Consider the following 41,071-nt stretch of genomic DNA (forward strand, 5'->3'; position numbering starts at 1 on the left):
CCGCGGTGGTCATCGACCCCAGGGCCAGCACCCGGATCCGACGGCGTCGACGCGGGCTGGGCAGGCACCCGGATCGCTCCGGGGCCAACCAGAGCTGCCGGTCCGCCTCCGCCCCGGCGATGGCCACCAGCCGGTCGGCCAGGTGGCCGGGCGCCGTGGGGGCACTCTGCCGGGTGCATCTGGTCAACAGGCTGCGCAGCTCGTTGATCCCGGCCAGTTCGGCCCGGCAGCCGTCGCAGCCCACCAGATGGGCGGCCACCCGCTCGCGCTCGTGGTCCGGCAGGGCCTGGTCGGCATAGGCGGTGAGCTCCTCGCGGCAGTCGGCGCAGGTCATCGCAGGACCACCTGCTCATCCCGGCGTCGGCTGAGGCCAAGGTAGCGTTCCCGGTCGGCCGTCGGGCGGCGGTGCTCCAGCGACTGGCGCAGCTGGGAGCGCCCCCGGTGGATCCGGCTGCGCACCGTGCCCACCTTGATGTCCAGCACCTGCGCGATCTCGTCGTAGCTGAGGCCCTCGATGTCACACAGCACCACGCACACCCGGTATTCGGGGCTGAGCGCGGCCAGGGCGGCGGCCACGTCGGCATCCATGCTGGCGTCGTCATAGAGCTCCCCGGGGGAGGCCTGCTCGTCGGCCACTCGCTCGCTGGCCTCGGCCATCGGATCCATCCGGATCCGCTGCTTGCGTCGGGCCTGGTCCAGGAAGAGGTTGGTGGTGATCCGGTGCAGCCAGCCCTCCAGCGTGCCCGGGGTGAAGTTGTTGATGGACTTGAAGACCCGGACGAAGACGTCCTGGGTGAGGTCCTCGGCGTCGGGCCGGTTGCCGGTCAGCCGATAGGCCAGCCGGAAGACCTGGTCGGAATGGTCGCGGACCAGGTCCTCCCAGGTGGGCGGGGTCCAGTCGACGACGTCCTGGGACGCCGCCGCTCGCGCCGCGGGCGCCTGCCGCGCACTGAACATCCGCGTCCACTCCTTCATCCGCCGGGAACCGGCACCGGGAAATCCTGTCACCACCATGGAAGCCGCCTCGGCTGTGAACAGCCTGTGCCGGCCCTGTGGCTACAGTCTGACAACGTCCGGGGCCAGCGGATCGTTCCCCAACCCAACCAGCAGGTCAGAGGTCGGCGGCGTCCAGCAGGGCCGCGAAGGCCGCGGCCTCCTCGGCGGTGGCCTCGGGCAGCGGGGCACGAACCCCGCCCACCCCGAAGCCCTGATGAGCCAGGCCGGCCTTGACCAGCATCACGCCCTGGGTGGCGAAGACCCCCGTGAAGACGGGCAGCAGCGCCTGGTGCAGAGCCAGCGCCTCGTCGAGGCGGCCGGCCAGGAAGGCGTCGATCAGCTGGCGGGTGCGTCTCCCGGTGAAGTGGGTGGAGGTGCCCACCACACCGGCGCCGCCGACGCTGAGCAGCGGCAGGGTCATCGCGTCGTCACCGGAGTAGTAGGTCAGTGTGCTCTCGGCGATCACCCGGGCGGAGCCGGCCAGGTCACCCTTGGCGTCCTTCACCGCGACGATGTTGGGGTGCTGGGAAAGCTCGATCAGGGTGTCGGCCGCAAGCGGGACGCCGGCACGGTGCGGGATGTCATAGGCCATCACCGGCAACTCGGTGGCATCGGCCACGGCCCAGAAGTGGTCCCGAATGCCACGCTGCGGCGGCTTGGAGTAGTAGGGAGTGACCACCAGCAGGCCGTCCGCCCCGGCCTCGGCGGCCTGCCGGGCCAGCTCCACGGTGTGCCGCGTGTCGAAGGTGCCCACCCCGGCCAGCACCTGCGCCCGGTCCCCCACTTCGGCCCCCACCGCGGCCAGCAGCTCGGCCTTCTCCGCGTCGGTGGTGGTGGGAGATTCCCCGGTGGTGCCGTTGATCACCAGGCTGTCGTTGGCCTGTTCGTCCACCAACCGGGCGGCCAGCTCCCGTGCCCGCGGCAGGTCCACGGATCCATCGGCGGCCAAGGGGGTGACCATGGCGGTCAGCAGCCGGCCGAAGACCGGCTCGGCCTGCTCCTGGGTGGTGGCGGGCATGGCTTCAGCACTCATGCGCGCCATCCTAGTGCCCGCGTTGGGTAGTCTGGGGGCGTGACCGAGCCCAGCATCCCCAGCACCAACCCCTCCCAGCCCCTGGACACCCGCTCCTGGGGCTATGCCGAGGACTTCGTGAAGCCCGACGAGCGGATCCGCGACGCCCGCAACCAAGCGGTCGAGTTGGGCATCGAGACCATCAGCAATGGCACCACCACGGCCTTGCGCTTCCTGGCCCGGTTGGTCCAGGCCAAGGCGATCGTGGAGATCGGCACCGGCAGCGGCGTTTCCGGCCTGGCCTTCTACGAGGGCATGGGCAGCGACGGCATCCTGACCAGCATCGATCCGCAGTCCGACCGGCAGGCCGCGGCCCGCAAGGAATTCATCAGTGCGGGGGTTCGCTCCAACCGGATCCGGCTGATCGCCGGCACCCCGCTGGACGTGCTGCCCAAGCTGCGGGACGGCGCCTATGACCTGGTCTTCATCAACGGGGACAAGCTGGAATACGTCGAGTACGTCGCGCAGTCCCTGCGCCTGCTGCGCCACGGCGGCGTGGTGGTGCTGCACGACGCCCTGTGGCGCAACCTGGTGGCCGATCCGGACAATGAGGACGACGAGACGGTGATCATCCGGGAGGCCCTGGCCGCCGTCGAGGAGACCGAGGAGTTCACCTCCGTGCTGCTGCCGGTCGGCGACGGGCTGTTGGCCGCCATCAAGGCCTGACCGCCAGCCCGGGCACATCCCGCAGACACAGGCGGCTCCGCCTCCCCCATCGGGGAGGCGGAGCCGTTGTCCGTTGACCAGGGGGTCACATGGCCGGCGGAATCACCAGTCCCTTGCCCACCACGGTGATACCGCCATCGCTGACGGTGAAGCCGCGGGCGCGATCCAGCTCATGGTCGACGCCGATCTCCACTCCGTCGGGGACGATCACGTTCTTGTCCAGGATGGCATTGTGCACCACGGCATTGCGGCCGATCCGCACGCCACTCATCAGGATCGAGCTGTCCACCCGGGCCCACTTCTCGATGTAGACATCGGGGCTCATCACGGTCCGGTCCACGTCACCGCCGGAGATGATGCAACCGGGCGAGACGATCGAGTCCTCGGCATTGCCGCGCATGGTGAACTTGGCGCCGGGGGCCTGCACCTGGGTGGTCCAGATCGGCCACTTGTCGTTGTACAGGTTGAACTGCGGCACGACGCTGACCAGGTCCATGTGGGCCTCGTGGTAGGCGTCGATGGTGCCCACGTCACGCCAGTAGTTGCGGTCCTCGTCGGTGGCGCCGGGGACGACATTCTGGGTGAAGTCATAGACCAGCGCCTCGCCCTTGGCGACGAAGGAGGGAATGATGTCGCCGCCCATGTCATGGCCCGCATTGGGGTCATTGGCATCGGCCTCCAGCGCGTCGATCAGCGCCTGGGTGGTGAAGATGTAGTTGCCCATGGAGGCGAAGGACTCCTCCGGGGAGTCGGGCAGCCCGGGCGGATCAGCCGGCTTCTCCAGGAACTGCTTGATCTTGCCGCCCTCGCCGGCATCGATGATGCCGAAGGCGTGGGCCTCGGAACGCGGCACCCGGATGCCGGCCACGGTGCACTGCAGGCCGGATTCGATGTGCGCGTCCAGCATCTGGCTCACGTCCATCCGGTAGATGTTGTCCGCGCCGAAGACCACGATGTAGTCCGGCCGCTCGTCGCGGATCAGGTTCATCGACTGGTAGATGGCGTCCGCGCTGCCCTGGTACCACTGGGGACCGAGCCGCTGCTGGGCCGGCACCGGGGTGACGTAGTTGCCCAGCATGGTGGACATCCGCCAGGTCAGCGAGATGTGACGGTCGAGGGAGTGGGACTTGTACTGCGTCAGCACGCAGATCTGGCGCAACTCGGAGTTGGCCAGATTGGAAAGCACGAAGTCAATCAGGCGGTAGGTTCCGCCGAAGGGAACGGCAGGCTTGGCCCGGTCAGCAGTGAGGGGCATGAGGCGTTTTCCCTCGCCGCCTGCCAGCACGATGGAGAGCACCTTTGGTCTTGTGGACATGCCCTGAACCTATTGCGCGAGGGCCGCCTTCCACAAGGCACATTGGGTGAAATGGTCGGACTTTCGCCAAGAGACAACCTGTTGGTCACCCAGCGGCCCGTCCATCAGGTGGGACGGCGGCCCGGGCGGCAAATCCCACTGCCCAAACCGTTGTGGGGCCCCGGGGCCTGTGCAAGCATCAGCACATGCGCGTATCCATTCTCACCCGTGAGTACCCCCCGACCATCTACGGTGGAGCCGGCGTCCACGTCGCCCAGCTCGTGCCCCAGCTGCGCAAGTTCATCGACGTGGACGTCCAGTGCATGGGTGAGCCGCGCGAGGGTGCGACGGCCCATCAGGAGAACTACCCGGCCGGCGCCAATGCCGCCCTGCGGGTCTTCGGCGCCGACCTGTCGATGGTCTCCGCCCTGCCCGAGAACGTCGAGCTGGTGCACTCCCACACCTGGTATGCCAATCTGGCCGGACACCTGGCCGGTCTCTTCCGGGACATCCCGCACGTGGTCAGCGCCCACTCGCTGGAGCCCGACCGGCCGTGGAAGGCCGAACAGCTGGGCGGCGGCTATGCCCTGTCCTCCTGGGCCGAACGCACCGCCTACAACGGCGCCGACGCCGTGATTGCGGTCAGCGAGGGGATGAAGAAGGGCATCCTGGCGGCCTATCCCGAGCTGGAGCCGGACAAGATCCACGTCGTGCTGAACGGCATCGACACCGACGAGTTCCAGCCGGACAACGACACCGACATCTGTGAGCAGATCGGGATGGATCCCAGCAAGCCGTCGGTGGTCTTCGTGGGCCGGATCACCCGCCAAAAGGGGCTGGTGCACCTGGTGCGCGCCGGCCAGCACCTGGACCCGGACACCCAGCTCATCCTGCTGGCCGGCGCCCCGGACACCCCGGAGATTGCCGAGGAGTTCAACCAGGCCTTCGGCGCCCTCAAGGAGGCCCGCGGCGGTGGCGTGGTCTGGGTGCAGGAGATGCTCCCCCGCGCCTCGGTGCGCCAGGTGATGAGCAATGCGACGGTCTTCGCCTGCCCCAGCATCTACGAGCCGCTGGGCATCGTGAACCTGGAGGCCATGGCCACCGAGACGGCCGTGGTGGCCAGCGCCGTCGGCGGCATCCCGGAAGTGGTGGTGGATGGCCAGACCGGCTACCTGGTGGACTACGACCCGGCCCGCGCCCAGGACGGCGACTACATCGCCACCTTCGAGAAGACCTTCGCGGACAAGATCAACGAACTCACCCGCAATCCCGAGCTGGCCCAGAAGTTCGGGCAGGCCGGGCGGCAGCGCTGCATCGACAAGTTCAGCTGGGAGACCATCGCGCAGCAGACCGTCGAGGTCTACCGGGCCGCCACCCAGCGGCACGCCGCCCGCGCGGCAGCCAAGAGCTGATCCCGCGTCCCGACACGGCAACGGCGTGCACCCCAGCCGGGGTGCACGCCGTTCTCGTCAGGAATCGCGGGGCCGCGTCAGCCGACGACCTCCTGCAGGCACTTCAGCAGGTCGGTGGCCTCGGTTGCGTTCAGCTCAACCACCAGACGGCCGCCGCCGTCCACGGGAACGCGCATCACGATGCCACGGCCTTCCTTGGTGACCTCCATCGGGCCATCACCCGTGCGGGGCTTCATTGCAGCCATCGTGCATCCTCATCTCTTCGACGGTTTTCACTCCATTATTCCGCATTCTGCGTGGCATCCCCCAGCGGTCCGTCCGACGGCGTGCCGTCGGCCTCCGCCAACTGACGGGCCAACCGCTCCAGCAGGTCGTCGACCTGCTGCATGGAATAGCCCCGGGTGACCACGCTGAACTGGGCCTCCCGCAGGGCCCGGGCATCGATCGGGCCGGGCGGAACCGGACGCCAGGCCCGATCATCCACCAGCTCGGGCATCGCGCCCCACCGTCCGGAGGCCACCACCGCAGCCCCGCCCAGGATCAGCAGCACCACGGCCGCCAACAGCCAGCTCACGGCTTGCCCCCGGCACCCCGGCCAGCGGTCACATGCGCCACCGCGGCCTGCTCGTCGTCGGTGACCAGGAACATCTCCAGGTCGGCCGGGGAGATGTAGCCCTCCGCCAGCGCGGCGTCCCGCAGCCAGTCCACCAGCCCCCGCCAGTAGTCGACACCGAAGAGCACCACCGGGAAGTGCTGCACCTTGCCGGTCTGGGCCAGAGTGAGCGCCTCGAAGAGCTCGTCGAAGGTGCCCAGGCCACCGGGCATCACGATGAAGCCCTGGGCGTACTTGAGGAACATCACCTTGCGGACAAAGAAGTAGCGGAAGTTGATCCCCAGGTTCACGTGGGAATTCATCGACGCCTCGAAGGGCAGCTCGATCCCCAGGCCCACCGAGGTGCCGCCGGCCTCGTCCGCGCCCTTGTTGGCCGCCTCCATCACGCCCGGCCCGCCGCCGGTGATCACGGCATAGCCGGCCGCCACCAGGGCGGCGGCCATCCGCTCCGCCGCCCCCCACATCGGATGCTCCGGCCTGGTCCGGGCCGAACCGAACAGACTGATGGCCGGGCCCAGCTCGGCCAGGGTGCCGAAGCCGTCCACGAACTCGGCCTGGATCCGCATGGTGCGCCACGGATCACTGTGGCTCCAGGCTGTGTCCCCGGCCCCGGCCAGCAACCGCTGGTCGGTGGTGGTGGCCTGCTTCTGGCCGCGCCGCCGGATGATGGACCCCTGCACCACGTGGTTGCCCTGACCGGGCACATTGTCCACCACGCCGTGGTTCTTCTTCTTCCGGTCTGGCATTTCAGGCCTCCTGGTCATGGTTGGGCGCGAGCCAACGGCGCAGCGCATCGGCGCAGGCGTCCAGGTCCGCCACCGGGCAGTACTCGTCGGACATGTGGGCCTTGCCGGGATTGGCCGGGCCGAAGTTCACCGCCGGAACACCCAGCTCGCTGAACCGCGCGACGTCGGTCCAACCGTACTTGGGCCCCGGCTCGCCCCCGACGGCGGCGACGAAGTCCTGGGCAGCCGGCAGGTCCAGCCCGGGGCGCGCCGCGGGCGAGAGGTCCACCACCTCCAGCTCGAAGCCGTCGAACACCTCCCGCATCAGGGCTTCGGCCTGGGCCGTGGTCTTGTCCGGGGCGTAGCGGTAGTTGACGTGCACGCTGCACTCGTCGGGGATGACATTGCCGGCCACTCCCCCGCGGATCTGCACCGCGTTGAGGCCCTCGCGGAAGACCAGACCCTCCACCTCGATCTCGCGGCACTCGAAGCCGGCGATCCGCTGGAAGACGGGCGCGATGTCGTGGATGGCATTGTGTCCCAGCCAGCTGCGGGCGCTGTGCGCGGCGGTGCCGCGGGTGGTGATCCAGAAGCGCATCGTGCCCTGGCAACCGCCCTCGATCCGCGCCGCGGTGGGCTCCATCAGAATGGCGAAGTCGCCGTGCAGCAGTTCGGGGTGTTCCCGGCCGATCCGCCCCAGGCCGTTCAGCTCGCTGGCCACTTCTTCGTTGTCGTAGAAGAACCAAGTGACGTCGTGCCGGGGCTCGGTCAGCTCGGCGGCCAGCTGCAGGGCAACGGCGACGCCACCCTTCATGTCGCAGGTGCCCCGGCCATGGATCCGGTCCTCACCGTCGACAACGCTGCGACTGCTGGGCAGGTTGTCCGCCACCGGCACCGTGTCCAGGTGCCCGGCCACCAGGATCCGCTGCTCCCGCCCCAGGGTGGTGCGGGCGGCCAGGCAGTTGCCGTGCCGGATCACCTCCAGGTGCGCACAGGCCCGCAGTGCCTGCTCCACCCGGTCCGCGAGCCGCTGCTCATTGCCGCTGACCGACTCGACGTCGGTGATGGCCTGCAGCAGGTCCGGCAGTGGCTGGGCGAGATCAAGAGGGTCCATGGAGCAGACCCTAGTCGAGGAGTGAGCGCGCCCCGGCAAGGGTCAGCGGAAGAGGACCACACAGATGGCGATGTAGTGACTGACGGCAGCCAGGATGGTGCACAGGTGGAAGATCTCATGGAAGCCGAAGGTGGCAGGCCAGGGATTGGGCCGCTTGAAGCCGTAGGCCACCGCACCGATCGAGTAGATGATGCCACCCAGGGCAATCAGGCCCACCACCAGCGGGCCACCGGAGTGCCAGAACTGCCCCAGCCAGCCGATCGCCGCCCAGCCCATCGCCAGATAGAGGGCCACGTAGAGCCCCCGCGGTGCGGACAGCCAGCAGACCCGGAAGAGCACGCCCACCAGGGCACAGCCCCAGATCAGGGTGAGCAGCATGCGAAGACTCCGGCCATGCAGCATCCCGACGGACAGCGGAGTGTAGCTGCCGGCAATGAAGATGAAGATGTTGGCATGGTCCACCCGGCGGAAGATGGCGTGCACCCTGGGGGACCAGCTGCCGCGGTGGTAGAAGGCGGAATTGCCGAACAGCAGTACCGCGCTCAAGGTGTAGACCGCGCAGGCGATCCGTTGGTCCCGCTCCCCGGCGAGGGCCACCAGCACGATGCCGGCCACCAGCACGATCGGCGCAAAGCCCTGGTGCAACCACCCACGCAGCCGCGGTTTGACGGCAGCGACTGCGTCGCCCAACGTCTCGGCCAGATTCGGCGAGTGCCCGGGCGTCTTGATGCTCATGAAACCTACGGTACCGTAGCTTTGCTGCTTTCAAACCCACGGGTTCAAATTCCGGGAGTTGGGCACCCGTTAGGCTGTGGCACATGAATCGGCTGGACCGCCTCACCGAGAGCCTGGACCGGATACACCCGGCCGGACTGCTCTACAGCACCTACGAGACGCGGCTGGTGGCCGAGCTGGACAAGAGCCGGCTCCCCCGGCACGTCGCGGTGCTGGCCGACGGCAACCGCCGCTGGGCCCGGATGAACGCCCCGGACCAGCCGCTGGTCGCGGGCTACCAGGCCGGCGCCGACAAGCTGCGGGACTTCGTCGGCTGGTGCCACGAGGCCGGAATCGAAGTGGTCACCCTCTGGGTGCTCAGCCCGGACAACCTCAAGCGCTCCGCCGACGAGGAGGTGGCGCCGCTGCTGGGGGTGATCGAACAGCTGGTCCGTGACCTGGCCGCCGACGGGCGCTGGCCGGTGCAGGCCGTCGGGGACATGTCCCTGCTGCCCGAACCGATGGCCCAGGCGCTGGACCAGGCCCGACGGGAGAGCCAGAACAACCGAGGCATGGTGGTCAACGTCGCCATCGCCTATGGCGGGCGCCACGAACTGCGGGATGCGGTCCGATCCCTGCTGCGCGAGGAAGCCGCCAAGGGCACCACCCTCACCGAACTGGCCGAGACCCTGGAGATCGACCAGATCGGCGAGCATCTCTACACCAAGGGCCAGCCCGATCCGGACCTGATCATCCGCACCTCCGGCGAGCAGCGCCTCTCCGGTTTCCTGATGTGGCAGAGCGCCCACAGCGAGTTCTACTTCTGCGAGGCGCTGTGGCCGGACTTCCGCAAGGTGGACTTCCTGCGGGCACTGCGCTCCTTCAGCCAGCGCGAACGGCGCTATGGCCGCTGAGCAAAATCCACGCGACCGGGGAATTAACTCAAGAATCAGTGCTCAAAATCGGAGCTGACTAGCCATTTTAGGCAAGGCTTACTTGTCTGGAATTCGCCGCGCAGGGTGATTATGGTGAACTCATCAGTTGCGCCAATTCACCCAAATGCGTCACTCACAAGGAGCACACCATGACCGCCCTCACCCTGATCAATTCCTGCCAGGCCACCACCTGTTCCTTCAACCACGACGGCTGCGCGGCCGGCGCCATCACCGTCGCGGGCACCGAGCAGGCCAGCTGCGCCACCTTCGTCCAGGTCGACGTCCGTGGCGGCCTGGAGAGCGCCAATGGCCAAGTCGGCGCCTGCCAGCACCTGGAGTGCGTGAACAATGCCAACCTGCTCTGCCAGGCCCAGTCCATCCAGATCAGCGACGCCGGTGCCTGCCTGAGCTACCAGCAGGCCTGATTCCCTCCGGCTTCCCACGCCGGGGTTGCCCCCCCCCGACGCACCAGAACGCGGGTCACGTTCGCCCAAACGTGACCCGCGTTCTGCCCTTGTCACGCGCCCGATTCAGTTGCGTCCCACAATTCAGGCAGCGCGGGGTTCTGGAAGGCGATCCGCAGCACTTCCTGCCGCAGCGCGCGCAGTGAGCCCACACGGTGGGCGAAGTCCACCTGGACGGTCTGCACCCGATCCGCGGTGGTGACCATCACCGTCAGCCCTTGCGGGGCCACGTCCACCACCATGGCCCGATGCGCCAAGGAAGTGCACAACTTCTGGTGCAGTACGACGCCGGAGCCGTCGCCCGGCCAATCCCCTTGGCTGACCATGCTGGCCCAGTGCGCCAGTTGCGCCTCGCCGTGCGACTCCACCAGCTCAACCGCCGCCAACTCGTCGGCATGCAGTGGCCACGGTGTCGACTGCAGCGCCAGCGCCCGGTCAATCTCGGCGACCTGACCATGGGCGTGCAGCAGCAGCCGCTGCGGCAGCACGAGCGCCAGCAGCACGTCGTCGCACCCGATCAGCCCCGCCAGCTCGGCCGGGGGATCGGCCAGCGCCTCGGCCTGGCCGCGCCCCAGTGGCCAGAGCTCCGCCAGCGAATGCAGCGAGGCGGTCAAGACCCCCACCGATGCCAGCGGCGCCAGCTTGTCGATCCCCAACCGCACCTGCACTGGAGCACCCAGTCGCCGCCCCCGCGGTGGGATGACGGCCACCAGCAGCCCACCCAGCTCATCGGACCAGCAGTGTGCCAGGGTCTCCAGATCGGCCAGCTCCGGGTCGGCATAGGCAACCAGACTGGCCCGCCCGGCACCCCGGAGCAGGCGTGCGGCCATGTCATGCGCCGCCCGCTGCGTCACACCATGGGCGGTGAGCTCGTGGGACTCCATCAGACCTCCTCGTCAATAGGTAAGGCTAACCTAATAGAGTCCGACTCCGGTGGCAATCAGGGTGTCCACGGATGCCAATATCTACACCGTAGAATTACGGTCGAGTCATGACCCTCACCACTGACCGCCTCGCCCGCCAGCCCCGCACCACGGCGCCGATCGATGCCGACGCCATCCGGCACTATCGCCAGCCCGGGCTCTTCTTCGCCCTCTCCACCGCGATCCCGTGGGCCATGTGGCTGGCCGCCGGCCGACTCTCTCATCTGGACGATCCCTCGCACGCCGCGCGGCTGCTGACCTCCCTGCTGGGCTTCGGTGGCTTGTTCGCACCCCTGGCGGTTGCCGCGGTGCTGACCGTCCGCAATCCGCAGCTGCTGCGCGACACCAGGCACCGCCTGACCAACTGGCGCCAGGTCAGCCCCGGCCTGGCGGCGCTGTCCGTGGTGCTGCTGCCCGCGGCCCTGCTGGCCGGAACCGCCATCTCACTGCTCTTCGGCTACCCCTCCGAGCAGTTCCAGCTGCGCAACGGCTTCTCCTTCACCTCCGGCGTCGCCCCCGCCTGGCTGGTGCTCGGTCTGGCACCGATCGTCGAGGAGTTGGCCTGGCACAGCTACGGCACCGACGCCCTGGCCTCCCGCTGGACCATCTGGCGCAGCTCGATGGTCTTCGCCGCCATCTGGGCACTGTGGCATCTGCCGCTGGCCGGGATCAAGGGCTATTACCAGGCCGAGGTGGTCGAGGTAGGGCTGCTCGCGTCGGTCAACTTCCTGGTCTCGATGTTCCCCTTCATGGTGCTGATGAACTGGCTCTACTATCGTTGCGGCCGCAACATCTGGATCCCCGTCCTGGTCCACCTGAGCGCCAACTACGGCAATGAGATCTTCCTGACCCATCCGGACACCAAGGCCCTGCAGACGTTGCTGTTGACCGCGCTGTGCGGCTGGGTGCTCTGGCATGACCGGGAACTCTTCTTCACCCGTCCAAAGGATCGACGATGACACCCCGCCCCGCCAGCACCAGCCAGCAGCAGGTCGTCGATGCCGCCCTGGCCCTGCTCGACGAACAAGGCCACGAGACCTTCAGCATGCGCAAGCTGGGCTCCCGGCTGGCAGTGGATCCGATGACCATCTACCACCACGTCCCCAGCAAGGCGGCCCTGTTCGACCTGGTGGTCGACGAGTTGTGGAGCGGCCTGCGGCCGACCACCGCGGGTGACTGGCGCGAGCAGGTGGCCAGTCTGGCGCACGAGCTGCGCCGGGTGCTGCTGGACCATCCGCGGCTGGTGCAGCTGGTGGCCACCCGCCCCATGGTGACGCCCCGCCTCATGGGGCTGGCCGATGACCTGGTCGGCCGGCTGGCCGCCGAGGGCCTGCCCCCGGCCGTTGCCATGCGGGTACTGGACTGCGTGGTGGCCTTCACCGTCGGGAAGGTGCAAGGCGAGGTCCGCCAACCCGTCGGGGGCGCCGACGCCGACCCGGAAGAGAGTCTGCGGGAGATGGCGGAGCACACCCCGCACCTGGCCCGGGCGCTGGCCACCGGCTACGGCTGGCAGCCCGACGAGGAGTTCGGGACGGGGCTCGCCGCCTTGCTGGCGGGCTGGCCGCTCAGCAGCGGCTCCACAGCGGGGTCTTGAGCTCGGCGTAGTCGCTGATCGGGTCGAAGCAGACCTCGCCCCGGCAGACATAGCCGGTGGCCTGCCCGTCGCGGGCGATGCGCTCGTCGAACAGGTGCCCGAAGCCGGTGGTCCCCGCCCGGCCCACCACGATCGCGGAACCTGCCGGCGCCATCCGCCAAGCGGCCACCGCCAGCTTGTCGATCCCCGCACTGTCGTCGGGCAGCACGACGACGACCTGGGCGGGCTTGAGGCCGCGACGGGCCTCGTCCAGCACCAGGGCATCCGCCAGGCTCCACCCGGCAAAGCGCGGCTGGCTGGCCACCAGCGGCCAGGTGGTCTGGGCCGCCCGATCGGCTCGCTCGGTCAGGTCCCCACGGCAGGCCAGCAGGCCGACCAGCCGGAGCGCCGCCACCAGCGAGCTGGTGCCCGACGGGGTGGCATTGTCGCTGACATCGCGCGGGCGGGTGAACAGCTGCTCGCTCACCTCGGCGTCGAAGAAGCCACCGTCGTCGGCCGTGAACAGCCGGTCGGCGCGCTCCAGCAGCCAGACCGCACGCTCCAGCCAGACCGCCTCGCCGGTGGCGCCGGCCAACCGCGCCAGGCCCAGCGCCAGGCAGCCGTGGTCCTCGGCCACCGCCGCGGTGGTGCCGGGCTGGCCGTCGCGCGAGGTCCGCACGAAGCGGTCCTCGGCCTGGTCCACGTGGACGCTCCACACGGCCTGGGCGGCGTCCTGCGCCAGCTCCAGCCAGGCCGGCTCGGCGAAGGTCATGGCGGCATTGACCAGGGAGTCGATGGCCAGGCCATTCCAGGCGGCCACCACCTTGTCGTCGCGGCTGGGTGGGAAGCGGTTGCCCCGCTCCTCCCGGAGCCGGTCGAGCACCGCGGTCAGACGCGCTTGGTCCGGGGAGCCGTGCAGCTGCAGGGTGGACAGCCCCAGCTCGAAGGTGCCGCCCTCGTGCACGTGGAAGACCTGGCGAGCCCAGCCACCGTCGGCCTCCCCCAGCGCGTCGACGAGCAGTTCGGGATTCCACAGGTAGTAGATGCCCTCGGCCACCATCCCGCGGATGTCGACGCTGTCCGCGTCCAGACTGGCGGCGAAGGCGCCCCCCGGCCGGCCGTCGACGGGCTCGGTGCGCATCTCCCGCTCCAGCCATTCGACGGTGGAATAGATGGCGTGCTCGTAGACCTCGCGCTTGTAGCCGTCGTGGTCCGCGGTGCGACGCCAGCAGCGCAGGTAGCTGCCCAGCAGCAGCGCGTTGTCGTAGAGCATCTTCTCGAAGTGGGGCACCACCCAGCCGACGTCGGTGGAATAGCGGTGGAAACCGCCGCCCACGCGGTCGAAGAGCCCGCCGCGGGCCATCATCTCGCAGGTCAGCTGGGCCATGTCCAGGCTGGTCGGGTCGCCCTTGACCAGCAGGGCGTCCAGCACCATCGCCGGCGGGAACTTGGGGGCGCCGCCGAAGCCGCCGTGGATCATGTCGTAGTCCTTGCCCAGCAGCTCCAGGGTCTCCCGGGCGCCGGGGACCGTCGAGGACGTGGTGACGGGGTTCAGGGCCCGCAGTTGTTCGGTGATGCTGGACGCGGAGCCCAGCACCTCGTCGCGACGCTCGGCCCAGGCCCCCGCGAGGGCCTCGCAGACCTGGCGGAAGCTGGGCTGCCCACCGGCGGGCTGGGGCGGGAAGTAGGTGCCGGCGAAGAAGGGCTCCCCCGACGGGGTGAGGAAGACCGTCATCGGCCAGCCACCCTGGCCGGTCAGCGCCTGGGTGGCGGCCATCAGCACGGCATCGACGTCGGGATTCTCCTCCCGGTCCACCTTGACGCTGACGAAGTGCTCATTCATCAGCCGGGCGATCTCGGGGTCGTCGAAGCTCTCGTGCGCCATCACGTGGCACCAGTGGCAGGCGGCGTAGCCGGTGCTCACCAGCAGTGGGAGGTCGCGCTCCCGGGCGGCCTCGAAGGCCTCGGCACCCCACGGGTACCAGTCGACCTCCTGGTGCGCGTGCTGCTGCAGGTACGGGCTGGTGGACTCGGCAAGACGGTTCGGCACGCGGACAGCCTAGCCGCCGGGAACCGGGGTCCGGCCGGACCGCGGAGGACTATCCTCGAGTCATGAACCAGCTGACCCCCATGATGAGCAGTGGGATGCTCACCCTGTTGACCTTCTGCGTGATTGCCGGCTTCATCATCCTGGGCTCCCTCAGCCTGCGTCGCCACACCAAGCGGATCGATCCCGAGATCCCGTGGGAGTCCGAGATGACCGAGGAAGGCCGCGCCGCGCAGGCCTTCGAGCGCAGCAACATCTGACCGGGCGCCCAACGGCCCCGGGCCGGGCTCAGATGCTCCAGCCCTCGGCCGGATCACTGGCGCGGGGTGCCCGCAGGCCGGCGAACAGGTCGTCCTCCGGCAGCGTGGTGGGCACGCTGCTGTAGACCAGCTCGAAGTCCTCGGTGGGCCACACCCGCTGCTGCACCTCGGTGGGCACCGCGAACCACGGCCCGTCGGGGTCGATCTGGGTGGCGTGGGCCAGCAGCGCGGCGTCGCGCACCCCGAAGTACTCGGCGCACGGGATCCGGGTGGTGATCCGCTTCTCGTACTCGAAGTCCTGCCACTTGGCCAGCCGGTCCACATAGGGCGATTCCAGGCCCTGTTCGTGCATCGCGGCGTCCAGGGCCGCCAGCCGCAGCCGGTGGAAGCCCATCTGGTAGTAGAGCTTGCTGACCCGCCAGGCCTGCCCCAGCCGGGGATGCTGGTTCGGGTCCCCGGCCTGCTGCACCGCCGCCATGGTGATGTTGTGGCACATGATGTGGTCCGGGTGCGGGTAGCCGCCCTTCTCGTCGTAGGTGGTGACCACCTGCGGCTTGAACTCGCGGATCAGGCGGACCAGTGGTTCGGCCGCCTTGTCCGGGTCCACCAGCCCGAAGCAGCCCTCCGGCAGCGGGGGCAGCGGGTCGCCCTCCGGGAAACCGGAGTCGATGTAGCCCAGCCAGCGCTGTTCGACGCCCAGGATCTCCCGGGCCCGGTCCATCTCCAGGTGCCGGATGGCGGCGATGTCCTTCCACACCTCGGGACGGTCCATCTTGGGGTTCAGGACGCTGCCCCGCTCACCGCCGGTGCAGGTGGCCACCATCACCTCGACGCCTTCCGCCACGTACTTGGCCGTGGTGGCGGCACCCTTGCTCGACTCGTCGTCGGGATGGGCGTGGACGTGCAGCAGACGCAGGGGCTCGGACGCACTGGTGATTTCGGGCATGGCGCCCATTGTGCACAATGGGAGCCGTGAGCACCCCCACCGCCGCTGACCGAGACCGGATCGCCGCCCGCTACCCCGTCTCCCCCGCCCGCCACAAGGTCTACCTGGGGCTGGTGACGGTCTTGGCCGTCCTGCTGGCCGGGTGGCTGGCCTGGGCCGGAGGGCAGGCCGCCACCCCGGACGTGGTGGCCGACGTGCACAGCTTCCACGACGGCGGCGAACACCAGATCGTCGCGGACCTGCGGGTGCAGCGCGAGGACCCGTCGCGCCCCGCGGTCTGTACCCTGGAGGCCACCGCGGAGAACTTCGTGCGGGTGGGCGAGCTGGAGGCCACCATCCCACCGGGCACCCAGAAGATCACCCGGATCCAGATCCCGGTGCGCACCGTCAACCACGCGGTCAGCGTGACCGTGCAGGGCTGTCGCGCCGCCTGAGAGCCCGGTCTGAAGAAGCCCCAAGCACCTTGGACCCAACCCGGTGCGCTGATAGGCTCTCGGGATGGCTGAAAACGTTATCGACACCATCTGGCTCACCCAGGAGGCTTTTGACAAGCTCTCCGAGGAATTGGCGTACCTCAAGGGTGAGGGCCGCACCGAGGTGACCCAGAAGATCGCCCAGGCCCGCGACGAGGGCGACCTGTCCGAGAACGGCGGCTATCACGCCGCACGTGAGGAGCAGGGCCAGATGGAGGCCCGGATCCTCCAGCTGGAGGACATGCTGCGGCGCGCCAAGGTGGGCGAGGCCCCCAAGACCGGAGAGGCCGCGCCCGGCACCCAGGTCACCGTCTGCTACTTCGGCGACGAGGACGACACCGACACCTTCCTGCTGGGCTCCCGAGAGGTGATGGGCCTGGACGACTCCGTCGACATCCAGGTCTTCAGCCCGCAGTCCCCGCTGGGCGAGGCCGTGATCGGCAAGAAGGTGGGCGAGTCCACCAGCTACGAGGCCCCCAACGGCAAGTCCATCGAGGTCACCGTGCTGAAGGTGGAGACCTTCCAGGGCTGAGCCCACACCCTTTCAAGCCTGGACGGGCGCCCCGCACCGGATGGTGCGGGGCGCCCGTTCGTCTGCCCACCGACGGCCTCGACGGGCCCGGGCGATCAGCCCCGGGCGATCAGCCGGGCGGCCTCGGCCGGGTCCAGCTGCCCCGCCGCCACCCGGGCCAACAGCTCGGCCCGGCTGGACGGAGACTCGGGCACAGCCTGTGGCTCGGCCACGTCGTCGCCGGGCTCCGAACCCAGCTCTGGGATCCCCAGCTGCTGCAGCAGAGCACTGAGCCGGGCCCGCGCGGTCGGGTAGCTGACCTGCTGCTGCTTGGCCACCTCGCGCAGGTTCCCCCGGCTGGACAGGAAGACCGTAAGCAGCTCCAGCTGCTCGACGGAGAGCCGGCAGAACCCGCAGCGTTCGAAGTGTCCGCCCAGTTCACTGCCGCACCGCGGACAGCCCAGCCGGGTGGTGACCAGGTCACCGTCGGAGACCGGACAGTCCGCGGGCGCGCGATAGGGGCCATCGGCCGGGGAGTTCATCACAGGTCACCATCCTTCTGCTCGTGCTGCTGCTGGTCGTCGGGGACGGGCACGGCCTCGTGCTGCACGCTCGCGGCGCCCATCACGACGGCCAGGTCCAGCCGGCCCGTGCCCTCACCGGCCAGGTACTCATCCAGGGGGCCGGCCCCGCCGGGCCAGGTGATCCGGCCCAGGTGTGCGTCGGCATGCACCGCGACGTGGGCGCCCTCGGTCAGCTGCACCGTCAGGTTCCCGGATTCGACGCGCACCCGGGAGCGCCCCTTGTCGAAGTGCCCGCGGGCGGTGACACTGCCGGCCTGCACCAGGGCGTCGGACACCTGGCGCACGTCGCCCAGCTGGGCGCCCCCAGCCGTGACCCGGACCCGGCCCAGCCAGGGCACGTTGAGGGTGGACAGGCTGCCGGCGGTCACCTCCACGTCCACCGGGATGTTGGGATTGATCCGCAGCAGCAGCTCCTTTCCCAGCCCGATCTCACGCAGGTCCTCCAGGTTGAGGTTCTTCAGGCCGCCCAGCCCCTGGTTCAGCAGACTGCTGGTCAATGGGCTGCGCAAGACGCTGAATCCCCCCTTGCCGGCGGCCAGATCACCGTCGGAGGTGACCTCCAGCACAGCGCCACTGCGGCGCAGCACGTGGGGCCCGTCGGCGGCCAGGGTGGCGATGGTGGCGTCGCCGATGATCCGCACGCGACGGCCGGTGGCACGCACCATGATCCGTTGCACGCCGTGACTCCCCTCGGGGTGCACGGGCGTGACCGGGTCGGGCGATGGCTGGTGCTTTGGCGCGGCAGGCTGGTGCAGCGTCTCCTCCACGGTGTGCGCGGCCCCCATCGCGGCGCTCTGTGCGATGCCCGTGGCGGCGCCGAACAAGTCACGGGCGATGGCACCCCACGTGACCTCGCCGGGGTCCTCGGCCGCCTGGGTCTCCTCGGCCCTGCCGGGGTCCTGGGCAGCGCCGGGCTGCTCGTCTTCCGCTCTCACCCCGCCATTGACACCAGCGGCGGCGGCCGTGATGGCGTCGATCCTGCGGCCGGCCTCGTCGGCGTCGATCCGCCCGGCCGCCAGCTCCTGCAGAATGCGGTTCAGCTCTTCTTCCATGTCACCAATGTAAAACCGCCCCTTCCATTGTGGAAGGAGCGGTTTACAGTTTGCGGGGCCACTCAGGGTTGGATGGTGTTCTGCCCACCCTCGTTGTCATCGCCGGGCGTCTCCAACTCGGCGGGCGGCGCCTCCACCTCGGGGTGGGCGTGCGAGGCCCAGGCCTTGGCGAAGGCATTCCCGAAGGCCAGGGTCGGGACGGCGAACAGGGCACCGACCACCCCGGACACGATGGTGCCGATGGCGAGGCCGTAGAGCACGGCCAGCGGATGGATGGAGACGGCCTTGCCCAGCAGGAAGGGCTGCAGCACATGGGCCTCCAGCTCCATCACGGCGACGAAGATCCCCAGCATGATCAGCGCCTTCACCCAGCCAAGGGTGAGCAGCACGACGCTGGTGGAGACCAGGCCGGCGACGAAGGCCCCCAGCAGGGGGACGAAGGCGGTCAGGAAGGTCAGGGCTCCGATCGCCAGGAAGAGGTCGGAACCCACCAGGGCAGCGCCCACGCCGGCACCCAGCCCGTCGACGAAGGCGACGATGACCGCGGCCCGAACGTAGGAGACCAAAGAGACCCAGCCGCGCTGGCAGGCGTCGGCGATCCGGGCGCGCGAACCGCGCGGTGCCAGGGCGAAGCCTGCCCGGGCGAAGCTGCGTCCCTCGAACAGGAAGTAGAACAGGGCGAACAGCGCCAAGGCCGTTCCGGCGAAGAAGTGGCCCACCTGGGCACCGGCCGCGGCGGCATAGCCCGTGAACAGCGACTGCTGGCTCTTGGCCCACTCGATCCCCTTCTCGGTCCACGCGTCGATCTGCCCCTCATGCAGCTGCAAGGGGCCACTGGCCAGCCAGTTCATGAACTGTTCATAGCTCTTCACCGCGGCATCGGCCAGACTGGAACTCTGCGACGCGATCTGCGCACCCACCAGGGAGAAGATCCCCAGGACCAGCGCCACCAGAGCCAACAGGCTCAACCCGGCGGCCAGGCCACGCCCCAGCCCCTTGTCGTGCAACCAGCACTTCAATGGCCACAGGGCTGCGGTGAAGAGCAGTGCGACGAAGATCGGGATCATCACCTCGGAGAGGGCCTGCAGCAGGAACCAGATGCCGTAGAGACCGGCCGCAATCACCAGCAAGCGCCAGAACCAACCGGCGGCCAGTTGAATGCCATGCGGCACATCCCCGGGCACCGCGGCCTCGGCCGCAAGCATCCCAGGGGTGATCGGGGTGCCCAGCTGGTCTTCGGGTGAAGCCGGACGACTAGCCGTGTGTGGCTTGCGATGGGGCAGGCTGAATGCCATGGGCACGGCCTTTCGGTTGTCAATGGGCAAGGCGGTCGCCTGCAAGGCTAACCTGTGCCCGTGCCCAGACCCTTCAACGCCACTGCCACCGGGATGCCGCGTGAGGTGGCAGTGTTGGCGGCCATCGCCTTCTGCGTCGCCGTTGGTTTTGGTGTGATGGTGCCGGTACTGCCGGTCTTCGCCCGCAGTTTCCAGGTGACCAACCTGATGGTGGGGATGGTGATCAGCTCCTTTGCCGCGATGCGGTTGCTGATGAGCCCCGCCTGCGCCCCGCTGATCACCCGCTTCGGGGAGCGCACCGTGCTGGGAGTGGGGATGTTCATCGTCGCCGCCTCTTCCGGTGCTGCCGGTCTGGCGACGACATTCTGGGCGCTGATGGCGATGCGGGCGCTGGGTGGTATCGGGTCGGCGATGTTCACCGTCGCCGCCATGACGTTGTTGCTGCGCACCGTCGAACCGCAGCTGCGGGGCCGGGCCAGCGCGCTCTATTCCGGCGGCTTCCTGATCGGTGGCATGGCGGGCCCGGCGGTGGGCGGCATCTTTGCCGCGATCTCGCTGACCGCCCCCTTCTTCTTCTACGCCGCCACGCTGGGGGTGGCGGGGGTGATCGGCCTGCTGCTGCTGGGCAAGCCGCAGCAAGACCTGGACCGCGCCGAGAAGCCGGCGATGCCCCTGGGCGAGGCGGTGCGCGACGTGCGCTACCGGGCGGCTTGTGTCACCAATTTCGCGCAGGGCTGGCAGTCCTTCGGGGTGCGCAGCTCGCTGGTTCCCGTGCTGGTGGTGGAGGGACTGCACCGGACCCCGTCGTGGACCGGGATCGCCTTCGCGATCGCGGCCGTGGCGCAGACCCTGGCGCTGGGGCCGGTGGGGCGCGCGGTGGACACCATCGGCCGACGTCCGTTGATGATCCTGGCGGGGCTGTTCACCGGCGTCGCGGCGCTGGCGATGCCGTGGTCCAGCTCCATCTGGGTGCTGACCGGCATCCTGTGTGTCTACGGGATCGGCTCGGCGGCGCACTCCACCGCCCCCACCGCCGTGGTGGGCGATGTCACCGCCGGCCGCGGCGGCACCCCAATTGCCGTGTTCAGCATGATGAGCGACCTGGGCGCCATCATCGGGCCACTGGCCGCCGGGGCGCTGGCCGACGCCTTCGGCCTGGGGCTGGCCTTCGGGATCGGCGGTGCGTTGTTGCTGGTTGGCGCCGGATTCTCCTGGCTGATGCCCCGCACCCCCGTCCATCACCTCCCCGAGGAGACCGCATGACCGCCAAGCCGCTGAGCCAGATCGTCGCGCCGGACTGGGCCGAGGCTCTGGCACCCGTCGAAGCCCAGGTTCACCAGCTGGGCGACTTCCTGCGATCCGAGATTGCGGCGGGCCGCAACTACCTGCCCGCCGGTGACCGGGTGCTGCGCGCCTTCAGCCGTCCGCTGGCCGACGTCCGGGTGCTGATCGTCGGGCAGGATCCGTACCCGACGCCGGGTCATCCCGTGGGGCTGAGTTTCAGCGTCGAGCCCGATGTGCGGCCGATTCCCCGCAGTTTGCAGAACATCTACTCCGAGCTGCGCGACGACCTGGGGATCGAGCCGGCCCCACACGGCGACCTCTCCGCCTGGTTCGAGCAGGGCGTCCTGCTGCTGAACCGGGTGCTGACGGTGCGTCCTGGAGCCGCCGGTTCCCACCGCGGCAAGGGCTGGGAACAGGTCACCCAGTGTGCCATCGAGGCCCTGGTGGCGCGCGGCGGCCCGCTGGTGGCCATCCTGTGGGGACGTGACGCGCAGTCGCTGACGCCGATGCTGGGCGACATCCCGATCATCGCCAGCCCGCATCCCTCCCCGCTCTCGGCCCGGTCCGGCTTCTTCGGCTCGCGGCCGTTCAGCCGGGCCAACCAGTTGCTGACCGAGCAGGGGGCGGCACCGATCGACTGGCGCCTGCCGAGCTGACCGTCACCCCTGTCTGGTCAGCCGCGAGGCCAGGTGAGGTTGCAGGTCCAGCCCCATCGCCGCCATCGCATAGCCCGTGACCAGCTGCGCACCCTGGATCCGCAGCTCTCGTCGGCTGGCGATGACCGGTTTGGCCGACGGGGTGCTGTCCACCCGGCAGTCGATCAGCAGGGTGAAGGGATCCGGCTCCAGGGTGCCCGCACCGATCTCGGTCTGACCGGTGGGCAGGGCCATGGTGATCTCCACCTGGCCGGGGCCGGGGGCGCGCAGGTAACCCATCTCCACGTGCATCGGCTTGCCCTGGGTGTTCCAGGTGCGCTGGTGGTAGACGAGGAAGGGCTTGCCGACGTCGGCAAAGGTGATCTCCTCGACGTAGTCGAAGGCGGTGATGGTGGGATACGCGCCGTGGCCCTCACCCTTCCAGGTGCCGATCAGCGGGGCGAGCGCGTCCAGGGGTGCGAAGGTCATGCCTCGAGCCTAGTTTCGGCCACGGTGCGACGCGGCACGCTAGCGTGTGGCACATGCCACTCTTCCACCGCATCTTTGGTGACCCCCTGGACCGCAGCTTCCCCGGCAGCCAGACGGCGTACTTCGCGATGGGTTGCTTCTGGGGTGCGGAGAAGCTCTTCTGGCAGCTCGACGGGGTGCTGTCCACTGCCGTCGGATACCAGGGCGGGCACCTGGCCAACCCCAGCTACGAGCAGACCTGCACCGGCACCACCGGGCACGCGGAGACGGTGCGGGTGGTCTTCGACCCGTCGGTGATCTCCTACCAGGACTTGGTGCGCGTCTTCTTCGAGAACCATGACCCGACGCAGGGTGACCGACAGGGCAATGACGTCGGCAGCCAGTACCGCTCCGCCCTGTTCACCGTCGACGAGGAGCAGCGCGCGGTCGCAGAACGGATCCGGGACGCCTTCCAGCAGAACCTGACCCGGGCCGGTTACGGCCGGATCACCACCAGCATCCAACCGGCCCCGGACTTCTGGCTGGCCGAGGACTACCACCAGCAGTACCTGGACCGAGTACCGAATGGTTACTGCCCGGTGCACGCGACGGGTTGCGTCTTGTGAGCTGCGACGGGAGCAGTCCGGCCCAGGCCCCGTCGAGGGGGCGCGCCGGTCTGCTGGCCGCGGCCGTCGTGCTGACCACCCAGGCGGCGGCCCGCGCCTGGCAGGGATTCGCGCCCTTCGGCCACCAGGCCCGAAATCCCAATGACCTGTGGAACCAGTTCCTGCCCTGGCATGCCGTCTTCGGCCGCATCCTGCGGGGCCAGGGGCCCAACAGCCTGACCTTCTCCTGGGACTCGGGGCTGGGCGTGCCGATGCTGGGTGACTACGCCACCTATCTGGGCAGCCCCTGGTCGCTGCTGGTGGCCCTGGCTCCCCCGCAGCGGCTGGAGGTGGTGATGTGGCTGAGCGTGGTCGGGCGGATGGCGGTGGCCGCCGCCCTGATGGCCACCTGCCTGCTCCTGCTGCGGCCGTCGCGGCAGTGGTGGCTGGCCGGGGCGCTGGGCGCCTGCTACGCGTCGTGCGTGTGGACGGTGGACGATGCCTCGTACGTCCCGATGTGGCTGGACGGTCTGGCGGCCTTCCCACTGCTGGTGATGGTGGGCTTGTGGTCCCTGGCGGGCAGGCGGCCCGTCGTCGGGATCCTGGCCGTGGCCCTGTGTTTCTGGTCCAACTACTACTCGGCCTACATGGCCGCGCTCGGGGCCGGCGTCGTGGTGCTGGCCGTCGCCCTGGCCGCGCGGTCCGGTTGGCGAGCCGTGGGGACGGGGATGGCTCGCTTCGTCGGGCGCGGCGTGGTCGGCTGCCTGCTGTGCCTGGTGGTGCTGTGGCCCACGCTGGTGGCCGTGCGCAGCGCAATCCCGGGAGCGACGGCCGAATTCGTCCCCCTCGCCTGGGCTGACCTGCTCCCCTCCCTGCTGCCCGCCACGGCGCGCGTCGGGATGGCGCCCGGTTTCGCGGTGGCCGCCCCCGTTCTGGTGCTCGCGCTCGGGCTCCCCCTGGCCCGGCTCCCCCGCCGGATGCGCTGGGTGGGCAGCATCACCGGCGTCGCGACGCTGTGCTCCATGAACTGGCCGCCCACGCAACGGGCCTGGCACCTGTTCGTGGTGCCCAATGGCAGTTCCTTCCGCGCGGCCTTCGTCGTGTCCGGCCTACTGGTGATCGCCGCCTGGCTGGTGCTCGGGGGCCTCACCCGGGCGGCACTGGGGCTGGGCGTGGCCCTGACACTCGCCCTGGCCGGGCTGCAGGCCACCTCCGGGATCCACACGGCCACCTGGTGGACCTGGGGCGGCCTGCTGTGCTGGGGGCTCGCGGGGGCCGGCTGGTGGGTGCTGCGCGGCCACCAGCGCCGCCTGGCGGCCGCCGCCGGCGCCCTGCTGCTGCTCCTGGACCTGACCTGCAGCACCGTCGCGGTGCAGCGACGGGAGGCCACCATCGTCCGGCTGCACCCGAACAGCACCCGGATGGCCGGGGCGGCCCAGGTGGCCGCGGCCTGGGACGCGCGCCCCAGCACGGCCGATCCCCTGCCCCGGGCGGTGCTGCCCACGGATCGGGGCTCGAACCTGTCGGCGCTGCTGGGAATCCCCGGCTCGATGTACTACTCCAGCCTGGCCCAGCCCCCGCAACGGGCCCTAGCGGAGGGCCTCGGCATCAAGTGGGGGCACTACGGCCGGGCCCTGGGGCAACCCGACCCGACCCTGGCCGCGATGCTCGGCTTCGGCACGACGATTGCCGTCGACGGCGACCCGGTGCGGGGAGCCGCGGACCACGCCCCCGCCTATCCCCTGGTGCGGTTGGCTCCCGATCCCGACGGCACCGGCGGAGACGGGGCCTTCTCCGCCCGCAATGCGTTGGCCGGATCACCCGTCTACCAGGTGCCCAGCGTGCAGCTCACCGACGACGCCGGCACCCGTCGCCTGGCGCGCCAGGCCACCGTACAGGGCCGGCGGGCCGAGGTGACGGTGGCCTGCCAGCCCGGTTCCCGGGTGCAGTTCCACGTCGTGGGCGGGGTCCTGGACCTCCGGGTGCAGTCCGGCGGTGCGGTCCGGCTGCGGGACCGGTCCCGCAAGCTCAACACGGGGATCGTCGACTGGGGCCAGGTACCGGCGTCGGGGAGCGTCACCCTGCGGTTGGACAATGTGGAACACGCCGTCCTGGGGCCGGGGGCCGTCGGGTGCCTCGACGAGGCACGCGCACGGCAGGCCCTGGCCCGCCAGGTGGCCCCGTCGACGACGCGGGTGGCGGGCGGCAGCCTGTCGGCCCAGTTCGCCACGCCGGTCCGCGGCGACGTCGTGGTGGCCACCACTCCCCTTGCGGGGTGGGCCTGCACGGCCGATGATCAGCCGGTGGCGGTGCGGGAGCGGGCCGGACTGATGGCGCTACGGCTGGACGGCCAACGAGACGTGTCCTGCCGCTTCCACACCCCGGGCCTGCCCACCGGCCTGGCCGGGAGCCTGGCCGGGCTCCTGCTGCTGGCGATCGTGACCGTGCGCGCCCGGGCCCGGCGACCGGCCACGGGTGCGCCGGCGACGATCACGCGGCCTGCGCTGCCTCCCGACGCCGGCTCCGGGCGGTGAGGGTGTCGACGATGTGTGCAATGGCGGCGTCGCCGGTGACATTCGTCGCGGTGCCGAAGGAGTCGATGGCGATGTAAGTGGCGATCATCAGCCCCACCTGCGCCTCGTTGAAGCCCAACTGGCTGGTGAGCAGGGCGGTGGCAGTCATGATCGCGCCGCCGGGCACGCCGGGGGCGGCCACCATCATGATGCCCAGCAGCATGATGAAGCCGACGATCACGCCGGTCTTGATCGGCATGCCGTAGAGGATCATCACGGCCAGGCTGAAGCAGGTGATCTTGATGGTGGAGCCGGCCAGATGGATGGTCGCGCACAGCGGGATCACGAAGGAGGCCACCGGCTCGGACACCCCGGAGGCGATGGCCTGGCGCAGGGTCACCGGGATGGTGGCGGCCGACGAGGAGGTGCCCAGGGCGGTCGCATAGGCGGGCAGCATGGTCTTGAGCATCACCAGGGGGTTGCGGTGGGCGATCGCCCCGGCCACCGAATACTGGATCAGCAGCAGGATCACGGTGAGCGTGAAGACCATCACGATCACACCCAGGAAGGTGGTGATCACCCGGAAGACCTCACCGGCGGCGGTCATGTTCAGGAAGATGCCGAAGATGTAGATCGGCAGCAGCGGGATGATGGTCTTGACGATCACCAGCTCGATGATCTCGCGGAACTCCACCAGGCCCCGATGGATCACGTCGCCCTTGATCACGGTCAGCGCGACGCCCACCAGGAAGGCCAGGATCAACGCCGTCATCACCCCCATCGCGGGCGGCATCTCCACCTTGAAGAAGGGCGCCAGCAGGGCTTCCTCTGGATTGGAGACGTCCACCACGCCCTTGCCCTTGAGCAGCCGGGGCAGCACGGCCATGGAAACGGCAAAGCCCATGAAACCGGCGAACAACGTTGACCCGTACGCGATGGCGGTGGTGATCGCCAGCCACTTCCCGGCGCCGACGCCGAGCTCGCTGATGGCCGGGGCGATCAAGCCCAGGATGATGAGCGGGATCACGAAGCCGAGGTAGTTGCCGAACAGGCCGTTGAAGGTGACGAAGACCCGCACGAGGAAGGTGGGGAAGAACAGTCCACAGACGACGCCAAGGACGATGGCGATCAGAATCTTGGGAAGCAGCCCGAGCCGCTTGCGTGGTGCATCCATGAAGGGCAGCGTAGGGCCAGTGGTGTCCCCGCGGGAAGGGTGTCGCCCGCCCGGATTATGAGTTCTTGGTTCCTACACCCGTCGCCGCCGCTCCAGCTCCCCCAATCCCCCGGCCAGCCGCGCCAGCAATTCCTGTCGCTCCTGCTGGGCCAGCTCCGCCTTGAGGGCATCCTGCTTGGCGCGACGCCGCACCTCGCCAACGGCGAGGACCAGCGCGATCAGGACCGGTTTGCCGTGTTCCAGGGTCCACCAGACCCACTCCGGAACCTCAAATTCCGGGATCAGGTACCAGGGCAGCCAGGACAGGTCGATGCTCGGCCACGGAATGCTCGGCCACGGAATGCTCGGCCACGGGATGCTGGGCCAGGCAATGTCCGGCCACGGAATGCTGGGCAGATCGACGTCGGGGATCAGGCCGAGCAGGAACTTGACCACCGGCTCCAGCAGCACCTTGACCATCGCACCAAGGCCGAGCAGTCCGATCACCACCCCGAGCACGGCGACCAGCACGTCCAGCCCGGCATAGAGCCGGGGATGGGCCCGCTCCCGCGCCAGCCGGCGGTGCGCTCTGGAACCTTCCTCCGGCTCCAGGTCCACCTCCCGGCCGTCACGGTGCAGGGTGGCTCGCCGGATGCGCCCGGTGCGGGTCAACCGCACTTCCACCCGGCCATGCTCGTCCGCGTCCTTGGGTTCCAGCGTGACCTCCGTGGCGAAGGTGGCATCCCGATGGGCTTGCTCCTCGCCGTCCACCCACAGGCTCAGCCGCGGACTCGGCCCCCGGTTGGACTGCAGCACGTAGCGATGCCCGTGCAGCACGATCAGGTGCCGCTGCACCCCGGATTCGGTCACCCGAAACCCTCCAATCTTGGCTGACGGGGCGGTTCCCGTCACCTGACCACCCTGTCAGGGCACGGGGTTCAGCCGGGTCAACCAGAGGTGGACAATCCACCTACGACTGGAGGGTGACTCCGGCCCGACGAGCGGCCTGCGGGTCGTCGACGTCAGCCACCAGCTCCTCCTCCAACGGCACCAGCTTGGCGTGCAGGCCGCGCATCAGGCGCCTCACGCCCACGCCGCGCGCCTCGGCCTCGACGGGAACCGCCGCCCGCAGGGCGTCCAGCCGGTAGCGCGCGGAGAGGTACTGCGGCCAGCTCTCCAGATCCAACGGCACCAGCGCCTCGTGGTCCGCCCAGTCAAGACCGTCCAGCGCGGCCACCAGGTCAACGGCGCGCGGCAGGTCGCAACAGAGCACCTGCACCGTCTCCACCTGATGCTCCTCAAGGGCTGCGAGCCCGGCGGCCAGACCCGCGCTGGGGCCACCGCCGGGGGGATCCTCCCGGGTCAGGATGCAGCCGGGCACGTCGGTCAGCAGCGACGCAAGCTCCGGTGGCCCCACCACCACGATCGGGCTGAAGGTGGCGCAGGCATCGACCGCATGGCGCAGCAGCGTCCTGCCCGCCAACTGCAGCGTGGCCTTGGGCGTACCCATCCGTCGGGACTGCCCGCCGGCCAGGATGATCGAGGCGCGTGTCATGGCACGAGGGTATCGCTGGTGGTCACCCGGGGAATCCTCACAACCCGGCGCTCACTAGGTATTTTCGTCACGGAAAAGTCACCGATTAATTTCCCCGAAATTCTCCGAATCAACTACGCATTGTCGCCCCGCGCATGGTTTCATTCTGTGCATGACTGACACTGCGCGCACCGACGGGGCAGCCTCCAACGCCCTGCTGAAGTTCGGCCGCTTCTTCACCAAATGGGACGAGACCGACGACGGCCGCGCCGTCTTCCGCGAGGGTGGCCGCAAGGGCGACGTCTTCTACCGCGACCGGTGGAGCCATGACAAGGTGGTGCGCTCCACCCATGGCGTGAACTGCACCGGCTCCTGCTCCTGGAAGGTCTACGTCAAGGACGGCATCATCACCTGGGAGTCGCAGCAGACCGACTACCCCACCACCGGCGCCGATCGCCCGGAGTACGAGCCGCGCGGCTGCCCCCGCGGCGCCGCCTTCAGCTGGTACACCTACTCCCCAACCCGGGTGCGCTACCCCTATGCCCGCGCCTCGCTGGTGGAGATGTACCGCGAGGCCCGGCAGCGGCTGGGCGATCCCGTGGAGGCCTTCCGCGAGGTCAGCACCGACCCCCAGAAGCGTCGCCGCTACCAGAGCGGCCGCGGCAAGGGCGGTCTGGTGCGGATCAGCTGGGAGGAGGCGCTGGAGATCAGCGCCGCCAGCTATGTCAACACCATCAAGAACTACGGCCCGGACCGGCTGGTCTCCTTCAGCCCGATCCCGGCGATGAGCCAGGTCAGCCACGCCATCGGCACCCGCTTCACCCACCTGCTGGGTGGCGCCATGACCTCCTTCTACGACTGGTATGCCGACCTGCCGGTGGCCAGCCCGCAGGTCTTCGGTGACCAGACCGACGTGCCGGAGTCCGGCGACTGGTGGGATTCCACCTACCTGATGATGTGGGGCTCCAATGTCCCGCTGACCCGCACCCCGGACGCGCACTGGATGGCCGAGGTGCGCTACCGCGGCACCAAGGTGGTCACCGTCGCGCCCGACTATGCCGACAACGTGAAGTTCGCCGACGAGTGGCTGCCCGCCCAGGCCGGCACCGACGCCGCCCTGGCGATGAGCATGGGCCACGTGATCCTCAAGGAGAACTACGTCGACCGGCAGGTGCCCTTCTTCACCGACTACGTGAAGCAGTACACGGACCTGACCATGCTGGTCCGGCTGACCGACCACCCCGACGGCCACGGCCTGACCGCCTCGAAGTTCCTGGTGGCCGCGGACCTGCCGGAGCAGTCCTGGCAGTCCGACGCCCACTTCAAGACGGTGATCTGGGACAAGGCCACCGGCGCCCCCGCCGTCCCCAAGGGCTCGATGGGCTTCCGGCACAACAAGGACGACGAGGGCAACTGGAACCTGAAGCTGGATGGACTGGACCCGGCGCTCAGCATGCTGGAGGTCGACGGCCATGAGGACGTCGAGATCGTGCTCCCCTGCTTCGAGGACCCGCGCGGCGAGGGCTCCATCATCACCCGCGGCGTGCCCACCCGGACCATCAATGGCGAGCGCTACTGCACGGTGCTGGACCTGATGCTGGCCCAGTACGGCGTTGGCCGCGACGGGCTGCCGGGCCAGTGGGCGGCCGGCTACGACGACGTCAACACCCCCTACACCCCGGCCTGGCAGGCGGAGATCACCAGCGTGCCGGCCGAAGCCTGCATCCGGATTGCCCGCGAGTTCGCCCAGAACTCGGAGGAGTCCCAGGGCCGCACCATGATCATCATCGGCGCCGGCATCTGCCACTGGTACCACGCCGACGTCACCTACCGGGCGATCATGGCGCTGCTGATGCTCACCGGCTGCATCGGCCGCAATGGCGGCGGCTGGGCACACTACGTCGGGCAGGAGAAGTGCCGTCCGATGACCGGCTGGTTCAACATGGCCAATGCCCTGGATTGGAGCCGCCCCCCGCGCACCATGATCGGCACCGGCTACTGGTACATGCACACGGACCAGTGGCGCACCGACGGCTTCAGCGCCGACGCGATCACCTCCCCACTGAGCACCGGCGCCCTCGACGGGATGCACGCCGCCGACGCGATGGCCACCGCCAACCGGCTGGGCTGGATGCCCTTCTACCCGCAGTTCGACCGCAATCCGCTGGACCTGGCGGACCAGGCCCAGGCTGCGGTGGACGCAGGCGAGGCCGCCAGCGTGCAGGAATGGGTGGCCCGGGAGCTGAAGGAGGGCCGACTGAAGAGCGCGATCGAGGACGTCGACGCGCCCCAGAACTGGCCCCGCAACCTGATCCTGTGGCGCTCCAACCTGTTCGGCAGCTCCGCCAAGGGTGAGGAGTACTTCCTCAAGCACCTGTTGGGCACCCACAACAATGTGATGGAGAACGGGCACGGCGACGGGCTGGAGCACCGCCCCAAGACGGTGACCTTCCACGACGAGGCGCCGCAGGGCAAGCTGGACCTGTTGATCACCAGCGACTTCCGGATGACCTCGTCGACGCTGCTGTCCGACATCGTCTTCCCGGCCGCCACCTGGTACGAGAAGTACGACATCTCCTCGACCGACATGCACCCCTATGTGCACGCCTTCACCCCGGCGATCGACCCGCCGTGGGAGGCGGCCAGCGACTTCATCACCTTCCGTCGGCTGGCCGAGGCGATCAGCAAGCTGGCCGCCAAGCACCTGGGCGTCCGCAAGGACCTGGTCGCCGTGCCGATGCAGCACGACACCCCGGGCGAGCTGGCCCAGCCCGGCGGCCACGTGCCGGACTGGAAGGACACCGACCTGCCGGCCATCCCGGGCAAGAACCTGCCCAACCTGATGATGGTGGAGCGGGACTACACCGCGATCGCGGACAAGCTGCTCTCGGTTGGCCCGCTGGCCGACCGGCTGGGCTTCACCACCAAGGCCGTCACCTTCGACGTGCAACACGCGGTGGACAGGCTGGCGAAGCTGCACGGCGTCTTCGATTCCGGACCGGCCGCGGGCCGCCCCGCGATCGACACCGACGAGCGGCTGGCCGAGGCCATCCTGACCTTCTCCGGCACGACGAATGGTGAGCTGGCCACCCAGGGCTTCAAGACCCTGGAGAAGCGCACCGGGGTGAAGCTGGCCGACCTCTCCGAGGGCTCGGAGGAGAAGATCATCAGCTATGTCCAGACCCAGCAGGCGCCGCAGCCGGTGATCACCTCCCCGGAATGGTCCGGCTCCGAGACCGGCGGGCGGCGCTACGCCGCCTTCACTATCAACACCGAGCGGCTCAAGCCGTGGCACACACTGAGTGGCCGGATGCACTTCTTCCTGGACCACGACTGGATGATCGACGCCGGCGAGCAGCTGCCCATCTACCGCCCGCCGCTGAACATGGCCCGCGCCTACGGCGAGCCGGAGATCGGCGCCCGGGGGGAGAAGGCGATCACGCTGCGCTACCTGACGGTGCACAACAAGTGGTCCATCCACTCCGAGTACCAGGACAACCTGTTCATGCTCTCCCTGGGCCGGGGCGGACCCCAGGCCTGGCTGAGTGTCAACGACGCGGCCGCGATCGACGTCAAGGACAACGACTGGGTGGAGTGCACCAATGCCAACGGCGTCTTCGTCGCCCGCGCGGTGGTCACCCACAAGCTGCCGGACGGGATCGCCTACGTCCAGCATGCCCAGGAACGCACCATCGACGTCCCCAAGTCGGAGGCGACGGGCCGCCGTGGCGGCATCCACAACTCCGTCACCCGGATCCTGCTCAAGCCGACCCACCTGATCGGTGGCTACGCCCACCAGGCCTATGCCTTCAACTACGTCGGCCCCACCGGCGTCAACCGAGACATCATCTCCACCATCCGCAAGCGCTCCCAGGAGGTTCAGTACTGATGCGAGTCATGGCACAGGTTGCGATGGTGATGAACCTGGACAAGTGCATCGGCTGCCACACCTGTTCGGTCACCTGCAAGCAGGCATGGACCAACCGGGCCGGCACCGAGTACGTCTGGTTCAACAATGTGGAGACCCGTCCCGGGCAGGGCTATCCGCGTCGCTATGAGGACCAGGAGAAGTGGCAGGGCGGTTGGGTGCGCACCCCGTCGGGTGGGCTGAAGCTGAAGTCCGGTGGCCGGTTCAAGAAGCTGCTCAGCATCTTCGCCTCTCCGGTGCAGCCGGGGCTGGAGGACTACTACGAGCCGTGGACCTATGACTACGAGACGCTGACCAATGCCCCGCTGGGCGACGACTTCCCGGTGGCCCGGCCGAAGAGCCTGATCACCGGCAAGGACACCAAGATCACCTATTCAGCCAACTGGGACGACTCGCTGGGCGGCACCGCCCAGGCCGACGACCCGATCGTGCAGAAGCTGCAGCAGGAGGCCTCGGACAAGATCAAGTTCGAGTACGAGAAGAGCTTCATGTTCTTCCTGCCCCGGATCTGCGAGCACTGCCTGAACCCCTCCTGCATGGCCTCCTGCCCCTCGGGCGCGATCTACAAGCGCTCCGAGGATGGGATCGTGCTGGTGGACCAGGACCGCTGCCGCGGCTGGCGGCAGTGCATCACCGGCTGCCCGTACAAGAAGATCTACTTCAACCACCGCTCCGGCAAGGCCGAGAAGTGCACCTTCTGCTACCCGCGGCTGGAAGCCGGCATCCCGACGGTCTGCTCCGAGACCTGCGTCGGCCGGCTGCGCTACATCGGCATCATCCTGTACGACGCGGATGCCGTGACCCGGGCGGCCGCCACCGAGAATGACAAGGACCTCTACCAGGCCCAGCTGGACGTGATGCTGGACCCGCACGACCCGCAGGTGCTGGCCGAGGCGCGCAAGTCCGGCATCCCGTCGGACTGGCTCACCGCGGCCCAGAAGTCCCCGGTCTACGCCCTGATCAAGCACTTCAAGGTGGCGCTGCCGCTTCACCCGGAGTACCGCACCATGCCGATGGTCTGGTACATCCCGCCGCTGTCGCCGGTGGTGGACCTGCTGCGGGAGCAGGGGCACGACGCCGAGGCCGCCGGCAACCTGTTCGGTGCGATCGACGCGCTGCGGATCCCGGTGGAATACCTGGCCGAGCTGTTCACCGCCGGGGACACCCGGATCATCACCGACGTGCTGCAGAAACTGGCCGCGATGCGTTCCTACATGCGCGGCGTCACCCTGCACCGGGAACGCGACGTCGAGCTGGCCGCCGCCGTCGGGCTCACACCGGAGGCGATGGAGCAGATGTACCGGCTGCTGGCGATTGCCAAGTACGACGAGCGCTACGTGATCCCCAAGGCGCACATCGAACAGGCACACAACCTGGAGGAGATGGGTTGCAGCCTGGACTTCGACGGGGGCCCCGGAATGAACGAGGAGGGTCCCTTCGGCTCCTCCTCGCGTGGGCCGGTGCCGGTGGCGATCGAGACCTACCAGTCGATCAAGGCGCGCCAGGCGGCCGCTGAGGCCGACGCCGCTCCCCCGCCGCTGATGCCGTCGGCTGACGGCCTGCCCGGGGTTGATCGCAGTGGCGTCGACTGGTCCCGCGTCGAACAGGAACCGCGTCCATGACCAGCGCGGTCACCAACCTGGATTCCAGCCAGATCTGCTATCAGGTGGCCTCCCTGCTGCTCAGCTATCCCGACGAGGAACTCCTCGGCCGGTTGCCCGTGTTGCGCGCGGCCATCGCGGAGACGCCCTTCGCGCCCGCCTTTGCCGCCACCTTCGGCCATCTGGAGTCGCAGAGCCTGACCGAGTCCCAGAGCTTCCACGTGCAGGAGTTCGACATCTCCCGTCGGCATGCCCTGCACCTGAGCTACTGGACCGACGGCGACACCCGCCGCCGGGGCGAGGTGCTGGCCGGGATCAAGCAGGTCTACCGGGATTCGGGGCTGTTGGTGGATCTTGGCGGCGAGCTGCCGGACCATCTGCCGCTGGTGCTGGAATTCGCGGCGCTGGGTGACCCGCAGCGCGGCACCGAGTTGCTGACCCGCTACCGCCCCAGCCTGGAGCTCTTGCGGATGCAACTGGAGCGCGACGACCTGCCCCAGGCCGGGATCCTGCAGGCCCTGTGCTCGACGCTGCCGGGCCGCTCCCCCAGCACCCGGGCCGAGGTGCAGGCCATGGTGGACGCGGCGATGCCCGTCGAGCAGGTGGGCCTGGAGGGCTATGGCGGGGACTTCCTCGGCATGCCCACGGCCACCCCGGATGCCATTCCCACCCCGGCGGCCGAGCCTGTCGAGGCCCCCCGGCCCTCCCTGATCTCCCGTCTCACTGGCCGTTCCAAGGAGAAGAAGCAGTGAACACCTTCCTGTGGGGCATGCTCCCCTATGCCTGCGTCACGCTGCTGATCGGCGGCACCATCTGGCGCTACCAGAATGACCAGTTCGGCTGGACCACCCGCAGCTCGCAGCTGTACGAGAGCACGCTGCTCAAGATCGCCTCTCCCCTGTTCCACTTCGGCATCCTGGCCGTGGCGGCGGGGCACTTCATGGGCCTGGTGATCCCCAAGTCCTGGACCGACGCGATCGGCTTCAGCCAGCACAACTACCACCTGTTGGCCATGGGCGGCGGCCTGGTGGCCGCGGCCGCCACCATCATTGGCCTGGTGATGCTCATCTGGCGTCGCCGCACCACCGGCGAGGTCTTCAACGCCACCACCACCAATGACAAGGCGATGTACGTCTTCCTGGCGGCGGCGATCATCTTGGGAACCTGCGCGACGTTGTTCGGCGCGCACGCCCCGGACGGCACCGAGCACAACTACCGGGAGACCGTCTCCCCGTGGTTCCGCTCGCTGTTCACCTTCCAGCCCGATGTCGAGGCCATGACCAAGGCCACCCTGCCCTTCCACCTGCACGTCCTGGCGGCCCTGCTGCTCTTTGCCATCTGGCCCTTCACCCGGCTGGTGCACGCCTTCACCGCACCCCTGCACTACCTCTTCCGGCCCTACATCGTCTACCGCAGCCGGGACGGCGTCGCGACGCCGTCCAGCCAGGGCACCGGCGGCCGACGCGGCTGGGACCCCATCGGTACCCCTGACAGAAAGACTCGTCGATGAGCACCACCACTTCCCCGGCCCCGCAGCTGCGCGGCCAACTGGGTCAGGTCATCCTGGCCACCCTGGCCTCCTGCACCGGCTTCTGGGCCTGGATGTCCATTGCCCCCATGCAGAAGACCTATGCCACCTCGATGGGCCTGAAGGAGGGCCAGATCGCCATGATCCTGGCCACCCCGGTGATCGTCGGCTCGCTGGGCCGCATCCTGGTGGGCGCGCTGACCGACCGCTTGGGCGGCCGCAAGATGTTCACCGCCATCCTGCTGCTCTCGGCCCCGGCTGTGGTGCTGGTCTCCGTCGCGGGCCAGATGAAGAACTACCCGCTGCTGATCGCCGCCGGCTTCTACTTGGGCATTGCCGGCACCATCTTCGCCGTCGGCATCCCCTTCTCCAGCGCTTGGTATGCCGCGGAGAAGCGCGGCTTCGCCAATGGTGTCTTCGGGATGGGCATGATCGGCACGGCCGTCGCGGCCTTCGTCACCCCTCGCCTGGTCAAGGCGCTGGGCTATGCCACCGCCCACTACGTGATCGCGGGGATCGTCGTCGCCGTGGCCGCCCTGGTTTGGTTCACCATGAAGGAGTCCCCCGCCTGGGAGCCGCAGCACCAGCCGCTGGTGCCGCGGATCACGGCCGCGCTCAAGTTGGCCATCACCTGGGAAATGTGCTTCCTCTACGCCATCGTCTTCGGTGGATTCGTGGCCTTTTCCACCTTCCTCACCAAGTACCTGACCACCGTCTACCCGCACCTGGACACGGTGGCCGCCGCCAACCGGATGGGCACCTTCGTGATCGCCGCCGTGCTGGCCCGCCCCTTCGGTGGTGTGCTGGCGGACAAGATCGGCCCCAAGATCGTCACCTTGGCCTCGCTGGCCGGCGTCGCCGCCATGGCCTTCGTCGCCTCCACCCAGCCCAAGGAGGGCGCCCTGACCGGCCTGACCTTCCTGTTCATGGCCGCCTGCCTCGGGCTGGGTCAGGGTTCGGTCTTCGGCTGGGTGCCGCGGGTCTCGCCCAAGGACAAGGTGGGCGCCATCTCCGGCACCGTCGCCGCCGCCGGCGGCCTGGGTGGCTACTTCCCGCCGCTGGTGATGGCCGCCACCTATGACGCCGCCACCCACTCCTACGCCAAGGGCTTGTGGGCGCTGGTGGCCACCGCGGTGCTGGGGATTGCCCTGGCCTTCGTGCTGAAGGAGAAGCGCGAGGCGTGAGCGCGTACTCCCCCGCCGCCGACGAGCCCGTCTCTCTGGATGCCCACCGCATCCGGGTAGGCGGGCTCGTCACCCCTCTCCCCGTGGTGTCCGAGCCGCTGCTCGGCTGCCACGGTCTGCTTCTGGCCGGCCATGTCCGGGCCGTCATCCCGGTGCCGGCCTTCGACTGCTCCGCGATGGACGGCTTCTGCCTGCGCCGCAGTGACCTGGCAACGACGCCGATGGTGCTTCCCGTCGACGGTGAGCTGCCCGCTGGCGCCGCCCCGTTCTCTCCCGCCCCCGGACATGCGGTGCGGATCATGACCGGCGCCCGGATCCCCGACGGCTGTGACGTGGTGGTGCCGGTGGAGCTCACCGACGCCGCCCCGGGCGCTGGGCCGGTGCCCGCTTCGGTGACCATCCTGCGCTCGGAGGAGCGCTGCCACATCCGCCCCGCCGGGGAGGACGTGGCCGTCGACGACCTGCTGCTCACCGCGGGTACCGTGCTGGGCGCCACCGAGCTGGCCGCCGCGGCCGCCACCGGTCTGACCACCCTTCCGGTCCGGCGTCGACCCCGGGTGCTGGTGATCACCACTGGCGACGAACTGTCGGACCCGGGCCACACCCTGGGCCCGGCGCAGATCCCGGACTCCAATTCCGTGCTGGTGGCCGCCACCCTGCGGGAGCTGGGCGCCGAGCCGCTGACCGTCCGCCATGCCGGGGACCATCACCAGGCCATCGACCGGATCCTCGACGAGCTGACCGAGCTGCCGGACCTGGTGGTCACCACCGGCGGGGTGTCGGTGGGCTCACACGACGTGCTGCAGGAATGGGCTGCCCACTCCCCCCGGGCTCGGCTGCGGCTGGGCAGTGTGGCGATGACCCCGGGCAAGCCGCAGGGTTGGGGTCATGTGCTGCTGGCCGGCCGGGAGGTCGCGATGATCGCCCTGCCCGGGAATCCGGTGGCGGTGCACGTCGGGCTGCAGCTCTTCGTCCGGGCCGTGCTGGATGCCCTGACCGGTACCCCGGACTCCCGTCGGCTGCTGACCTGCCGCGCGGGCGAGAATTTCGGCACCCGCCCCGGCCGGACCCGGCTGGTGGACGTGATGCTCCGCGACGGTCTGGCGCTGCCGGCGCCCGGCGGGCACGGCTCGCACCGGATCGGGACCCTGCACCGGGCGGACGGTCTGGCCATCGTTGCGGACGACGTCGCTGCGGGCTCGCCCGTCCAGGTGCTGCTGACCCGCTGACCGGCCGTGAGGGCCCATCCCGAAGGTCTGAACTCCGCCCTCCCCACCGCTCAGCGCGGGCGGCCGGACAGGTCCCGGAGCAGGTCCGGCAACAGTTCCGCGAGGAGCTCGGCCACATCCCTGGCGCCCCCGCGCGAGCTGGGCGCATTGAGCACGAAGACCCGCCCTTCGGGCGTCTCCACCAGACCGGCGTGCGCGCGGGAGAGCAGCGCGACGCCGGTCTTGGCCGCTCCCCGACGCCGGATCTCCTCCGCAATCCCGGGCAGTTCCAGCAGCCCGAGCGCGGCGGTCTGGTCGCTGACCACATCCCCGGGGCGGATGCCGGTCCCGCCAATGGTTATCACCACGCGGGCGGTGGCCACGGCCGCGCGCAGGGCCTTGGCGACGGAATCGGCGTCGCTGGCGACGATACTGCTGGCCACCTCACAGCCGGCAGCCTCCAGCGCCAGTTGGATCACGGGGCCGGCGCGGTTCTCCCCGGGGTCGGTGAGCGCACGATCGGAGACGACGATGATCTGTGCGGCGGGGTTTTGGCCCATGGTGGTCATCCCCCTGCCTCAGCCGCCGGTGAAGGGCGGCAGGACGTCGATCACGCAGGCGGTCTGCGGCCACGGGTCGTCGCCGGGTATGGAGCGGCCATCGGCCAGGAAGGAACACCGGCCCAGGACCTGCTCGGCCCCGGGATGCAGCTCGGCGAGCACCGCACGCACGGTCTGCTCACCGTCCTTCTGGTCTGGCCAGTCGGCGGCCATCTCATCCTCCGTCACTCCCGCGGCCTCGGCGGCCCCGGCGAACCAGCGAATCTGCATCTCAGCCTCCAATGGCATTCATGGGTCGGGCAGGTTGGATGAAGTGGGTGCCGAAGCCGCCGGCGTCACTGCCGTGCGCGCGGGGCTTGGCCCACATGGCGTCGGCCCACAAACCGGCCAGCTCCTCGTCGCTGGCACCGGCACGCAAGGGCGTGCGCAGGTCGGTCTCGGTCTGGGAGAACAGGCAGGAGCGCAGCTGTCCGTCGGCGCTGATCCGGGTGCGGTCGCAGGCCGCGCAGAAGGGTTCGGTGACCGAGGCGACGATCCCGACGGTGCCGAGCACCCGGCCGGCGTCCAGCACCTCCCAGCGTTCGGCCGGGGCCGGCCCCCGTCCGGGCAGGGAACGCAGCTGGTAGCGCTGCTCGATTCGGCCCCGGATGTCCGCGGCGCTGATCAGGTTCTCCCGGGCCCAGTCCCGGGTGGCGCCAATGGGCATCTGCTCGATGATGCGCAGCTCGGCTCCCTCGGCCAGGCAATAACCCAACAGGTCCAGTAGTTCGCCGTCGTTCACGTCCTGGAGCAGCACCGAGTTGATCTTGACCGGCCCCAGGCCGGCGGCGACGCTGGCCCGGATCCCGGCGAGCACCCGGCTCAGCCCGTCGCGCCGGGTGAGCCGCCGGAAGGTGTCCTCGTGCACCGTGTCCAGCGAGACGTTCACCCTGGTCAACCCCGCCCGGGCAAGATCATCGGCACGCTCGGCCAAGCCGACGCCATTGGTGGTCAACGCGATCTCCACCGCGGGATGCTGCCCGTGGATGGCCGCGACGATCCCGTTCAGGTCGGGCCGGGTGAGGGGTTCGCCACCGGTCAGCCTGATCTTGGTGATCCCCAGCTGGCTGATGCCAATGTGTGCCAGGCGGGCCAACTCATCGCCCTCCAGAATGGTGGCCCGCGGCAGCCAGGTCACGCCGCTGGCGGGTAGGCAGTAGGTGCACCGCAGATTGCACACGTCGGTGACGGACAGCCGCAGATCGCTCGCCCGGCGGCCGAAGCGGTCCACCAGCTGCCCAGAAGTCATGCTCGACATACTACGGCCTTGTCCGTGCAAAGCAGTAGCCACCGCGTATCCTGTCGGCATGCCCCATGCCGCTGTGCTGCCCCATCCGCTGGACCCCCGACGTGCCCGGGAGGCCGTACTGGATTCCCGGATGGGCGCCTGTGTGCTCTTCGAGGGCGTGGTCCGCAACCATGACCATGGCCGCGGCGTCATCGCCCTTGCCTACAGCGCGCACCCGGATGCCGCGGCAGCGATGGCCGCCGTCGTGACCGAGGTGGAGTCCGAGTTCGGGGTGAACGCATTCGCCGAACACCGGACCGGGGACCTGACGATCGGTGACGTGGCCCTGGTGGCCGCCTGTGCCAGCGCCCACCGGGCCGAGGCCTTCGCGGCGTGTTCTGCGCTGGTGGACCGGATCAAGGAGCGAGTGCCGGTGTGGAAGAACCAGGTCTTCGACGACGGCAGCACGGAATGGGTGGGTCTTGGTGACTGCTGAGCACACCACCCAAGAGACCTGGCTGCGCCAACAGGCCCTCCTGGGCGACGGCGGTCAGCAGCGGCTGGCCGACTCCCGGGTGCTGGTGGTGGGTTGCGGCGGCCTGGGGGCCGGCGCCATTCCCGCGCTGGTGGCCGCAGGGATCGGCCGGATCACCCTGATGGATGACGACGTCGTCGCCCCCTCCAACCTGAACCGGCAGACCCTGTTCAACGCGGCTGATGTGGGCCGCCCCAAGGTGGAGCTGGCCACCGCCCGGATGCGCGCCCTGTCCCCCAGTCTGTCCATCACGCCGCTGGACCACCGGCTGACCGGCCAGGACGTGGCCCTGGTGGCCGAGCACGACGTGGTGGTGGACTGCACGGATCGGATGGCCTCCCGGGCCGCCATCTCCACGGCCTGCCGCGCCGCCGGGGTACCCTGGGTGTGGGCCGCCATCGACGGCTGGAGCGCCGTGCTGAGCGTCTTCCTCCCCGGACACACCCAATGGGAGGACGTGGTGACCCATCGCGAGGAGGCGCCGGCTCCCCCGGACATCCTGGGTGCCACTCCCGCCCTGGCGGGAGCTTGGCAGGCAGCCGAGACCGTGAAGATCCTCACTGGTCTGGGCCGCCCTCTGCTGGATCGGTTGGCCATCGTCGACCTGCGCACCGCTGACGTGCGCTTCGTGGACCTGCAACCACGCGGGCCCAAGAGCTGACCTGCCTGCCCGATGCCGTCACAATGGAGGATGTACACCCTACCGAGAGGCACATCATGAGCTTCAGCGAGTCGCTGCTCAATCCTACGAATCGTCCCCAGGTGGTCCAGGCGATCAGCACCGTCATTGACCAGGAGGTGGCCGGCAAGGGCGGCCTAGGCGGCATGGCGCTCAAGGGCGCCTACGCCAGCGCCAAGAAGATGAAGGATGGCATTGTGGTCAAGGGCACCAATGCCATGCTGCCGGACATCGCCGCGGCGCTGGAGCCGTACTGGAATGCCAAGGGTGACCAGGACTTCGGCGCCTACCTGGCCAGCCGGTCCGGTGAGGTGGCCGACGACCTGCTGACGGTGGCCGACGCGAAGGCAGCCTCCCCCGACAATGCCGCGATCGCCAAGCTCTACAAGCCAATCCGTGGCAAGGCCAAGGGTTACGTGGAAGAGGCCCTGCCCCGGCTGGCCGCTGCCCTGACGCCCTTCGTCTCCTGAGACTCCCTGGGGCCACTCCCCCGGGCCACGCCCAGTGCCTTGCCCGGGAAGCCGAAGGCCGGGCCTGGTCAGGGCATGCAAAACACCCCTTTGGGTGACCATTGCTGGTTACCCAAAGGGGTGTTTGTAAGTCCGGCGGTGTCCTAGTCTCCCACAGGGTCCCCCCTGCAGTACCATCGGCTCTAAAAGGCTTAACTTCCGGGTTCGGAATGGGACCGGGTGTTTCCCTTTTGACATGACCACCGAAACA

The 41,071-nt window shown here is 69.2% G+C and carries 44 protein-coding genes and 1 rRNA gene (1 of these 45 cut by a window edge); 22 read left to right on the forward strand and 23 right to left on the reverse strand.

All coding sequences use genetic code 11. The features are described 5' to 3' along the window. The 3 genes from AAEX60_RS14325 to dapA form a co-directional block, all read right to left on the reverse strand. A protein-coding gene (locus AAEX60_RS14325; protein WP_342104255.1) for an anti-sigma factor family protein crosses the window boundary here: on the reverse strand, window positions 1-334 show its beginning. 542 nt of this gene lie to the left of the window's left edge; only the first 334 of its 876 coding nucleotides appear in the window; the start codon lies at window positions 332-334; the stop codon falls past the left edge of the window. Further along, window positions 331-1,014, reverse strand: a complete 684-nt coding sequence (gene sigE / locus AAEX60_RS14330) for an RNA polymerase sigma factor SigE (RefSeq protein WP_342104257.1) — start codon at window positions 1,012-1,014, stop codon at window positions 331-333. The genes AAEX60_RS14325 and sigE overlap by 4 nt, the downstream gene beginning before the upstream one ends. Window positions 1,015-1,111: 97 nt before the next feature. Further along, entirely contained in the window at window positions 1,112-2,014 is a 903-nt protein-coding gene (gene dapA / locus AAEX60_RS14335) for a 4-hydroxy-tetrahydrodipicolinate synthase (RefSeq protein WP_342104338.1), read from the reverse strand. A 54-nt stretch (window positions 2,015-2,068) separates the two neighbouring features. Here dapA and AAEX60_RS14340 point away from each other — a divergent pair, with 54 nt between their 5' ends. Next, the gene (locus AAEX60_RS14340; RefSeq protein WP_342104259.1) at window positions 2,069-2,734 is read left to right on the forward strand and encodes an O-methyltransferase; all 666 of its coding nucleotides are present in this window, start codon (window positions 2,069-2,071) and stop codon (window positions 2,732-2,734) included. An 85-nt stretch (window positions 2,735-2,819) separates the two neighbouring features. Here the strand turns inward: AAEX60_RS14340 and glgC are convergent, their stop codons facing one another. After that, a complete protein-coding gene (glgC, locus tag AAEX60_RS14345) occupies window positions 2,820-4,049 on the reverse strand; it encodes a glucose-1-phosphate adenylyltransferase (protein ID WP_342104261.1) in 1,230 nt (409 codons plus the stop codon). Window positions 4,050-4,234: 185 nt separating this feature from the next. On the opposite strand from glgC, the gene glgA reads away from it, so the two are divergent. Next, a complete protein-coding gene (gene glgA / locus AAEX60_RS14350; protein WP_342104262.1) occupies window positions 4,235-5,440 on the forward strand; it encodes a glycogen synthase in 1,206 nt (401 codons plus the stop codon). Window positions 5,441-5,517: 77 nt separating this feature from the next. Here glgA and AAEX60_RS14355 read toward each other — a convergent pair whose 3' ends face one another. From AAEX60_RS14355 to trhA, 5 genes are read right to left on the reverse strand one after another with little or no spacing between them, the layout of a single operon-like run. Then, entirely contained in the window at window positions 5,518-5,685 is a 168-nt protein-coding gene (locus tag AAEX60_RS14355; protein ID WP_094765820.1) for a DUF3117 domain-containing protein, read from the reverse strand. Window positions 5,686-5,720: 35 nt separating this feature from the next. Further along, the gene (locus AAEX60_RS14360) at window positions 5,721-6,014 is read right to left on the reverse strand and encodes a DivIVA domain-containing protein (RefSeq protein WP_342104264.1); all 294 of its coding nucleotides are present in this window, start codon (window positions 6,012-6,014) and stop codon (window positions 5,721-5,723) included. Then, window positions 6,011-6,799, reverse strand: a complete 789-nt coding sequence (locus AAEX60_RS14365) for an LOG family protein (RefSeq protein ID WP_342104266.1) — start codon at window positions 6,797-6,799, stop codon at window positions 6,011-6,013. Before AAEX60_RS14365 ends, AAEX60_RS14360 begins: the two co-directional genes overlap by 4 nt. Before the next feature lies 1 nt (window position 6,800). Beyond that, the gene (gene dapE, locus AAEX60_RS14370; RefSeq protein ID WP_342104268.1) at window positions 6,801-7,892 is read right to left on the reverse strand and encodes a succinyl-diaminopimelate desuccinylase; all 1,092 of its coding nucleotides are present in this window, start codon (window positions 7,890-7,892) and stop codon (window positions 6,801-6,803) included. A 42-nt stretch (window positions 7,893-7,934) separates the two neighbouring features. Further along, on the reverse strand, window positions 7,935-8,627 hold the full coding sequence (gene trhA / locus AAEX60_RS14375; RefSeq protein WP_342104270.1) for a PAQR family membrane homeostasis protein TrhA: 693 nt from the start codon (window positions 8,625-8,627) through the stop codon (window positions 7,935-7,937). An 83-nt stretch (window positions 8,628-8,710) separates the two neighbouring features. On the opposite strand from trhA, the gene AAEX60_RS14380 reads away from it, so the two are divergent. After that, window positions 8,711-9,520: an isoprenyl transferase gene (locus tag AAEX60_RS14380; RefSeq protein WP_342104272.1), complete on the forward strand. Its 810-nt coding sequence runs from the start codon at window positions 8,711-8,713 to the stop codon at window positions 9,518-9,520. 170 nt (window positions 9,521-9,690) lie between these two features. Then, a complete protein-coding gene (locus tag AAEX60_RS14385; RefSeq protein ID WP_342104273.1) occupies window positions 9,691-9,966 on the forward strand; it encodes a DUF1540 domain-containing protein in 276 nt (91 codons plus the stop codon). A gap of 92 nt (window positions 9,967-10,058) precedes the next feature. Here AAEX60_RS14385 and AAEX60_RS14390 read toward each other — a convergent pair whose 3' ends face one another. Next, window positions 10,059-10,889, reverse strand: coding sequence for a hypothetical protein (locus AAEX60_RS14390; protein WP_342104275.1), 831 nt, complete (start codon window positions 10,887-10,889; stop codon window positions 10,059-10,061). A gap of 107 nt (window positions 10,890-10,996) precedes the next feature. On the opposite strand from AAEX60_RS14390, the gene AAEX60_RS14395 reads away from it, so the two are divergent. Both AAEX60_RS14395 and AAEX60_RS14400 read left to right on the forward strand, forming a co-directional pair. Next, on the forward strand, window positions 10,997-11,887 hold the full coding sequence (locus AAEX60_RS14395; RefSeq protein WP_342104276.1) for a CPBP family intramembrane glutamic endopeptidase: 891 nt from the start codon (window positions 10,997-10,999) through the stop codon (window positions 11,885-11,887). Continuing rightward, window positions 11,884-12,522 carry a TetR/AcrR family transcriptional regulator gene (locus AAEX60_RS14400; protein ID WP_342104278.1) on the forward strand — a complete coding sequence of 213 codons (639 nt, stop codon included), beginning with the start codon at window positions 11,884-11,886 and terminating at the stop codon, window positions 12,520-12,522. The genes AAEX60_RS14395 and AAEX60_RS14400 overlap by 4 nt, the downstream gene beginning before the upstream one ends. On the opposite strand, the gene AAEX60_RS14405 is transcribed toward AAEX60_RS14400, so the two are convergent. Beyond that, entirely contained in the window at window positions 12,494-14,551 is a 2,058-nt protein-coding gene (locus tag AAEX60_RS14405; protein WP_342104280.1) for a thioredoxin domain-containing protein, read from the reverse strand. The genes AAEX60_RS14400 and AAEX60_RS14405 overlap by 29 nt on opposite strands. 62 nt (window positions 14,552-14,613) lie before the next feature. Between AAEX60_RS14405 and AAEX60_RS14410 the strand changes: the two genes are divergently transcribed. Then, window positions 14,614-14,808 (forward strand): hypothetical protein, encoded by a 195-nt coding sequence (locus AAEX60_RS14410; RefSeq protein WP_342104282.1) that lies wholly within the window; start codon window positions 14,614-14,616, stop codon window positions 14,806-14,808. Window positions 14,809-14,836: 28 nt separating this feature from the next. Here AAEX60_RS14410 and mca read toward each other — a convergent pair whose 3' ends face one another. Next, a complete protein-coding gene (mca, locus tag AAEX60_RS14415; RefSeq protein ID WP_342104284.1) occupies window positions 14,837-15,754 on the reverse strand; it encodes a mycothiol conjugate amidase Mca in 918 nt (305 codons plus the stop codon). Window positions 15,755-15,780: 26 nt separating this feature from the next. Here mca and AAEX60_RS14420 point away from each other — a divergent pair, with 26 nt between their 5' ends. Next, window positions 15,781-16,188, forward strand: a complete 408-nt coding sequence (locus AAEX60_RS14420) for a DUF4307 domain-containing protein (protein ID WP_342104286.1) — start codon at window positions 15,781-15,783, stop codon at window positions 16,186-16,188. 64 nt (window positions 16,189-16,252) lie between these two features. Then, complete coding sequence (gene greA / locus AAEX60_RS14425; protein WP_342104287.1) at window positions 16,253-16,759, forward strand: transcription elongation factor GreA; 507 nt, start codon at window positions 16,253-16,255, stop codon at window positions 16,757-16,759. Window positions 16,760-16,854: 95 nt separating this feature from the next. Here the strand turns inward: greA and AAEX60_RS14430 are convergent, their stop codons facing one another. From AAEX60_RS14430 to AAEX60_RS14440, 3 genes are all read right to left on the reverse strand, one after another. Next, on the reverse strand, window positions 16,855-17,280 hold the full coding sequence (locus AAEX60_RS14430; protein WP_342104289.1) for a DUF2089 domain-containing protein: 426 nt from the start codon (window positions 17,278-17,280) through the stop codon (window positions 16,855-16,857). Beyond that, entirely contained in the window at window positions 17,280-18,374 is a 1,095-nt protein-coding gene (locus AAEX60_RS14435; RefSeq protein WP_342104291.1) for a hypothetical protein, read from the reverse strand. The genes AAEX60_RS14430 and AAEX60_RS14435 overlap by 1 nt, the downstream gene beginning before the upstream one ends. A 62-nt stretch (window positions 18,375-18,436) precedes the next feature. Next, the gene (locus tag AAEX60_RS14440; protein ID WP_342104293.1) at window positions 18,437-19,669 is read right to left on the reverse strand and encodes an AI-2E family transporter; all 1,233 of its coding nucleotides are present in this window, start codon (window positions 19,667-19,669) and stop codon (window positions 18,437-18,439) included. A gap of 60 nt (window positions 19,670-19,729) precedes the next feature. Between AAEX60_RS14440 and AAEX60_RS14445 the strand changes: the two genes are divergently transcribed. Then, window positions 19,730-20,932 carry an MFS transporter gene (locus AAEX60_RS14445; RefSeq protein ID WP_342104295.1) on the forward strand — a complete coding sequence of 401 codons (1,203 nt, stop codon included), beginning with the start codon at window positions 19,730-19,732 and terminating at the stop codon, window positions 20,930-20,932. Then, complete coding sequence (locus AAEX60_RS14450; RefSeq protein ID WP_342104297.1) at window positions 20,929-21,609, forward strand: uracil-DNA glycosylase; 681 nt, start codon at window positions 20,929-20,931, stop codon at window positions 21,607-21,609. Before AAEX60_RS14445 ends, AAEX60_RS14450 begins: the two co-directional genes overlap by 4 nt. Before the next feature lie 3 nt (window positions 21,610-21,612). On the opposite strand, the gene AAEX60_RS14455 is transcribed toward AAEX60_RS14450, so the two are convergent. Next, entirely contained in the window at window positions 21,613-22,077 is a 465-nt protein-coding gene (locus AAEX60_RS14455; RefSeq protein ID WP_342104299.1) for an FABP family protein, read from the reverse strand. Window positions 22,078-22,130: 53 nt separating this feature from the next. Between AAEX60_RS14455 and msrA the strand changes: the two genes are divergently transcribed. Together msrA and AAEX60_RS14465 are read left to right on the forward strand one after the other, a co-directional pair. Beyond that, the gene (gene msrA / locus AAEX60_RS14460) at window positions 22,131-22,682 is read left to right on the forward strand and encodes a peptide-methionine (S)-S-oxide reductase MsrA (protein WP_342104301.1); all 552 of its coding nucleotides are present in this window, start codon (window positions 22,131-22,133) and stop codon (window positions 22,680-22,682) included. Then, window positions 22,679-25,195 (forward strand): YfhO family protein, encoded by a 2,517-nt coding sequence (locus tag AAEX60_RS14465; protein WP_342104303.1) that lies wholly within the window; start codon window positions 22,679-22,681, stop codon window positions 25,193-25,195. The genes msrA and AAEX60_RS14465 overlap by 4 nt, the downstream gene beginning before the upstream one ends. Here AAEX60_RS14465 and AAEX60_RS14470 read toward each other — a convergent pair. The 3 genes from AAEX60_RS14470 to mobA all read right to left on the reverse strand — a co-directional run bounded on the left by AAEX60_RS14470 (window position 25,152) and on the right by mobA (window position 27,882). Continuing rightward, a complete protein-coding gene (locus tag AAEX60_RS14470; RefSeq protein ID WP_342104305.1) occupies window positions 25,152-26,348 on the reverse strand; it encodes a dicarboxylate/amino acid:cation symporter in 1,197 nt (398 codons plus the stop codon). The two genes, AAEX60_RS14465 and AAEX60_RS14470, sit on opposite strands and share 44 nt — an antisense overlap. A gap of 72 nt (window positions 26,349-26,420) precedes the next feature. Continuing rightward, window positions 26,421-27,197 (reverse strand): hypothetical protein, encoded by a 777-nt coding sequence (locus tag AAEX60_RS14475; protein WP_342104307.1) that lies wholly within the window; start codon window positions 27,195-27,197, stop codon window positions 26,421-26,423. 100 nt (window positions 27,198-27,297) lie between these two features. After that, entirely contained in the window at window positions 27,298-27,882 is a 585-nt protein-coding gene (gene mobA, locus AAEX60_RS14480) for a molybdenum cofactor guanylyltransferase (protein WP_342104309.1), read from the reverse strand. A gap of 151 nt (window positions 27,883-28,033) precedes the next feature. Between mobA and AAEX60_RS14485 the strand changes: the two genes are divergently transcribed. The 6 genes from AAEX60_RS14485 to AAEX60_RS14510 are packed head-to-tail and all read left to right on the forward strand — an operon-like array spanning window position 28,034 to window position 37,331. Next, window positions 28,034-31,750, forward strand: a complete 3,717-nt coding sequence (locus tag AAEX60_RS14485; RefSeq protein ID WP_342104311.1) for a nitrate reductase subunit alpha — start codon at window positions 28,034-28,036, stop codon at window positions 31,748-31,750. Beyond that, window positions 31,750-33,411, forward strand: a complete 1,662-nt coding sequence (gene narH, locus AAEX60_RS14490; protein ID WP_342104314.1) for a nitrate reductase subunit beta — start codon at window positions 31,750-31,752, stop codon at window positions 33,409-33,411. Before AAEX60_RS14485 ends, narH begins: the two co-directional genes overlap by 1 nt. After that, a complete protein-coding gene (gene narJ / locus AAEX60_RS14495; RefSeq protein WP_342104315.1) occupies window positions 33,408-34,142 on the forward strand; it encodes a nitrate reductase molybdenum cofactor assembly chaperone in 735 nt (244 codons plus the stop codon). The genes narH and narJ overlap by 4 nt, the downstream gene beginning before the upstream one ends. Further along, on the forward strand, window positions 34,139-34,900 hold the full coding sequence (narI, locus tag AAEX60_RS14500) for a respiratory nitrate reductase subunit gamma (protein ID WP_342104317.1): 762 nt from the start codon (window positions 34,139-34,141) through the stop codon (window positions 34,898-34,900). The genes narJ and narI overlap by 4 nt, the downstream gene beginning before the upstream one ends. Then, a complete protein-coding gene (locus AAEX60_RS14505; protein WP_342104319.1) occupies window positions 34,897-36,102 on the forward strand; it encodes an MFS transporter in 1,206 nt (401 codons plus the stop codon). Before narI ends, AAEX60_RS14505 begins: the two co-directional genes overlap by 4 nt. Then, window positions 36,099-37,331 carry a molybdopterin molybdotransferase MoeA gene (locus AAEX60_RS14510; RefSeq protein ID WP_342104321.1) on the forward strand — a complete coding sequence of 411 codons (1,233 nt, stop codon included), beginning with the start codon at window positions 36,099-36,101 and terminating at the stop codon, window positions 37,329-37,331. Before AAEX60_RS14505 ends, AAEX60_RS14510 begins: the two co-directional genes overlap by 4 nt. A gap of 50 nt (window positions 37,332-37,381) precedes the next feature. Here AAEX60_RS14510 and AAEX60_RS14515 read toward each other — a convergent pair whose 3' ends face one another. From AAEX60_RS14515 to moaA, 3 genes are read right to left on the reverse strand one after another with little or no spacing between them, the layout of a single operon-like run. Further along, on the reverse strand, window positions 37,382-37,879 hold the full coding sequence (locus AAEX60_RS14515; RefSeq protein WP_342104323.1) for a molybdopterin-binding protein: 498 nt from the start codon (window positions 37,877-37,879) through the stop codon (window positions 37,382-37,384). A 9-nt stretch (window positions 37,880-37,888) separates the two neighbouring features. Next, window positions 37,889-38,140: a MoaD/ThiS family protein gene (locus AAEX60_RS14520; RefSeq protein WP_342104325.1), complete on the reverse strand. Its 252-nt coding sequence runs from the start codon at window positions 38,138-38,140 to the stop codon at window positions 37,889-37,891. Between the two features lies 1 nt (window position 38,141). Continuing rightward, complete coding sequence (gene moaA, locus AAEX60_RS14525) at window positions 38,142-39,158, reverse strand: GTP 3',8-cyclase MoaA (RefSeq protein ID WP_342104327.1); 1,017 nt, start codon at window positions 39,156-39,158, stop codon at window positions 38,142-38,144. A 58-nt stretch (window positions 39,159-39,216) separates the two neighbouring features. Here moaA and AAEX60_RS14530 point away from each other — a divergent pair, with 58 nt between their 5' ends. Genes AAEX60_RS14530 through AAEX60_RS14540 form a run of 3 tightly spaced genes read left to right on the forward strand, consistent with a single transcriptional unit; the run spans window position 39,217 to window position 40,821 of the window. Next, window positions 39,217-39,633 carry a molybdenum cofactor biosynthesis protein MoaE gene (locus tag AAEX60_RS14530; protein ID WP_342104329.1) on the forward strand — a complete coding sequence of 139 codons (417 nt, stop codon included), beginning with the start codon at window positions 39,217-39,219 and terminating at the stop codon, window positions 39,631-39,633. Beyond that, window positions 39,623-40,333 carry a HesA/MoeB/ThiF family protein gene (locus AAEX60_RS14535; RefSeq protein ID WP_342104331.1) on the forward strand — a complete coding sequence of 237 codons (711 nt, stop codon included), beginning with the start codon at window positions 39,623-39,625 and terminating at the stop codon, window positions 40,331-40,333. Before AAEX60_RS14530 ends, AAEX60_RS14535 begins: the two co-directional genes overlap by 11 nt. A gap of 56 nt (window positions 40,334-40,389) precedes the next feature. Next, window positions 40,390-40,821 (forward strand): DUF6918 family protein, encoded by a 432-nt coding sequence (locus tag AAEX60_RS14540; RefSeq protein WP_342104333.1) that lies wholly within the window; start codon window positions 40,390-40,392, stop codon window positions 40,819-40,821. Between the two features lie 130 nt (window positions 40,822-40,951). Here AAEX60_RS14540 and rrf read toward each other — a convergent pair. Next, window positions 40,952-41,068, reverse strand: a 5S ribosomal RNA gene (gene rrf / locus AAEX60_RS14545). Window positions 41,069-41,071 lie beyond the last annotated feature (3 nt).

The organism is Luteococcus sp. H101, assembly GCF_038433155.1.
GTDB lineage: Bacteria > Actinomycetota > Actinomycetes > Propionibacteriales > Propionibacteriaceae > Luteococcus.

Excerpts from the sequence above, each read along its gene's own strand:
- sigE (WP_342104257.1), bottom strand. The coding sequence starts at position 1,014 with ATGGTGGTGACAGGATTTCCCGGTGCCGGTTCCCGGCGGATGAAGGAG.
- dapA (WP_342104338.1), bottom strand. The coding sequence starts at position 2,014 with ATGCCCGCCACCACCCAGGAGCAGGCCGAGCCGGTCTTCGGCCGGCTG.
- glgC (WP_342104261.1), bottom strand. The coding sequence starts at position 4,049 with ATGTCCACAAGACCAAAGGTGCTCTCCATCGTGCTGGCAGGCGGCGAG.
- glgA (WP_342104262.1), top strand. The coding sequence starts at position 4,235 with ATGCGCGTATCCATTCTCACCCGTGAGTACCCCCCGACCATCTACGGT.
- AAEX60_RS14355 (WP_094765820.1), bottom strand. The coding sequence starts at position 5,685 with ATGGCTGCAATGAAGCCCCGCACGGGTGATGGCCCGATGGAGGTCACC.
- AAEX60_RS14365 (WP_342104266.1), bottom strand. The coding sequence starts at position 6,799 with ATGCCAGACCGGAAGAAGAAGAACCACGGCGTGGTGGACAATGTGCCC.
- dapE (WP_342104268.1), bottom strand. The coding sequence starts at position 7,892 with ATGGACCCTCTTGATCTCGCCCAGCCACTGCCGGACCTGCTGCAGGCC.
- trhA (WP_342104270.1), bottom strand. The coding sequence starts at position 8,627 with ATGAGCATCAAGACGCCCGGGCACTCGCCGAATCTGGCCGAGACGTTG.
- AAEX60_RS14380 (WP_342104272.1), top strand. The coding sequence starts at position 8,711 with ATGAATCGGCTGGACCGCCTCACCGAGAGCCTGGACCGGATACACCCG.
- AAEX60_RS14385 (WP_342104273.1), top strand. The coding sequence starts at position 9,691 with ATGACCGCCCTCACCCTGATCAATTCCTGCCAGGCCACCACCTGTTCC.
- AAEX60_RS14390 (WP_342104275.1), bottom strand. The coding sequence starts at position 10,889 with ATGGAGTCCCACGAGCTCACCGCCCATGGTGTGACGCAGCGGGCGGCG.
- AAEX60_RS14395 (WP_342104276.1), top strand. The coding sequence starts at position 10,997 with ATGACCCTCACCACTGACCGCCTCGCCCGCCAGCCCCGCACCACGGCG.
- AAEX60_RS14400 (WP_342104278.1), top strand. The coding sequence starts at position 11,884 with ATGACACCCCGCCCCGCCAGCACCAGCCAGCAGCAGGTCGTCGATGCC.
- AAEX60_RS14410 (WP_342104282.1), top strand. The coding sequence starts at position 14,614 with ATGAACCAGCTGACCCCCATGATGAGCAGTGGGATGCTCACCCTGTTG.
- mca (WP_342104284.1), bottom strand. The coding sequence starts at position 15,754 with ATGCCCGAAATCACCAGTGCGTCCGAGCCCCTGCGTCTGCTGCACGTC.
- greA (WP_342104287.1), top strand. The coding sequence starts at position 16,253 with ATGGCTGAAAACGTTATCGACACCATCTGGCTCACCCAGGAGGCTTTT.
- AAEX60_RS14430 (WP_342104289.1), bottom strand. The coding sequence starts at position 17,280 with ATGAACTCCCCGGCCGATGGCCCCTATCGCGCGCCCGCGGACTGTCCG.
- AAEX60_RS14435 (WP_342104291.1), bottom strand. The coding sequence starts at position 18,374 with ATGGAAGAAGAGCTGAACCGCATTCTGCAGGAGCTGGCGGCCGGGCGG.
- AAEX60_RS14440 (WP_342104293.1), bottom strand. The coding sequence starts at position 19,669 with ATGGCATTCAGCCTGCCCCATCGCAAGCCACACACGGCTAGTCGTCCG.
- AAEX60_RS14450 (WP_342104297.1), top strand. The coding sequence starts at position 20,929 with ATGACCGCCAAGCCGCTGAGCCAGATCGTCGCGCCGGACTGGGCCGAG.
- AAEX60_RS14455 (WP_342104299.1), bottom strand. The coding sequence starts at position 22,077 with ATGACCTTCGCACCCCTGGACGCGCTCGCCCCGCTGATCGGCACCTGG.
- msrA (WP_342104301.1), top strand. The coding sequence starts at position 22,131 with ATGCCACTCTTCCACCGCATCTTTGGTGACCCCCTGGACCGCAGCTTC.
- AAEX60_RS14470 (WP_342104305.1), bottom strand. The coding sequence starts at position 26,348 with ATGGATGCACCACGCAAGCGGCTCGGGCTGCTTCCCAAGATTCTGATC.
- mobA (WP_342104309.1), bottom strand. The coding sequence starts at position 27,882 with ATGACACGCGCCTCGATCATCCTGGCCGGCGGGCAGTCCCGACGGATG.
- AAEX60_RS14485 (WP_342104311.1), top strand. The coding sequence starts at position 28,034 with ATGACTGACACTGCGCGCACCGACGGGGCAGCCTCCAACGCCCTGCTG.
- narH (WP_342104314.1), top strand. The coding sequence starts at position 31,750 with ATGCGAGTCATGGCACAGGTTGCGATGGTGATGAACCTGGACAAGTGC.
- narJ (WP_342104315.1), top strand. The coding sequence starts at position 33,408 with ATGACCAGCGCGGTCACCAACCTGGATTCCAGCCAGATCTGCTATCAG.
- AAEX60_RS14505 (WP_342104319.1), top strand. The coding sequence starts at position 34,897 with ATGAGCACCACCACTTCCCCGGCCCCGCAGCTGCGCGGCCAACTGGGT.
- AAEX60_RS14515 (WP_342104323.1), bottom strand. The coding sequence starts at position 37,879 with ATGACCACCATGGGCCAAAACCCCGCCGCACAGATCATCGTCGTCTCC.
- AAEX60_RS14520 (WP_342104325.1), bottom strand. The coding sequence starts at position 38,140 with ATGCAGATTCGCTGGTTCGCCGGGGCCGCCGAGGCCGCGGGAGTGACG.
- moaA (WP_342104327.1), bottom strand. The coding sequence starts at position 39,158 with ATGACTTCTGGGCAGCTGGTGGACCGCTTCGGCCGCCGGGCGAGCGAT.
- AAEX60_RS14530 (WP_342104329.1), top strand. The coding sequence starts at position 39,217 with ATGCCCCATGCCGCTGTGCTGCCCCATCCGCTGGACCCCCGACGTGCC.
- AAEX60_RS14540 (WP_342104333.1), top strand. The coding sequence starts at position 40,390 with ATGAGCTTCAGCGAGTCGCTGCTCAATCCTACGAATCGTCCCCAGGTG.